This is a genomic window from Permianibacter fluminis, from assembly GCF_013179735.1.
GTDB lineage: Bacteria > Pseudomonadota > Gammaproteobacteria > Enterobacterales > Permianibacteraceae > Permianibacter > Permianibacter fluminis.
In genome coordinates this window covers 287,019-344,689 of sequence record NZ_JABMEG010000001.1, presented here as the reverse complement: position 1 = coordinate 344,689, position 57,671 = coordinate 287,019, and the positions used below count along the sequence as shown (strand labels likewise).

The 57,671-nt window shown below is 58.4% G+C and carries 50 protein-coding genes (2 of these 50 cut by a window edge); 23 read left to right on the top strand and 27 right to left on the bottom strand.

Annotated features, from left to right (window positions below):
* From HPT27_RS01505 to HPT27_RS01490, 4 genes are all read left to right on the top strand, one after another.
* Positions 1–246: the end of a GNAT family N-acetyltransferase gene (locus HPT27_RS01505; RefSeq protein ID WP_172237943.1), read on the top strand. 282 nt of this gene lie to the left of the window's left edge; only the last 246 of its 528 coding nucleotides appear in the window; the start codon falls outside the window, past its left edge; the stop codon is at positions 244–246.
* Positions 247–443: 197 nt separating this feature from the next.
* A complete protein-coding gene (locus HPT27_RS01500) occupies positions 444–3,716 on the top strand; it encodes an amidohydrolase family protein (RefSeq protein WP_172237940.1) in 3,273 nt (1,090 codons plus the stop codon).
* A 203-nt stretch (positions 3,717–3,919) separates the two neighbouring features.
* Complete coding sequence (locus HPT27_RS01495; RefSeq protein ID WP_172237936.1) at positions 3,920–6,292, top strand: ATP-binding protein; 2,373 nt, start codon at positions 3,920–3,922, stop codon at positions 6,290–6,292.
* Positions 6,293–6,403: 111 nt separating this feature from the next.
* On the top strand, positions 6,404–6,811 hold the full coding sequence (locus tag HPT27_RS01490; RefSeq protein WP_211197805.1) for a hypothetical protein: 408 nt from the start codon (positions 6,404–6,406) through the stop codon (positions 6,809–6,811).
* Between the two features lie 271 nt (positions 6,812–7,082).
* On the opposite strand, the gene cysQ is transcribed toward HPT27_RS01490, so the two are convergent.
* The 16 genes from cysQ to gspC form a co-directional block, all read right to left on the bottom strand.
* Positions 7,083–7,907, bottom strand: coding sequence for a 3'(2'),5'-bisphosphate nucleotidase CysQ (gene cysQ, locus HPT27_RS01485; protein ID WP_172237933.1), 825 nt, complete (start codon positions 7,905–7,907; stop codon positions 7,083–7,085).
* A gap of 11 nt (positions 7,908–7,918) precedes the next feature.
* Positions 7,919–8,479, bottom strand: coding sequence for an ADP compounds hydrolase NudE (gene nudE, locus HPT27_RS01480; protein ID WP_172237930.1), 561 nt, complete (start codon positions 8,477–8,479; stop codon positions 7,919–7,921).
* Positions 8,480–8,484: 5 nt separating this feature from the next.
* Positions 8,485–9,177, bottom strand: coding sequence for a GMP/IMP nucleotidase (yrfG, locus tag HPT27_RS01475; RefSeq protein ID WP_172237927.1), 693 nt, complete (start codon positions 9,175–9,177; stop codon positions 8,485–8,487).
* A 154-nt stretch (positions 9,178–9,331) separates the two neighbouring features.
* A complete protein-coding gene (locus HPT27_RS01470; RefSeq protein WP_172237924.1) occupies positions 9,332–10,084 on the bottom strand; it encodes a type II secretion system protein N in 753 nt (250 codons plus the stop codon).
* On the bottom strand, positions 10,084–10,593 hold the full coding sequence (gene gspM, locus HPT27_RS01465; protein ID WP_172237921.1) for a type II secretion system protein GspM: 510 nt from the start codon (positions 10,591–10,593) through the stop codon (positions 10,084–10,086). The genes HPT27_RS01470 and gspM overlap by 1 nt, the downstream gene beginning before the upstream one ends.
* On the bottom strand, positions 10,590–11,828 hold the full coding sequence (gene gspL, locus HPT27_RS01460; RefSeq protein WP_172237918.1) for a type II secretion system protein GspL: 1,239 nt from the start codon (positions 11,826–11,828) through the stop codon (positions 10,590–10,592). The genes gspM and gspL overlap by 4 nt, the downstream gene beginning before the upstream one ends.
* 121 nt (positions 11,829–11,949) lie before the next feature.
* Positions 11,950–12,993 (bottom strand): type II secretion system minor pseudopilin GspK, encoded by a 1,044-nt coding sequence (gspK, locus tag HPT27_RS01455; protein WP_172237915.1) that lies wholly within the window; start codon positions 12,991–12,993, stop codon positions 11,950–11,952.
* Between the two features lie 7 nt (positions 12,994–13,000).
* Positions 13,001–13,645 (bottom strand): type II secretion system minor pseudopilin GspJ, encoded by a 645-nt coding sequence (gene gspJ, locus HPT27_RS01450; protein ID WP_172237912.1) that lies wholly within the window; start codon positions 13,643–13,645, stop codon positions 13,001–13,003.
* The gene (gene gspI / locus HPT27_RS01445) at positions 13,642–14,166 is read right to left on the bottom strand and encodes a type II secretion system minor pseudopilin GspI (protein ID WP_172237909.1); all 525 of its coding nucleotides are present in this window, start codon (positions 14,164–14,166) and stop codon (positions 13,642–13,644) included. Before gspI ends, gspJ begins: the two co-directional genes overlap by 4 nt.
* The gene (locus HPT27_RS01440) at positions 14,153–15,022 is read right to left on the bottom strand and encodes a type II secretion system protein (RefSeq protein ID WP_172237906.1); all 870 of its coding nucleotides are present in this window, start codon (positions 15,020–15,022) and stop codon (positions 14,153–14,155) included. The genes gspI and HPT27_RS01440 overlap by 14 nt, the downstream gene beginning before the upstream one ends.
* 29 nt (positions 15,023–15,051) lie before the next feature.
* The gene (gspG, locus tag HPT27_RS01435) at positions 15,052–15,513 is read right to left on the bottom strand and encodes a type II secretion system major pseudopilin GspG (RefSeq protein ID WP_172237903.1); all 462 of its coding nucleotides are present in this window, start codon (positions 15,511–15,513) and stop codon (positions 15,052–15,054) included.
* Positions 15,514–15,568: 55 nt separating this feature from the next.
* Positions 15,569–16,792: a type II secretion system inner membrane protein GspF gene (gspF, locus tag HPT27_RS01430; protein ID WP_172237900.1), complete on the bottom strand. Its 1,224-nt coding sequence runs from the start codon at positions 16,790–16,792 to the stop codon at positions 15,569–15,571.
* A complete protein-coding gene (locus HPT27_RS01425; RefSeq protein ID WP_172237897.1) occupies positions 16,779–17,432 on the bottom strand; it encodes a hypothetical protein in 654 nt (217 codons plus the stop codon). The genes gspF and HPT27_RS01425 overlap by 14 nt, the downstream gene beginning before the upstream one ends.
* Positions 17,433–17,437: 5 nt before the next feature.
* Entirely contained in the window at positions 17,438–18,910 is a 1,473-nt protein-coding gene (gene gspE / locus HPT27_RS01420; protein WP_172237894.1) for a type II secretion system ATPase GspE, read from the bottom strand.
* Position 18,911: 1 nt separating this feature from the next.
* Positions 18,912–21,233, bottom strand: coding sequence for a type II secretion system secretin GspD (gene gspD / locus HPT27_RS01415; RefSeq protein WP_172237891.1), 2,322 nt, complete (start codon positions 21,231–21,233; stop codon positions 18,912–18,914).
* A gap of 12 nt (positions 21,234–21,245) precedes the next feature.
* Entirely contained in the window at positions 21,246–22,166 is a 921-nt protein-coding gene (gene gspC, locus HPT27_RS01410) for a type II secretion system protein GspC (protein ID WP_172237888.1), read from the bottom strand.
* Positions 22,167–22,454: 288 nt separating this feature from the next.
* Between gspC and HPT27_RS01405 the strand changes: the two genes are divergently transcribed.
* The 12 genes from HPT27_RS01405 (at position 22,455) to HPT27_RS01350 (ending at position 41,558) form a co-directional block, all read left to right on the top strand.
* Positions 22,455–22,910 (top strand): RNA-binding S4 domain-containing protein, encoded by a 456-nt coding sequence (locus HPT27_RS01405; RefSeq protein ID WP_172237885.1) that lies wholly within the window; start codon positions 22,455–22,457, stop codon positions 22,908–22,910.
* A gap of 2 nt (positions 22,911–22,912) precedes the next feature.
* A complete protein-coding gene (hslO, locus tag HPT27_RS01400; RefSeq protein ID WP_172237882.1) occupies positions 22,913–23,860 on the top strand; it encodes an Hsp33 family molecular chaperone HslO in 948 nt (315 codons plus the stop codon).
* A 56-nt stretch (positions 23,861–23,916) separates the two neighbouring features.
* Complete coding sequence (locus tag HPT27_RS01395) at positions 23,917–24,246, top strand: hypothetical protein (RefSeq protein WP_172237879.1); 330 nt, start codon at positions 23,917–23,919, stop codon at positions 24,244–24,246.
* 26 nt (positions 24,247–24,272) lie between these two features.
* Positions 24,273–27,128 (top strand): hypothetical protein, encoded by a 2,856-nt coding sequence (locus HPT27_RS01390; RefSeq protein ID WP_172237876.1) that lies wholly within the window; start codon positions 24,273–24,275, stop codon positions 27,126–27,128.
* A gap of 266 nt (positions 27,129–27,394) precedes the next feature.
* Positions 27,395–28,468 (top strand): response regulator, encoded by a 1,074-nt coding sequence (locus HPT27_RS01385; protein ID WP_172237873.1) that lies wholly within the window; start codon positions 27,395–27,397, stop codon positions 28,466–28,468.
* 79 nt (positions 28,469–28,547) lie between these two features.
* Positions 28,548–29,510: a sensor domain-containing diguanylate cyclase gene (locus HPT27_RS01380; RefSeq protein WP_172237870.1), complete on the top strand. Its 963-nt coding sequence runs from the start codon at positions 28,548–28,550 to the stop codon at positions 29,508–29,510.
* Positions 29,511–29,868: 358 nt separating this feature from the next.
* The gene (locus HPT27_RS01375) at positions 29,869–30,216 is read left to right on the top strand and encodes a response regulator receiver protein (protein WP_172237867.1); all 348 of its coding nucleotides are present in this window, start codon (positions 29,869–29,871) and stop codon (positions 30,214–30,216) included.
* 95 nt (positions 30,217–30,311) lie between these two features.
* Positions 30,312–31,508 (top strand): hypothetical protein, encoded by a 1,197-nt coding sequence (locus HPT27_RS01370; protein WP_172237864.1) that lies wholly within the window; start codon positions 30,312–30,314, stop codon positions 31,506–31,508.
* Between the two features lie 69 nt (positions 31,509–31,577).
* Complete coding sequence (locus HPT27_RS01365) at positions 31,578–39,563, top strand: FG-GAP-like repeat-containing protein (protein WP_172237861.1); 7,986 nt, start codon at positions 31,578–31,580, stop codon at positions 39,561–39,563.
* An 8-nt stretch (positions 39,564–39,571) separates the two neighbouring features.
* The gene (locus tag HPT27_RS01360) at positions 39,572–39,952 is read left to right on the top strand and encodes a hypothetical protein (RefSeq protein ID WP_172237858.1); all 381 of its coding nucleotides are present in this window, start codon (positions 39,572–39,574) and stop codon (positions 39,950–39,952) included.
* 459 nt (positions 39,953–40,411) lie between these two features.
* Positions 40,412–40,789: a hypothetical protein gene (locus HPT27_RS01355; protein ID WP_172237855.1), complete on the top strand. Its 378-nt coding sequence runs from the start codon at positions 40,412–40,414 to the stop codon at positions 40,787–40,789.
* Positions 40,790–41,090: 301 nt separating this feature from the next.
* Positions 41,091–41,558: a hypothetical protein gene (locus HPT27_RS01350; protein ID WP_172237852.1), complete on the top strand. Its 468-nt coding sequence runs from the start codon at positions 41,091–41,093 to the stop codon at positions 41,556–41,558.
* 140 nt (positions 41,559–41,698) lie between these two features.
* Here the strand turns inward: HPT27_RS01350 and envZ are convergent, their stop codons facing one another.
* Together envZ and ompR are read right to left on the bottom strand one after the other, a co-directional pair.
* Entirely contained in the window at positions 41,699–42,988 is a 1,290-nt protein-coding gene (gene envZ, locus HPT27_RS01345) for a two-component system sensor histidine kinase EnvZ (protein ID WP_172237849.1), read from the bottom strand.
* A 210-nt stretch (positions 42,989–43,198) separates the two neighbouring features.
* Positions 43,199–43,930, bottom strand: coding sequence for an osmolarity response regulator transcription factor OmpR (gene ompR, locus HPT27_RS01340; protein WP_172237845.1), 732 nt, complete (start codon positions 43,928–43,930; stop codon positions 43,199–43,201).
* A 191-nt stretch (positions 43,931–44,121) separates the two neighbouring features.
* Here ompR and HPT27_RS01335 point away from each other — a divergent pair, with 191 nt between their 5' ends.
* Positions 44,122–44,610: a DUF4442 domain-containing protein gene (locus tag HPT27_RS01335; RefSeq protein WP_407950661.1), complete on the top strand. Its 489-nt coding sequence runs from the start codon at positions 44,122–44,124 to the stop codon at positions 44,608–44,610.
* A gap of 245 nt (positions 44,611–44,855) precedes the next feature.
* Complete coding sequence (locus tag HPT27_RS01330) at positions 44,856–47,180, top strand: Tex family protein (protein ID WP_172237842.1); 2,325 nt, start codon at positions 44,856–44,858, stop codon at positions 47,178–47,180.
* A gap of 528 nt (positions 47,181–47,708) precedes the next feature.
* On the opposite strand, the gene HPT27_RS01325 is transcribed toward HPT27_RS01330, so the two are convergent.
* The gene (locus HPT27_RS01325) at positions 47,709–47,927 is read right to left on the bottom strand and encodes a hypothetical protein (RefSeq protein WP_172237839.1); all 219 of its coding nucleotides are present in this window, start codon (positions 47,925–47,927) and stop codon (positions 47,709–47,711) included.
* A gap of 180 nt (positions 47,928–48,107) precedes the next feature.
* On the opposite strand from HPT27_RS01325, the gene HPT27_RS01320 reads away from it, so the two are divergent.
* Positions 48,108–48,593, top strand: a complete 486-nt coding sequence (locus tag HPT27_RS01320) for a disulfide bond formation protein B (RefSeq protein WP_172237836.1) — start codon at positions 48,108–48,110, stop codon at positions 48,591–48,593.
* 89 nt (positions 48,594–48,682) lie between these two features.
* Here the strand turns inward: HPT27_RS01320 and HPT27_RS01315 are convergent, their stop codons facing one another.
* Complete coding sequence (locus HPT27_RS01315; RefSeq protein ID WP_172237833.1) at positions 48,683–50,590, bottom strand: PAS domain-containing sensor histidine kinase; 1,908 nt, start codon at positions 50,588–50,590, stop codon at positions 48,683–48,685.
* Between the two features lie 139 nt (positions 50,591–50,729).
* On the opposite strand from HPT27_RS01315, the gene rsd reads away from it, so the two are divergent.
* Together rsd and HPT27_RS01305 are read left to right on the top strand one after the other, a co-directional pair.
* On the top strand, positions 50,730–51,194 hold the full coding sequence (gene rsd / locus HPT27_RS01310) for a sigma D regulator (RefSeq protein WP_172237830.1): 465 nt from the start codon (positions 50,730–50,732) through the stop codon (positions 51,192–51,194).
* A 41-nt stretch (positions 51,195–51,235) separates the two neighbouring features.
* Entirely contained in the window at positions 51,236–51,463 is a 228-nt protein-coding gene (locus HPT27_RS01305; RefSeq protein WP_172237827.1) for a hypothetical protein, read from the top strand.
* 75 nt (positions 51,464–51,538) lie between these two features.
* Here HPT27_RS01305 and HPT27_RS01300 read toward each other — a convergent pair whose 3' ends face one another.
* Positions 51,539–51,892, bottom strand: coding sequence for a DUF962 domain-containing protein (locus HPT27_RS01300; RefSeq protein ID WP_172237824.1), 354 nt, complete (start codon positions 51,890–51,892; stop codon positions 51,539–51,541).
* Positions 51,893–51,927: 35 nt separating this feature from the next.
* Positions 51,928–52,677 (bottom strand): FKBP-type peptidyl-prolyl cis-trans isomerase, encoded by a 750-nt coding sequence (locus HPT27_RS01295; RefSeq protein ID WP_211197993.1) that lies wholly within the window; start codon positions 52,675–52,677, stop codon positions 51,928–51,930.
* Between the two features lie 200 nt (positions 52,678–52,877).
* Between HPT27_RS01295 and HPT27_RS01290 the strand changes: the two genes are divergently transcribed.
* Positions 52,878–54,140: a sensor histidine kinase gene (locus HPT27_RS01290; protein ID WP_172237818.1), complete on the top strand. Its 1,263-nt coding sequence runs from the start codon at positions 52,878–52,880 to the stop codon at positions 54,138–54,140.
* Positions 54,137–54,754, top strand: coding sequence for a response regulator transcription factor (locus HPT27_RS01285; protein WP_172237815.1), 618 nt, complete (start codon positions 54,137–54,139; stop codon positions 54,752–54,754). Before HPT27_RS01290 ends, HPT27_RS01285 begins: the two co-directional genes overlap by 4 nt.
* 162 nt (positions 54,755–54,916) lie before the next feature.
* Here HPT27_RS01285 and HPT27_RS01280 read toward each other — a convergent pair whose 3' ends face one another.
* The 5 genes from HPT27_RS01280 to HPT27_RS01260 all read right to left on the bottom strand — a co-directional run.
* Complete coding sequence (locus HPT27_RS01280; RefSeq protein ID WP_172237812.1) at positions 54,917–55,258, bottom strand: hypothetical protein; 342 nt, start codon at positions 55,256–55,258, stop codon at positions 54,917–54,919.
* A 205-nt stretch (positions 55,259–55,463) separates the two neighbouring features.
* Positions 55,464–55,967, bottom strand: coding sequence for a TIGR02444 family protein (locus tag HPT27_RS01275; protein WP_172237809.1), 504 nt, complete (start codon positions 55,965–55,967; stop codon positions 55,464–55,466).
* A gap of 34 nt (positions 55,968–56,001) precedes the next feature.
* Positions 56,002–56,649: a Yip1 family protein gene (locus HPT27_RS01270; protein WP_172237806.1), complete on the bottom strand. Its 648-nt coding sequence runs from the start codon at positions 56,647–56,649 to the stop codon at positions 56,002–56,004.
* Positions 56,637–57,461: a bifunctional DNA-formamidopyrimidine glycosylase/DNA-(apurinic or apyrimidinic site) lyase gene (mutM, locus tag HPT27_RS01265; RefSeq protein WP_172237803.1), complete on the bottom strand. Its 825-nt coding sequence runs from the start codon at positions 57,459–57,461 to the stop codon at positions 56,637–56,639. Before mutM ends, HPT27_RS01270 begins: the two co-directional genes overlap by 13 nt.
* A gap of 44 nt (positions 57,462–57,505) precedes the next feature.
* Positions 57,506–57,671, bottom strand: partial view of a Gldg family protein gene (locus HPT27_RS01260; protein WP_172237800.1) — the final stretch only. It continues 1,856 nt past the right edge of the window; the window shows 166 of its 2,022 coding nt (coding positions 1,857–2,022); its start codon lies off the right edge, out of view; its stop codon occupies positions 57,506–57,508.

Sequence of the window (57,671 nt, the reverse complement as noted above, 5' to 3'; positions counted from 1 at the left end):
TTTGCGTTTCTGACCGAGCACAACGGCAAGGGCTACGGCAGCGAAGCGGCGGCGGCAGTACTCGATTACGCATTCAGTACGCTGCAATTGCCGCGTGTCATCGCCATCGCCAATGCCGACAACGTCGCGTCGCACCGGTTGCTGACGAAAATCGGCATGCAGTATCAGGGACTGCGCTCGGTCTATCCGGGTGAGCCGGAGCTGGTCTGGTTTGCCAAGGACCGGGAAGTCACCACGTCGGCTTGACGCACAGCACCCGGAGACGTGGCAGCTTTCGACGCGCTGCAACATGTCGGCACCGGCGTCGCCGCCAAGAAAGTGTGCAAATGACCATAGGGCCGTAGCAGGATTCCGGCTATGCTCGGGCGTCCAGTTTCCCCCGCGTCGCTTTTACAAAAGAGCCTCACATTCTCGAAACCTCAATACGCCAACCGGAGAAAACCATGTCCTGGTGGAAATATTCTGTGCTTGCGCTGGCCATTGCCGGCACTGTCCACGCTGCCGAAGACGACAAGAAAAAATGGGATGTCAACAATCCTCCCGGCGAGAAAGTAACCGTCACGCTGGATACCCATACCGGTACCTGGATGAGCGTCGATGTCAGCCCGGACGGCAAACAAATTCTGTTTGATCTGCTCGGTGATCTGTATGTGATGCCGAGCAGTGGCGGTGACGCGAAAGCGCTGACCCATTCCATTGCCTGGGAAAATCAGGCGCGTTTTTCGCCGGATGGCAAACGCATCACTTTCATGAGTGATGCCGGTGGCGGCGACAACGTCTGGCTGATGAACGCCGATGGCAGCGACGCCAAAGCCGTGACCGATGAAGATTTCCGGCTGCTGAACAATCCGATCTGGCATCCCAATGGCGAATACATTGCCGCCCGCAAACATTACACCGGCACTCGTTCGCTGGGCTCTGGCGAAATCTGGCTGTATCACGCCAGCGGTGGCAAGGGCGTGCAGCTCAATGAAAAACCGAACTGGCAGAAAGATCTGGGTGAGCCGGCTTTTTCGCCGGATGGCAATTTCATTTATTACTCGCAGGACACCACGGCCGGCAAATCGTTCGAGTACAACAAGGACTCCAACAAGCAGATCTTCGAGATCTTCCGGATGGATTTGCGTGATGGCAGCGTCGAGCCGTTTGTCAGTGGCCCCGGTGGCTCGGTGCGACCGACACCGTCACCGGATGGCAAGTATCTGGCGTTTGTCCGCCGCGTCCGCAACCAAAGCACGCTGTTCCTGAAAGACCTGAGCGATGGCCGCGAATTTCCGGTCTGGGCCGGGCTCGAACGCGACATGCAGGAAGCCTGGTCGGTGCACGGTGTCTATCCGGCGTTTGATTGGACACCGGACAGCAAACAGATTGTAGTCTGGGCGCAGGGCAAGATCTGGCGCGTGGACTGGCAGCGCAAAACGGCCAGCGACATTCCGTTTGCCGTCAAGGACACGCGCGACGTGCGCAAAGCCGTGCGTTATGACACGCCGGTGGCGCCCGAGCGTTTCGATGTCAAGCAGCTGCGCTGGGTCAACGTCGCGCCGAAAGGCGACAAGGTGATCTATTCCGCGCTCGGCTACCTGTATACCAAAGATCTGCCAGCCGGCACCGCCAAGCGACTGACCAAGCAGACCGATCATTTCGAATATTTCCCGAGCTATTCCCGCGATGGCCGTGAAGTCGTGTTCGTCTCCTGGAACGACGCCGACATGGGCACCGTGCGCAAACTCGATTTGCGCTCCGGCAAGGAAACCGTGCTGGTCAAAGACGCTGGCAAGTACAGCGAACCCAAGTTTTCTCCGGACGGCAACACCGTGGTCTTCGTCAAATCCCGTGGCGGTTACCTGACCTCGCCGTGGCATGCGCTGGAGACTGGTGTTTACGCGGTCAGTGCCGATGGCAAAGGTGAGCCGCGCCGGATTACCGATGACGGCGCCGCGCCGCAATTTGGCAAAGACAATGATGCGGTCTACGTGACCCGTGCCGGCGTCAACAATGAAGTGGATTGGTACAGCAAGCTGGTCCGCATTGATTTGGCTGAACACGGTGCCGTCACCAAGGCGCGCGAAACTGAAGTGGCCAAGAGCGAATTTGCCACCGAGTTTGCGCTGTCACCGGACGGTCAGTGGCTGGCGTTCGTCGAGCGCTTCCACACCTATGTGACGCCGTTCCCGCAGACGGGCAAACCGCTCAGCATCGGGCCGAAAATGGATGCGCTGCCGGTCAAGCAGCTGGACGTCAATGCCGGCGAGTATCTGCATTGGTCCGGCGACAGCAGCAAGCTTCACTTTGCCTTGGGTGACGAGCTGTTTACCGGTGAATTGAAGAATGCGTTTGCTTTTGTTTCGGGTGCCAGCAAGGACTTGCCGAAGCCGGCGGAAAACGGCGTCAAGATCGGTTTCCAGCAGGCGGCCGACAAACCGACCGCGGTAACGGCGATTACCGGTGCCCGGCTGGTCACGATGAACGGCGATGAAGTGATCGAGAACGGCACCATCGTGATCGAGAACAACCGCATCAGCGCGATCGGCAAGACCGGTGAAGTTGCGGTGCCGGCCAAGGCGGTGCTCGTCGATGGCAAAGGCAAGACGGTGATTCCGGGTCTGGTCGATGTGCATTGGCACGGCGGCATGGGTGAAGACGAAATCATTCCGCAGCAAAGCTGGGTCGATTACGCCTCGCTGGCATTCGGGGTGACCACGATTCATGACCCGTCCAACGACAGCTCGGAAATTTTCACCCACAGTGAAATGCAAAGAGCCGGGCTGCTGGTGGCGCCGCGGATTTTCTCCACCGGCACCATCCTGTACGGCGCCAAGGCCAATTTCACGGCAGTGGTCAACAACGCCGATGACGCGCTGACCCATCTGAAACGGATGAAGGCCGCCGGCGCGATCAGCGTCAAGAGTTACAACCAGCCGCGCCGCGAACAGCGTCAGCAAATTCTTGATGCCGCGCGCCAGACCGGCATGATGGTGGTGCCGGAAGGTGGTTCGCTGTTCCAGACCAACATGAACATGATCATCGATGGCCACACCGGCGTTGAACACGCCATTCCGGTGGCGATTGCTTACGACGACGTCAAGCAGCTGTGGTCGCAAACCCAGGTTGGCTATACCCCGACGCTGAACGTCGGTTATGGCGGTCTGGATGGTGAGCATTACTGGTATGCGATGACGGAAGTCTGGAAGCATCCGATTCTGTCGAAGTTCGTCCCGGCGTCGGTGTTGCAACCGCGCAGCGTGCGCCGGGAAACCGCGCCGTTGGAAGATTTCAACATCATCCGGGTGGCCAAGACGGCGACGGAATTGTCGCGGGCCGGCGTTGCGGTCAATATCGGCGCGCACGGTCAGCGCGAAGGACTCGGCGCACACTGGGAAATGTGGATGTTCGGGCTCGGTGGCATGACGCCGATCGAAGCGATTCGTGCCGCCACGATCACGCCGGCACGGTACCTCGGCATGGCCAAGGACATTGGTTCGCTGGAAGCCGGCAAGCTCGCCGACCTGGTGATTCTGGATGGCGATGTGCTGGCTGATATCCGCCAGTCCGATCAGATCCATTCAGTGATGATCAACGGTCGTCTGTATGACCTGCCGAGCATGAACGAAGTCGGCGCCACGCCGAAACCGCGCAAGCCGTTCTTCTTCGAGAATAGCGACGGAGCCACGGTGCCGGTCACGGTGCGCGCCCACAGCGACGGTCACGGCCGCTGAGTCGGCCGCATTTGCTCGCACGCACGTCACCTGGAATGTCGATCGGAGTGTAGATCGGGGTGACGTGCGCTGTTCCATTTCGGTGTTGCCAATACAGCTGAATCGTGACCGGCGCGGACCGGGTGAAAAATCCACTCGCGCCGCGCCGCTGTGTTCGCCGATTCTTGCCTATACTCAGCTTCTCGGCCGTTGGAATTCCGGCCATGTCAGCGCCGCCGACCCTCCGTCAATCAGTACCACCGTTTCTGCTGGCTGCCCTCGCCGGGCTGGTCTTGCTGGTGCTGTTTGTCGTTGGCTGGCGTGAGCAGCTGCGCTTGGCGCAGGAACACGCCGAGCAAGTCATTCGCCAGCGTCAGGAAATCGCCAGCATCGTTGCCGATGCCATCGATTCGGATCTGCAACAGACCGCCCGTTCAGCCAACCGCTTCGCCACGGATCTGGAACGTTATCTGGACCGGCATGCCGGACGCGCCGACAACCAAATCGATCAGCGTTTTGCCCAGCAGTTCGCGCGCCAGAGCGATGGCGCTATCCGCTCGCGTCCCGAGCTGTTTGATGGCAGCCGTCATGCCGGTCTGGCGTTGCCCACTTTTCTGCAACCCGATGCCGGTCAGCGCGAACTCTTTGTGCTCAGCCAGGCCTTTATCGAAAGTTTTGGTCGGGGCGCCGAAGGCCAGCATTTTGTCGACAGCTGGCTGTTGGCTGCGCCGGGCGGCGAAGTCATTTTTTGGCCGGACCAGCCCCGTTTCATTTATGACGCGCCGGCCGATTTTGATTACCGCGACACCGAGTGGGTCACGCTGACCCGGCCGGATCGCAATCCGAACCGGCGCGTGTACTGGACCAAGCTGGCGTTCGATCCGGTGCCGCAAGTCTGGATGCTGTCGGCAGTGGCGCCGCTGTATTGGCGCGGACAATGGTCCGGCTCGGTCGGTCATGACGTGCCATTGGCAGCGCTGCTGGCGCGCACCGAATTGCTGCGCCAGCAGGCGGGCAGCCAGTTCATTCTGGTGACCGAGGAAGGCGTGGTCGCCGCCTCCGACGTCTATGCAGACGCCATCAAGGCCAGCCAGGGCACGCTGACCTTGCCGCAGTTGCCAGACCCGATTTGGCAGCGGGTGCTGAGCATGGCGTCGAACGCAGCGAGCGAGGCAAGCGCTGAGAACGCGGCATTGCGGCATCAGCGCATCGATATCGCCCAGCACGTGGCCTTTGTCTCGCGCATTCCGGAGCAGCGCTGGTTGCTGGTCAACCTGATTCCGCTGGCGCCGGTGCAGGCTCCGATCGAATCGTCGTTCACCAAGCTGCGATTGATCACCATGGCGACGCTGGTGCTGGTGTTGCTGATTGCTGCCGTGCTGCTGGCGTGGACGCGCCGGCGCGGCCAGCAGCACATCAGCAAGCTGCATGGCATGCAGCAGCAATTGGCGATCAGCGAGGCGCACTACCGCAATCTGGTCGCCAACATTCCCGGCATGGTCTACCGCTGCGCCAACGATGCCGACTGGACCATGGAGTTTGTCAGTTCGGCCGCGACCGAACTGACCGGCTATCCGGCCAGTGATTTTCTCGGCAACGGCGTGCGCAGCTACGCCAGCATCATCCACCCTGATGATCAGCAACTGGTGTTTGAACGGGTCCAGCAAGGCATAGCCAAAGAGCAGGCGTTTTCGATCGAATATCGCATTCAGCATCGCGATGGCAGCTGGCACTGCGTGTTAGAACATGGGCGCCCGGTCATCCACGACAACCAGCTGACGGCACTCGAAGGCATCATTCTCGACGTGACGCCACTCAAGCAGGCCGAAGCACAGCTGCGTGAACTGAACAGCTCGCTGGAACAGCAAGTCGATGCCCGCACCGCCGAGTTGCGCAGTGCGATCAAAGAACTGGAAAGTTTCAACTACGCGGTGTCGCATGATTTGCGCGCGCCGGTCCGCCATGTCGATGGCTATCTGTCACTGCTGCAGGAGGCGCTGGCTGCACAACCGGACGCGCAATGTCTGGATTTGATCACGCGCAGCCAACGGGCATTGAAACGGATGAATGAAATGATCAGCGGCCTGCTGTCGCTGGCCCAGCTCGGCCGCGAAAGCCTGCGCCGGCAAGCCGTTGACCTGCAGACAATGGTGCAGGAGATCATTCACGAGCTTCCGGAAGCGAGCCGGCAGCGGCTGCAGCTCGATATCGGCCCGCTGCCGACCGTCAATGCCGATCGCGTGCTGTTGCGCCAGGTGCTGCAAAACCTGATCGACAACGCGCTGAAATATTCCCAGCGCAATCCGCAATCCTTGCTGGCCATTCATGAGACGTCTGCTGACGCTGACGTTGAAAACGGCGCGGCCGAATGGGTCTTCGAAGTTGCCGACAACGGGGTCGGCTTTGACTCGCAACAGGCCACCGAGCTGTTCACGTTGTTTCACCGCTTGCACCCGGCCAGCGAGTTTCCCGGTACCGGCGTTGGCTTGGCGCTGTGCGCCAAAATCATCGCACTGCACGGTGGCCGCATCTGGGCGGAAAGCGCGCCGGGGCAGGGCGCCCGTTTCTTCTTTAGCTTGCCGCGCCAGTTGCCCTGATCGGCTACAAGGCTCGGCAGCACGAGCCGCCAGTACGAACCGGCAACAGTTGGCAATCGTCAGACAAGCCGGTAACGTGGCGGTCCAGGGACGAACCAGGAATCACCGACCATGACCATCAAGGATTTTCTGCTGAGTGTGCGGCGCTGGACGCTGCGCAGTGCGCTGTTGCTGGTCGTGCTGTTTGGCCTGTACACCTGGCTGGTGCTGAGCTGGAGTTACGCCGCCGGGGAGCGGGCCGGCTATGTGCAAAAGCTGTCACAGAAAGGCTGGATCTGCAAAACCTGGGAAGGCGAGCTGGCGATGATCAATGTGCCGGGCACGCTGACCGAGAAATTCGAGTTCACCGTTCGTGATGAGGCCGTCGTGGCCAAGATCAATGCCTCGATGGGCAAGCGCATCGCGCTGGTCTATGAACAGCATGTTGGCATTCCGACCAGTTGCTTCGGTGACACCGGCTACTTTGTGACGGATGTGCGGGAAGTGGTCGGTGACGCGCCGATGGGTTTGCCGCAGTAACGTGCGCGGTCAGCAAACAGAAAGCTGATGCCTCGGGTAAATATCATCTGATACTGCGAACCTGCGTTGCGGAATAACAATAGCAGGCGATTGACTCCCCTCCTTGTCAAGGAGGGGCCGGGGGTGGTTAAGCGCAGGCATTCGAGCTGTTTGCTAATTGAGGTTTCGCGCGTTGACGTCCGCAACCACCCCTAACCCCTCCTTGACAAGGAGGGGGATCAGCTTTGCTCATCTTTTAACAATTTTCCGTGCACCGAATCTACTTTGACCGCTACAACTGCAACAGTGACGACCACTGCTGATAGTCGACGCCAAACACCAGAAAATCCGGATTCAGCACGCTGTCGCGGGTGTTGTAGCGAAACGGCTGCAGATCGGTGCCGAGCAGGGCGCCACCGGCGCATTCCACCACGCACTGACCGGCCGCGGTATCCCATTCCGAAGTGGGCCCCATGCGCGGATACAAATCCGCTGCGCCTTCGGCCACCATGCAAATTTTCAGCGCGCTGCCGCGGTTGTCGAGCGTGTACGGCAGCTTGGCCAAAAGCGTGGCGATTTTTTCCAGACCGTGCCGACGACTGCCGAGTGCGCGCAGCGTCCGGCCGCTGTCAGGCGACCAGCTGACGCAGCGGATCGGCTCCAGTGCGCCGCCAGCCTGCTGCCGAAAGGCGACAGCGGCACCGTCGCCTTGGCGTTCACCGACATAGAGCAAATCCAGCGCCGGCGCATAGACCACGCCGAGCACCGGCACGTGGTTTTCGATCAGGGCGATATTGACCGTGAATTCATCATTGCGGGCAATGAATTCCTTGGTGCCATCGAGCGGATCAACCAACCAGTAGCGCGACCATTGCTGCCGTTCGGCGAACGCGATGTCGGCGTTCTCTTCCGACAGCACCGGCAAACCCGGATTTGCCAAATTGGCATCACGTAAACCAGCATCAATGATCCGATGCGCCGCCATGTCGGCTTGGGTCAGCGGCGAGCCATCGGACTTGATCTCCACCTCGGTTGCCATGTTGCGATAGACATGCATGATGGCGGCGCCGGCCTGACGAGCCAGCGTGACAATCTCTTGCGCTTGCGGTGACAACATTACCGTTTTCCTTACAATCTTCCTTCGGCGCGCAGGCGATCGCGCACCAGCAGCAGCGCCGCGATGGTTCGCGCCTCGCTGACATCGTCGCGGCTAAACAATTCATCCAGTTTATGCAGTGACCACGGCAGCACGTCAATTTCTTCCGGTTCGTCGCCCTGCAGCCGCTGTTCAAACAAGTCCTCGGCCAGCACCAGTTCCATGCGATGGTTCAGGTAACCGGGCGCCAGCGTCAGCGTTTTCAACCGGGTCAGGCGGCGGGCGCCGTAGCCGGCTTCTTCCATCAATTCGCGGTTCGCAGCCTGCTCGGCCGTTTCACCGGCTTCGGCCAAACCTTTTGGCAGTGCGATTTCGTAGCGTTCGACACCGGCGGCGTATTCGCGGGTCAGTAGCACGGTTTCATCATTCAGCAGTGGCACGATCATCACCGCCAACCGACCGCCCGAGCGTAGTCGTTCGTAGTGGCGTTCGACGCCGTTGGCAAAACGCAGATGCAGCGCCTCGACCCGGAACAGTTTGGTTTCTGCCGCGATATGCGCGGACAGGATTTCCGGTTTCTGCCGTTCTTTCATCCGGTTCACTCCTGCACCTGGGCGCTGGTCATCAACAGCCGGAAATCACTGACTGCCGCAAATTCACCGGTGTCTTTGGTACCGGCCGTGCTGTCCGGGTTCGGAATCGCCAGCACGGTGCCAACCCCGTTACGGACCGCGGCGCGCAACACCTCGAGGCTGTCATCAATAAACAGACAGCGCTCCAGTTGCAAATGACATTTGCGCGCCAGCGCCGGCCAGAAACCGTCGTGCTCCTTGGCGTGACCAAAATCGTGCGACGACACCATGAACTCGAAATGATCGCCAAGCGTGGTGTGAGCCAGCTTCAGCTCCAGCGATTTGCGATGGGCGTTGGTGGCCAGAATCCGGCGTTTGCCCTGCTGGCCGAGCCAGTCGAGCAGGGCAAGGGCGTGCGGCCGCATCGCGATGCGCGCGGTCTCTTCTTTTTTCAGTGCCTCAATATCGACGCCGAGCTCGCGGCTCCAGAAATCGACACAGTACCAGTCGAGACTGCCGCGCTTGGCGGCAAAGCGCGGATACAGCGCGGTCTTGGCAGCGTCGGTGCTCAGCCCGAACAATTCGCCGTAGCGACGCGGCAGATGCTCCAGCCAGAAGTGATTGTCGAAATGCAGATCCAGCAGCGTGCCATCCATGTCGAACAGCACGGCTTCGATACGGGACCAGTCAACGAGCGGTGAAGGAACAGCAGTCGTCATCGAAAAACCCGCGGTTGAAAATTACCGGTAATGCACCGGCATGAACGAAACGCAGCCAGCTGACGGGGTGACCGTGCCAGCCGGTTCCGCATCTGATCAATCAACTATCGGAAAAACAAAAACCGATCAGGCAAGCCGTTTTTTATCTGACTCGTCAGTGAACGATACGCTGCTGCCAGCGCAGCGCGTAGCGGTCGCCCTGCGGTCGGCCGATGACCCGGAAAAACCGATCCAGCTCTTCCGGCAGACCGGTACGGACGCTGGCATCCAGTTCCAGCCTGTCCATGGTCAGATGAAAATTGCCAGTCAAGCCGAGCACGCCATCGATGTCGGTGATCGCGCCGTTGATGCCGCCTTCGCCATCGTCTTTCAGATCGACGGCATAGGCGCCGAGCTGGGGTTGCCCGAGCGGCGTTTTCACCTGCGCGCGTGACCAGTTCAGCCGGCCCTGCAGGCGCTCGATGCGGCCATTGGCCAGTGCCGCATCGCTCAACTCCAGCTGCAAATCACCGTGCAATTGCACGCCGGTCAAATTGATGAACGGTTGCAGCGCCTGTGCCGGCAACTGCACCGACACCTCACTGGCGCTCAGCTGACCGCCAGCGCTGGCCTGAACCTTGCCGCTGCCACGCTGGCTGAGGCCATCGTCAAATTGAAATTGCAGCGCAGCGCGGCCGAGCAGTAATTGCCACGGTGACAGCTGCCATTGGAAATCGGTCAGACTGATATCGCCAAGGCGCAATTGCTGGGCGTTGCCCTGCCAAAAACTGCCGGTGACACCACTGAAGGCCAGATCCGGAACAAACTTGCTGGCGGTCCGGGTCAGCAAGGTCGCTGGCGCGGTGATCAACAACAACAACAAGAAGGCGAAGCACAGGCTGACGCCCCACAACAGTTTGGTTTTCATCAGGTGCCGTCTTTCAGTTTCAATTGCAGCTTGACCATGCCGCTGGCTTTGCCGCTGCTGATATTCAGTGACGCCACTTGCAGTCCATAACCGGTTTCCATCTGATGCAGCCAGCGCAGGCCGTCATCGAAACTGGCATCTTCCAGCCAGATCTGTACTTCATTGTCGCCGCGCGGTTGCAGCCGCGACACAATCAGGTTGAATTGCGGCGCCGTGTCGGAAATCAGTTGCGGCAGTCGACGACCCGCCCGATCCAGTTTGCCGCCGGCACCGCCACGACTGGCCAGCACCCGGGCAACATTTTCCTGCATCGTTGCCAGCTCGGCTTCCTGCTTCAGCACGTCGGCGCTCAGGTTGTTGCGGGCGCGCTGCAACGGGAACACCAAGGTGAAATAAATCAATGCCGGCACCAGCACCAGCGCCATCAGCGTCAATGCCCGTTTATCGGCCGCCGATTTGCTGGCATACCAGTTTTGCGCTTGTTGTTTCAGATCGGTCAGTGCGCTCATGACTGATCTCCTTTACTTGCACTGGATTTCTTGCCGTTGCCTTTTTGCGGGCCGCCGCGTTGCAGAACCATGCGACCACTATAGCCACCGCTGCTGGCGCTGGCCTGGCCCATGTCGGTGTGGAAACCCATTTGCTGAAACTGGCTGTCGAGTGCGTTCAGCGCCGATAAATCGCGGGCGCTCAAATCCAGTCGCAATTCATTGCTGGCCGCCTCATAGCCGAGACCGCGCAGTGAAATGCCATCAGCGTTTTGCAGTACCGGGCCGATTTCGGCAAGCAGTGCGCTGAAACCGCCGGCGCCACCAGCGCCCAGATTCTTGATAAAGCCGTTCATGCTGTTGACCGGATACGGCGTGTTGGTCTGATCCGGAAACGCTTCGCTGAAGCTGGCGCGAATGGCGCCATCGAGCGCGCTGACCCGTTGCTTCAACAGCAGCCAGTCGGTCATCGCGTAAGCATACTGGGCCAGCACGGCAATGCCGGCGACGATGGCGACCTTGCGCCATTGTTTCCAGTGCGCCTGCCAAGCGGTGCGGGGCGCATACGGCCCCTGCAGCAATGACAGCGTCTGGCGCTGGGCGCCGCGCGCCAGCACCGCCAGTGCGTGATCGATGTCATGGCGCTGATGTGGCGGCTGCAGGTGAAAGTCAGCGTCAGCGCAATGGAACTGCACGGTGCTGTCAGCGGCGAGCAGTGGCAACAGTTGATCCAGATCAGCAGCCGGCAACAATTGTGCGCTGCCATCGGGCAGTCGCAGCAAGGCGTCCTGACCGAGCAACAGAATGCGGGTTTCGCCGGCCGCGGTCGGCAGACACAGCGCATCAAGCGTGACGTCATCAGCGTGCAGGTTGTGACTCGCCAGTGTGTCGAGCACGGCCTTCAACTGAACGTGTTCAATCGCGATGACCTGTTGTTCGTCATCCGGCAATGCGGCGCCAGCGACCACATGCAATTCGTCAATCGAACCGGCGATCTGATCTTCCAGCAAAAACGGCAGCACCTGGGCCAGATGTTTGCGCTGCTTGGCCGGCACCTGCACCCGGGTGACCAGTGCACTGCTGACCGGCAACAGTACCGTCAGCTTTTTGCCGTTGGTCTGGGTGGCGAGTTGCGCCAAATCGTCCGGCCAGCGCAACTGAGCCGACGCCAGCACGCTGCCATCGTCCGCGAGTTCCAGCCATTCGGCCAGCGACTCACCGGCCGCTGGTGGCCGCAGATACAACGCCGTTGTCATCTTGCTTGAGTTCCCGATTCAAAAATTTCTGGTTAAAAACGCAGGTTTGAAAACGCGCGGATGAAAAACCTGTTGGCTCAATCGGCCACGATCAGTCGCTGCTACCCACATCCGCGCCTAGTCATTCTTCACTGAATGCCCGGCTTGCCACTTCAAAGCGCTTGTCTTCCTGCTTGTGCAGCACCGATTCTACACGGGCCCGGCCACGGCCAACCACGGCTTCGGCACGCAGCAGGAAATAGTCCGAGTCCTCGCTGAGCCGGCCCTTACCGAGCGGCGATTCAGCCGCCTCCGAAGGCATGCCATTGGCATTCTTCAGGGCGTCTTTATCCTTGAAGCCGTTTTTGGGCCGATTCTCCAGCACCTGCCGCGCCGCTTCGACCGGCAAATCCTTGAACAGGATGCTGAGCAGCTCAGCCCGTTCCGGTGGCAGCGTGTTGTAATTGATCTTGATGTATTTGGCGTCAGGCAGTGCGCACAGATACGGCCGTACTTTCTGATAAATCTCCGGCGTGAAGCCCTTGATGGTGCGCAATTCGCTGATCGCGCCGAGCGGACCGTTGCCGGTGCGATAGGGGATCTGCAGTCCCTGATAGTCGTAATCCTCGGCGCCATCGCTGCCGAACGGATCGCTGTCATCGTCAAGCCAGTCAACGACTGCCGCGGCCAGCGCCTGCGGCGAGCTTTCTTCATTTGGCACCAGTTGCTCGAACAACTTGGTCAGCAGTTGCACGCCGGGTGGTTGCTGCTGCGCCGGATCGTCGGGGTTGGGTTTGTCCGGAGTTTGACCCTTGTTGCCTTCGTCGGTTTTCTTCTTGGCGTAAAGCAGGCTGTTGAGATTGAAACAGGTGCTCAGATCTTCGAGCTTGCCGTGCAACTCACCGCCATCGATCGGAAAGAAAAACGCGCTTTTGGCCCAGGCCTGGCCGAGGTGCACACGGCCTTCATCCTGCTTCAGGGCGTCATACAAATGTGACGCCGCCAACGATTCGGCGCCAAGCGCATATTGCCAGGCCTGATCGGTTTGCAGGACATTGGCGGAGCGCCGCTCATTGAGGCGCAATTGCGACTTGATTTGGGCGGCGATCAAGGTGACCAGCGCGACGATGATCAGGATCACCACCAGCACGACGCCGCGTTGCTGATGTGGGAACGCCGGTAGCATGCGAGCTTTACTGCAAGACACGGTGCACCTCGCCGATGCCTTCGACCTCCAGTGTCAGTTTCAAAGCTCGCGGCGCCTTTTCACTGTCCTCGGTATTTTGCCTACCACCGACCGGCCACTCGTCCAGCCAGTCATCGCCGACTTCACTTTTGTTGTCGAAAGTCTGCAGTGCGCTCAGATCGACATTGGGCCGGAATTTCAATTCCATTTTACTGATACCGTCGAGCAGCACGCGCTTCTGGATAACCGGCTGCTGGGCCTGATCGAGCAGCAGATAGCTGTAACGAATTAGCCGGCCCTCTTCTAGCGCATAGCGGACATGCTCCAATGACGAGCGCGGTAACTGGGCCGGGTTGCGCCAGCCACTGCGGGTAAAGGCAATCCAGGTGTCGGTGTCATCACTGACACCCTGTACCACCGGCAGGCGATCACCGTAGCTGTCGCGCACCCGGCGAAAAGCGCGCTGCTGATAATCGCGGCTGAAGGTGGTGACCGCCCGCTGCAATTGCATAAAGCGCTCACCGCGCACGCGCAGGATTTGCTGAGCATCCTGCGCCGTATCGAGCGTCGAATAGGCACCAATGCCGATCAAACCGAAGATCAATACGGCAACCAGCACTTCGATCAGGGTGAATCCGCGCGCTGTTTTCATTTGATGTTGCCGGCCGGGTCTTCCGGTCCGTCCGGTGGCGGCTCACCGCCATCTACGCCACCGTTGTCGTCGTTTTCACTCTCGCCTTTGCCACCGTCGCTGTAGCCACCGCTGCTCAGGTCGCCGGTGGGTGCGGCCAGCAGTTCGGGACGGTCGTTGACGAAACCAGCCAGCTGGGTCAGCGGCGACTCGTCTTCACGTTCGGCGCGCACTTCGATATCGACCCGGCGCAATTTCGGGTCCGAGGTTTCCTCGACTTTGCGGGTCCAGAACCATTCGTGACCAGACATTTCTTCGCTGCCGTCGCTGATACCAACGGCGGGCCAGGTTGTCATCAGCCGGGTTTCGGCGAGCTGATTCATCGCCACCCAATGGGCGATGGTCTTGCGTTCTAGATAACTCTGCGCCGAAATGGAGGTGGCGATCCCGTTGATCATCGCCGCCGCCGTGATGGCGAAGACCGCCAGCGCCACCAGCACTTCCAGCAGCGTGAAACCGCGCGGTGACTTATTTGCCGGCATTGCGCTTCTCGCTGGGTTTGCGGCTGTTGCTGGATTTGGCTTTATCGCCATCGCTACTGTTTTCGCTCTCGTCTTCGTCGGCCACAGCATTCGGGTCCGGATTATCCCAGGCGATGTTCAGATCGCTGACCGGGTCGGCCTGGATTGGGCCTTCGATGCGCAGATTGCCGTCGGCATTGGCGCGCAGGCGGTAAAAAACCGGATTGCGATCCCGGTTGCCAATGGCGAGCACAAACGGATTCAGCTCGCCGCTCGACAGCAGAAAGACTTGCGGCAGCAAGGTTTCCGGTTCCTTGTCCGATTTCGGTTTGCCGGGCTTGTCGCCATCTTTACCGGCGCCTTTGCCATCTTCGCTGCCAAGGTCTGATTCGTTGTCGTCTTCGCTGTCTTGCGGCTTGGACAGATCGTCGCGGCGGGCCGGCTTGCGCTTGTTGCTGTCGCGAGCATCGGCGTCGTCGGTTACAACCTTGCCTTCATCAGTGATGCGGGCGCCGGGCAGCCGGGCACCAGCGAGCTTGAAGCCTTCAATTTCCAGCGCCAATTCAAATCCGTCGGGCAGCCGGTGCAACTGGTAGGCCTTGTCGTCACTGATTGGTGACCAGCGATCATTGCCAAAGGTGACGAAGCGGTAATCGTGTTCGGTGACCACCAGACCCAGCTCGACACCATTGAGCTGGGCCTCTTCCAGCGCCAGCTTCATTTTGGCATTCAGTTGTTCAATTTCATCGCGGGCAACGGCGGCGCGGTTGTCACTGCCGATCATGACCATGGCGCCCGCCATCAAGCCGATGATCACGACGACCACCAGAATCTCAAGCAAGGTGAAACCGCGAGGGCTTTGGCGGAGCATGAACATTGGCTGCAGGCCTGAAAGAGAACGAACGTTCAGCGGTTGCCTTCGGAATGCTCATCCCAGTTACCGATATCGGCGTTCTCACCTTCGCCGCCGATTTCGCCATCGGCACCGAGCGAGAACAGATCGTATTCACCGTGCTCGCCGGGGAAAATGTATTGGTAGTCACGACCCCACGGGTCCTTTTCCAACTTCCGAATATAACCGCCTTGCTTATAGTTACGCGGCTCAGGGTCGGTATTGGGCTTGACCCGCAATGCGGTCAGACCTTGCTCGGTGCTGGGGTACACAAAATTATCAGTTTTATAGAATTCAAGCGCATCGCTCAGAGTGGAAATATCGGATTGCGCCCGGGTAACTGTCGCTTTGCCGACATTACCCTGGATATTTACTACGATCGCAGTCGCCATGATGCCGATGATGACCAAGACAACCATGATCTCCAACAGCGTAAAGCCACGCTGCAGAGTGCGCTTGTTGTGAACGCCTTTCATAACTTTGTTCCTCTCGTAAAACACGACACAAGCCGATTAGACCTGCGGACAAAACTCAACGACCGATTAACTGGTTCATCTGGAATATCGGCAGCAATATCGCAAGCACGATACAGAGCACCATAACGCCCATGCCAAGAATCAACATAGGTTCCAGCAACCCAAGGGTAACGCCAACCAATGACTCGAATTCGCGCTCGTGATTTTCAGCAGCCTTTTCCAGCATGCTATCCAATTCACCAGAACTTTCGCCTGATCCGATCATGTGCACCAGCATCGGTGGAAAAGCATCACTGCGAGAAATGGCTGAGCGCAGGCTGCTGCCTTCTCGCACGCGGGTAGTTGCTTCGCGGATCACTTCTTTTAAGTAAGCGTTATTGACCACTTCACCGGCAATGCGCAGACCTTCCAGCAAAGGCACAGCGCTCGATGACAGAATGCTCAGCGTACGGGCGAAGCGAGCCGTGTTGACGCCTCGGGTCAGGCGACCAACCAATGGCCAGCGCAAAATTTTCCGGTCGAAACGCAACCGAAAAGCCGGTTGTCGCAGCAGCCTTATCGCGGTGAATACCGTGATAGCTATGACTGCAAGCACCAGCCACCACCAATGCTGTAAAAACTCGGACAAGCTAATCATGATGCGGGTGAGCAGTGGGAGCTCCTTCCCAGCTTGGTCAAACTGTTCGACTACCTTCGGCACAACATAAATCAGCAGACCGCTCACAACGGCCATTGCCACGGTCACAAGGATGATGGGATAAACCAGTGCCAGCTGCACCTTCTGACGCAAGTAATGGCGCTTCTCGGTGTAATCGGCGAGCCGTTCCAGCACTTCATCGAGATGGCCGGATTTTTCCCCGGCCGCCACCATCGCCCGATACAACGCGTCGAACACGTTCGGGAACAGCGCCAGACCGTCGGCCATGCTGTGGCCTTCGACCACGCGCGCCCGCACCGCCAGCATCATCGATTTGTGCGCCGGTTTCTCACATTGATCCGACACCGCTTTGAGTGCTTCCTCAACCGGCAAGGCCGCGCGAATCAGCGTCGCCAGTTGGCGCGTGATCAGCGCCATTTCGGCGGTGTTGATGCGAACTTTTTTCGTGCTCTTGCCACTGGCCGCGGTTTTGCTGGTGGCTTGGGCAACCTCGTTGACCTCCAGCGGCGTCAGCGCCTGATCGCGCAGCTGACTGCGGATTTGCCGCGCGGTGTCGGCTTCGAGCACGCCTTTTTTTTGCCGACCGTCGGCGTCGAGGGCGATGTATTCAAATGCGGGCATTGGAGTACTCGTGGCCGGCGCGGGCCGGCGTATTTACGACGAGCGCACTGGCTCCGACGGGCAGTGCCGGGTCTCGGCCCGGCTGCCGAGCTACTTTTCTTTGTTCGTGCAAAGAAAAGTAGCCAAAAGAAACACGCCCCAGACGCGCCAGAAACGGTTCCGCTGCTTCGGTGAGACCTGCCCGCCGCTGCGACAACATCGCCTCGGGCACGCACTGATGCGGCTCCTGCCTTATCAGTGCTGCGCTGGCTATCCCTGCCAGCGCACCCGGCCGCTGCCGTCGCATCGCCGGCTGGCGCGATGGGGCCCCGTGTTCTAGCAGAAGCCGTTGCTTCGGCACTTTTGGTTTTGCGCGCAGCGTGCTTTTGAATTTGCCGCCCGTCTGACGAGCCGAGCAGCGGAAAGGGCTGGCGAGGTAGTCGGCGAGGACTGTCTGAGCGTGTAGCGCGAGTTCCGCAGCCGCCGCCAGACCTTGAGCAGCGCAGGGCACCGACAAAACGTATTCATGTTTTGTCGGCGAGGAATACAGGGCATGTTTCTTTGGGTACTTTCTTTGCGCCAAAGAAAGTACCTCGCCCGCCGGGGCGAGACCCGGCAAAGGTTCGATGAGCGAGCAACGTGGCGACAGAGAACGAACCATAGAAATCAATCTTCCCGCGTCACACGCAGGACTTCTTCAATCGAGGTCAGCCCGGCCAGTACTTGATTGCGGCCGTCTTCGCGTATCGAGGGCGAGTATTTGCGTGCCTGTTTCTCGATTTCCTGCTCACTCATGTTGTTGTGAATCATCGTGCGCATGTCATCGTCGACCAGCAGCAGTTCGTAAATGCCCTGGCGACCGCGATAGCCGGTGAAGCGGCAGTTGCCGCAACCGACTGGGTGGAAAATGGTCGGGGCCTTGCTGAAATCGAGTCCGATCAGCTCGCATTCTTTTGCGCTGGCCGGTGCGGCTTTTTTGCAATCCGGGCAGAGCCGGCGGACCAGCCTTTGCGCGAGTACGCCGAGCAGCGACGACGACAGCAGAAACGGTTCGATGCCCATGTCGGACAAACGGGTAACGGCGCCGACTGCGCTGTTGGTGTGCAGCGTGCTCAGCACCAGGTGACCGGTCAGCGAGGCTTGCACAGCGATTTGCGCAGTTTCCAGATCGCGGATTTCGCCGACCATCACGACGTCCGGGTCCTGACGCAAAATCGCGCGCAGACCGCGGGCGAAGGTCATGTCGACTTTCGGATTGACTTGAGTCTGGCCGATGCCTTCGAGCTGGTATTCGATCGGATCTTCAACGGTCAGGATGTTGCGGGTCTGGTTGTTCAGGATGGTCAGGCCGGCATACAGCGTGGTGGTTTTACCGGAACCGGTCGGGCCGGTAACCAGAATGATGCCGTGCGGTTTCAGCAGCAGCTCGCGCATGCGTTCCATGAGCCAGTCGGCCATGCCCAGATGCGAGAAATCGAGCCGGCCGGCTTGCTTGTCGAGCAGCCGCAACACGACCCGCTCGCCATGCGAAGACGGCAGCGTTGACACCCGGACATCGACGGCGCGACCACCGAGACGCAAGGCAATGCGACCGTCCTGCGGAATGCGTTTTTCGGCGATGTCGAGCTTGGCCATGACCTTGATCCGCGACACCAGCAGCGGCGCGATACGGCGATCCGGTTGCAGCACTTCGCGCAGCACGCCATCGACCCGGAATCGCACCATCAGCTGGCGTTCAAAGGTTTCGATATGGATATCGGAGGCGTTTTCCTTGATCGCTTCCGACAGCAGCGCGTTGATTAGTTTGATGATCGGGGCGTCGTCTTCGGCTTCGAGCAAATCTTCGGTTTGCGGGATCTCGTCAACCAACCGGAACAGATCGATCTCTTCGCCGATGTCTTCCATGGCTTGAGCGGCGCCACCGGCTTCGGTTTGGTAGGCACGGGCCATTTCGACATCGAACAATTCCGGCGTCACGACGTCGAAACGCACCGGCCGGCCGAGAAAGCGCCGCGCTTCGGCCAGCGCCACCGGCGCAACGCCCGGCTTGACCAGCAAGCGGGCCACGCCGTCCTGTTCGCTGGCGACCAGCACGCCATGACGACGGGCAAAACCGAATGGCAGGCGAGCCGCTTCCACGTCAGCGCTCCTCGCTCTCTTTGGGTTTCAACGGGGTTTCGTCAACCGGTTGCACGTCTTCCGGGGCCGGCATGCCGACTGGCGCCGGTGCGGCGGTTGGTGCCGGTGCCGCCGGTGCGGCCGGTGTATTGGCTGCCGGTGTCGCGGGCGGTATCAGCGCGGCGTCTTCCGGTTTCATGTCCGACGGCCGCAGCACTGGCGCGGGTCGGTTTTCCCATTCCGGCATGATGGCGGGATCTTCCAGCGGCATCAGGTTGATGCCATCGTCTTTCTTCTCGATTTGCAGCTGGCGCAGGTTGTCGTATTTGCGCGCCGACAACTGGCTCATCGACTCGGCATCGCGAATGATGGTCGGCCGGATGAACACCAGCAGGTTGCGTTTGGTCTTGGTGGTTTTCTGCGACTTGAACAAATTGCCGAGCAGCGGAATGTCGCCGAGGATTGGCACCTTCTGCACGCTCTGCTGAACGTCGTCATCGACCAGACCGCCGAGCACGATGGTGTCGCCGTCTTCAACCAATACGCTGTTCTTGATGCTGCGCTTGTTGGTGATGATGTCGACACCGGTGGTGCCGGCGATGCTCGACACTTCCTGTTCAATGTTCAGTTTGACCGCATCGCCTTCGTTGATCTGCGGTTTGATTTTCAGTTTGACGCCAATCTCTTTGCGATCAACTTGCTGGAACGGATTCTGGTTGTTCCCACCCAGCGTCGAGCCGGTGATGATCGGCACTTCCTGACCGGCGAGAAACTCGGCTTCTTCATTGTCGAGCGTGGTCACCGACGGCCGCGACAGCACGTTCGAGTCGGTGGTCGAACCGAGCGCACGAATAAACGCCCCGAACGAGAAGCCATTGTCGGAAATGCGGCCGAGGCCGAGGCCCATGCCCTGCATGCTGCCGAGCAGGGTACCGAGGGCGGCGCCGTTGTCGCCGTTGTTCGGCGTTGTTGTGGTGGTGACCGTTGTGCCATCAACTGTGGTGACTGTGGTGCCATCTTGGCCCTGCTGCTGCAATGCCGCGCCAGCAATGCTGCCAATGCCCGGTCCGGTATTGGTGTAGTTGATGACGCCCAGCGGCCGGGTCGCATTGTCGCTGCGATCGGCAAACAGCCATTGCACGCCGAGTTCTTTCGCCTTGTTGTCGGAGATCTCGACAATCATCGCTTCAACATGCACTTGCGCACGGCGGATGTCGAGCTGGCGGATCACCGCTTCCAGCGAGCGCATCATGTCCGGCGGCGCGGTGATCACCAGGGCATTGGTTTCTTCATGCGAATCGATGCTGAAATTCTCGCCGTTGCGACCACGGCTGGCGCTGCTGCTGCCGCCTTCGCTTTTCTTGCCTTCTTCTTGCTTGGCGAGCTGCTGCGACACGCCGGTCAGCACTTTGACCACGTCTTCGGCTTTGGCGTAATGCAGATAGATAACCTTGGTGTTGCCGCCGGACGTGACCGGCTGATCGAGCTGGGCGATCATGCCGCGCAGTTTCAGGCGTGCCTTGCCTTCGGCACTGAGCAAAATGCTGTTGGTGCGGACATCGGCGGTGTAACGCGGCTTGTTGATCGGGTCTTCGGCTTTCGCACCCTGCCGTTCCAGGTTTTCCAGAATCCGGACGATCTCTTCGGCGGCGGCATGCTTGAGCTGGATGATTTCGATTTCTTCTTCGCTGGCCTTGTCGATCTGGCGAATGATTTCGACCAGTCGTTCGATGTTGGCGGCGGTGTCGTTGATCACCAGCACATTGGTCCGGGCGTACGGCGCCATATGGCCTTGTTGCGGCACCAGCACGCGCAGCACCGGCACCAATTGGTTGGCATCGACGTGTTCGACTTTGATCACGCGGGTGATCATTTCGTCGCCGCGATAACGGCGACCGCCTTCGGAAGCGACCGGCACGCTGTCCTGCCGCGCGGTCTGTTCCTGCACGATCTTGGTAACGCCGTTGGTTTCCACGGCGGCAAAACCGTAAACCTTCAGAATGGTCAGGAAGGTGTCGTAAATCTCGCGTTCGTCCATCATGTGCTGCGACAGGATGGTGATCTTCTGGCCTTGCACGCGCGGGTCGAGCACGAACGTTTTGCCGGTCAGTTTGCTGACCTGCTCGATGACAACCCGGATGTCGGCGTCTTTCAGATTCAGAATCGCCTGGCCGGCATCGGCGCTCGGGGCAAACAGCGCACTGCCGGTCAGACCGACCGCCAACGCGCTGGCCAGCACGGTGTGCCGGAAGCCGGGGTAACGGAGGCCGGGGTAACGAAAAATCGAGCCGCGAATGCGCGCATCGGTTTGGGAAGAAGACTGAGAGTTCGACAAGCGTTTCACGAGCGGCATCCGTTACGGGTTTTGCAGGCTGAGTTGGATAGTGACGGGCTGACCACCACGCTGCAGCGTGATCGACAGTTCCTTGGCGTCATTCAGATCATTGAACAGCGCCAGCGCGCGGGTCGGATCATCGAGCGTGACGCCATTGATTGCAGTGACCAGATCATTGCGTTGCAGGCCGAAGCGGCCAAACAGTTTGCGATCCTTGCCGGGGCCGAGCCGGTAACCGAGCAACTGGCCGGAACCTTTTTCATAGCTGGGTTCGATGCTGAGCACGTCGGTCAGTGACGCCGGATTGGTTTGCAGCCGGGTGCGCATGTCCTGCAGCGATTGGGTCAGCTGGGCGTCGCGGCGCTTGTCGAGCGTGCGGGCTTCGGCCTTGCCGGGCAGGTCCGCAGGCTGGCCACCGGACAAGTCGCCGAGCTGGCCGGTCAGATCTTCCATGCGCAGGGTTTCCAGGCGGCCACCGCGATCCATGACGATGCGATCGTAAAACACTTGCTTGAGCGTGCCGTAGCCGCCGGGCAGCGGTTCGTTGACAAAAACCACGCTCTGGGCGCCGCTGGTTTCTTCAATGATGGCGCTGGCTTTCAATTCGTTGTCGGCGGCATAGACGCCGAGCAGTTTGAGCGAGGCACTGCTGTCGGGCGCATCTTCACTGGTCGGTTCCGGCGCCGCGATGTCGACACTGCCAAACAGATTGGTGGCGACCAGCGCCTCGATATCGACAGCGACCGGGGTTTCGATTGCCACGGCACTGGCTGGCGGTGGCGGCACCGTCCAGGTCAATGCGTCGTGTACCCGCCAGGTGGTGCGGGCCAGGGTGTAGAGCAACCAGAACAAGGCGAGCGCCAGCACCAGGCGTTGCCACCACGGCGTGGGGACGGCGCGCAGCCGGTTCAGCAAAGTGGCAGGAAGGCCAGAGGCAACCAAGGGAGAGTCCTGTTCTCAGGTCTTTGTACGGCTAGACCAATCGTTATAGGTATCGCTTACTTCGATCCCGAAGCGCGGGCAAGGATAACAAGCAGTCCCGACCCCGACCAGCGCCGAACCGGCACTGTGTTGTACCGATTTGTAGAGTGGCGAGCGTTTGGCCAATGGCGCGCCCGATTCGGGACAAACCGGAGCGGGCCGGTAGAATAGCGGCATGACAGTACCCTCTGATGACAATCGCGCCACAAAAGTTCGGGCTGGTGTTCTGGCCCCGGCAGGAGCAAGGCGATGAGCCGAGGCCGCAGCAAGCTGATCGAACAAGGCATCGAGCCTGTCGATACGGCCGATGCGGACCGCATCCGCCTCGACAAATGGCTGTGGGCCGCCCGGCTGTTCAAGACCCGGGCGCTGGCGCAGGCCGCCGTCGAAGGCGGCAAGGTTCATTGCGACGGCCAGCGCGTCAAGCCCGGGCACGCGGTTCGACTCGGCATTCGGCTAAGCGTTCGCCAGGGCGTGGATGATCGCGAGCTGATCGTCTGCGGGCTGTCCGAGCAGCGCGGCCCGGCCGCCGTTGCCCAGCAGTTATATGAGGAAACGCCGGCCAGCCTCAGTGCCAGACTGGCCGCCGCCGAACTGCGCAAGGCGGCCGCACTGAGCCAGCCGATCACCGACGGCCGGCCGGACAAACGCCAGCGCCGGCAGTTGCACCGTTTCCGCGACCAGCATTCCAACGATCAGGATTGACCATGACCACCACCACCGACGCCCCTGTCCACCCTGCCGGCACCAGCAACAACTGGGACCAGCTGCACCGCTTTGTCTTTGATGACCTGGCCGTGCGCGGCACGCTGGTCCGGCTGGACCGCTCGCTGCAGCGCAACCTCAGTGCCCATGCCTACCCGGCGCCGGTGGCAGGTCTGCTGGCCGAGGCCACCACCGCCATCGCCCTGCTGGCGACCACGGTCAAGCTCAAGGGCCGGCTGGCGCTGCAACTGCAGGGCAGTGGCCCGGTCAAGCTGCTGCTGGCCGAGAGCGCCAGCGACCCGGCCCAGCCCGGTCCCGGCATCCGCAGTCTGGCCCAGTGGCGGCCGTCGCCGGCGTTTGAGGCGGACAGCACCGCCGCGCCGGGCTTTTCGGATTTGGTGCAGGGCGGCCAGCTGGCGCTGAGTCTGCTGCCGGATCAAGGCCAGCAGTACCAAGGCGTGGTGCCGCTCGATGGCGGCTCCATTGCCGGCTGTCTGGAGCATTACTTTCAGCAGTCGGAACAGTTGGCGACCCGGGTGATGATCTGGCATGAGCGCAGCGGCAACGACAGCCGCAGCGTCGGTTTGCTCATTCAGGCGCTGCCGGGGCTGGATCAGCAGGAGGATTTCAACCGCATCCGGCTGCTGGCGGAAACGCTGAAATCCGAAGAGGCGTTTCATCTGCCCATCGAAACGCTGCTGCATCGGCTGTATCACGAGGAAAACGTCCGCTTGTTCGAATCGCAGCCGGTACGCTTTCAGTGCCGCTGTTCCCGCGAGCGCTGTGCCGATACGCTGCGGACACTGGAGCAGCAGGACATCATCGAGTTGCTGCAGGAAGACGGCGCGGTGACCGTGACCTGCGATTTCTGCAACCAGATCTACCGCTTTGACGCCATCGATGTGGCGGCGCTCGGCCACCAGATTCCGGGCTCGGCGCAGTCACACTAAACAGTATTGGATTGTGTTCAGAGCCCTCGCCAACAGCGGCCATCCAGGTTGAAAATATGAAAAAAACAGCACTGGTTTCTTTCCTGACCGCGACCTTGCTTTTTCTTCTCTATCATGGCCTGTGGTGGTTTTGTCGACGCTATCAAATTTATTGGCCACTTGACTTGAATCTCCCGGGGTTCTTCATGCTGTTGGTCGCCTATCCTTGGTCATCGTTACTATTCTCCTATGGCCGTGAGATGACGATTGCGTTTGGTCCGGAGGGAAGGCAGATTGCGCACGCCGTATTGCTTTCGATTGGATTGGGAGTGAATTGTGCGGCCATAGCCTGTCTTGCAAGAGGTGTTTTTACATTTTTTAAAGTCAAAGCTCGCACCTCGAATTAGGCACGCAATTACAAAAAGGACAGAAAGTGAAAGCGAAAAGCTTTGTTGGAATTTTGCTGTTCGTGCTGACGTCTTCGTGCTGGGCCATCGGCCCGAATCCGTCGCACGACTGGCGCAGTTTTGACAGCGATCATTTTGTCGTGCATTACGAAGCCAAAAATCGCGCTCAGGCGGAAGCCGCCGTGACTATCGCCGAAACGGTCTGGCCGCGCATTACCGGCGCGTTTCAGTGGCAGCCGCAAGAGAAGACCCAGCTCATCCTGATGGACGACTTTGATGTCGCCAATGGTTTTGCCACGCCGCTGCCGTTCAACCACACCGGCATTTTCCTGACCCCGCCGGATGATGGCGAGCTGCTGGAGAACAGCGACTGGCTGGAGCTCGTGATCAGTCACGAGCTGACCCATATCGTGCACATGGACAAGCGGCGTGGCGCGCCGAAAGCGCTGCAGAATGTGCTCGGCCGGTTTCCCTTGTTGTTTCCCAATGTCTGGCAACCGACCTGGTTGATCGAAGGGTTGGCAACCTATGTTGAAAGCGAGCCTGACGCGCACCGCGGCCGGCTCGACAACACGCTGTTCGATGCCTACATGCGGTTGGAAGTGCAGAGTGGCGTTAAATCGCTGCGCGAAATCAACAGCGATGGCCGTGCCTTTCCGATCAACAAAGCCTATCTGTACGGCGCCTATTTCTATCGCTTTCTCGAACAGCGTTACGGTGACCAAGCGGTGTATCGCATGGTCAATGATTACAGTGACAACCTGCTGCCGTTCCGGGTGCATTCCAATCCGGTCACTGTCACCGGCAAAGCGATGGACGCGCTCTGGCTGGAATATCAGGACTGGCTGCGCGCGCGTTTTGCCGGCCCGCAGGTTGCACAAAGCGGTGCCTTGCTGATCGATACGCAGTGGCAACTGGCTGCGCCGGCGCTGGCTGTCGATGGCAGCGTTTACGCCGTGGTCAATGACGGCATCCGGCAGCCGCAGCTGCAGCGGGTGCTGGCCAATGGTCAGCGGCAAACGCTGGTACGGGTCGAAAACGGCGCCCGCATCGATGTCAACCAACGCGGCGAGGTGCTGATTGCCCAGCCGGAAATCTGCGCCAATTACCACTATTACTACGATCTGTATCGCTGGAGCGAAGCCGACGGCAAGCAGCGGCTGAGCCACTGTGGCCGGTATCGCAATGCGGTCTGGCTCGGCGATCACGGCATGGTCGCGCTGCATAACGACAGTGGTCAGTCGGAATTGCAATTGCTGGATCGTACGGGGCAATTTCAGCGTCGCCTGTATCGCGCGGCAGCCGGCGAAGAGTTGCCGGATTTTGCCGTCAACGCGACCGGTAGCTTGCTGGTCTGGACCAGCAAGCAAGCCGGGCAATGGCGCCTGCAGGAAATGGATTTGTCGGACCAGACAGCACCCGTGCGAACGCTGTGGCACAGCGATACCCCGCTGCTGTCGCCGCACTACCGCGCGGATGATCAGGCCGTGCTGTTCGGTCACGATCGCGATGATCGTCTCAATGCCTGGCAGGTTGCCCGCGATGGCAGTGGTGCAAGCCGATTGACCGAGGTCAACGGCGCTGTGCTTGCGCTGACGGGCAGCGATGAGCAACAACAATTCGTGACCCTGGAGTTGGTCAGCGGCGGCTATCAAATGCGCCGGCATTCGCTGGCAGCGGAAACGGTGGCGAATACTGATCCGGTAGCCGCCGGCGATATCGCGCCGACCTCACCGACCACACAAGCAACACAAACAACATCAACAACACAAGACAGCACCGTCGCGGCAGCGACAGCGCAACCGATTGCAGTGACAATTCGCAACGAACGCGATTATTCTGCGCTGGAAACGATCGCGCCGCGGGCCTGGTTTCCGACTGCATTTGTCGGTGACGGTGCGCTGGCGCTTGGTGTGGAAGTCTTTGGTCAGGATGCGCTTGGCTGGCACCAATACACCTTTAGCCCGCAATACGAAACCAGCGAAGGTGAGTGGCTCGGTTCGTTCATTTACGGTTACGACCAGCGGCATTTTCTGGCGGCGTTCCGGGAGATGGAGGTCACCAGCAGCAGCGAGAATGACGACGACGAAGAGGAAATCGTCGCATACAAATTGCGCACCACCACGCAATGGGTGTCGCTGTTGCCCTGGCTGCGGCTGGATACCCGGATTTATTCCGGCATCGGTATCGCCAGTGCCCGCGAAACCTATCAGATTGTGGATGGCGCGAAATTCGAATTGCAGGACGAACGTGTTGCCGCGGCGTTCATCGGTTATGACAGCCGACGCGGCAACTGGTGGTCGGAAGGCAATAACCGTGGCCAGATGCTGAGTCTGCTGGCGGAAAGTTACGATCCATTCGACGGTCAGTACGAAGGCAAGGTCTATCGCGCCGACTGGCGTGGCCAGTTTGGGCTCGGCGCGACCACACTGGCGCTGCGCTACACCGAAGCGCGCGGCGACGATGGCACCGAACCGTTCGAGCTCGGCGGCCATTACAACAGCGAGCACGTCGGCATTCCGCGTTTGAATGAGCGTGATTTGGCGCTGCGTGGCTACGACAACGGCGAGCCGGCGTTGACCGGCAAGCGGGCCCGGATCGGGGGCGTCGAATGGCGGACGCCGCTGGCCGATCTCGATACCCATTTCATGGTGCCGCCCATCGGCTTCAATCGCCTGTCGGCCGCGCTGTTTTACGAGGCCGGCGCGGCCTGGTCCGGCAGTTCATCGCCCGAACAGTACTACCGCAGTGCCGGCCTGGAGCTGCTGGCGGAGCTCAAGCTCGGCTACCGGATAGGCCTGCAGATAACCCTGGGCTGGGCCCGCGGCTTGGACGAGCCCGGTGGCGACGAAGCCTATTTCCGGCTGGGGCGGTCGTTCTGACGCGCCGTTGCTCGCGCTGAGCACACGACAAAGACTTTGCGTCGGCCATTTGCAGCCCTGCCCAGACTGACCTTTACTTGGGGCAAGCTCCCAGGTGGGTTGGAAAGGCATGGCTGTCGTACGACGTAGCGAGCCGGGTACCGGTGCTCAGGGCACCGGTGAGCCCGCGGCCGACCAAAGGGTGGCGACATGATCGTCGCCCTGCTGATTTGTGACGACTCCGGTTCGTCGACGGCCGCGCCAGCGATGATTGCACGGGGGCAGTCATGAGTGTCGCCCTGCTGATTTGTGACGACTCTGGCATGGCCCGCAAGCAATTGCTGCGCGCTCTGCCGCCGGACTGGGAACTCAACATCACCCAGGCCGCCAACGGCCTCGAAGGCATTACCGCGATTCGCGCCGGCAAAGGCGAGCTGGTGCTGCTCGATCTGACCATGCCGGAAATGGACGGCTACGAAGTGCTGAAGGCCGTGCGCGATGAAGGCCATCAATGCCAGATCATCGTGGTCTCCGGTGACGTTCAGGAACAAGCGGTCAACCGGGTCATGGCGCTGGGCGCGCTGACCTTTCTGCAAAAACCGGTCGATGCGCTCGATTTGCGCAAAGCCCTGCGCGATCCCTATCTGCAATTGCGTTCCGGCACCGCGCCAAAAGCGGCGCCGGCGCCAACCGAATCGGCCGCACCGGCAACGGCCGCGCCACCGGAACCCGCCACCACCGTCAGCAATATCAGCGCGCTGGCCGAAGTCAGCGTGCCGTTTCGCGATGCCTTCCGGGAAATCAACAACGTCGCCATGGGCCGGGCCGCGGCGTTGCTGGCGAAAGTGCTCGGCGTGTTTGTCAAACTGCCGATTCCGAACGTCAATCTGCTGGAAGTGGGCGAGCTGCACATGGCGTTGGCCGATGTTCAGCGCGGCGGCACGGTGTCATCGGTTTGTCAGGGCTATATCTCCGGCGGCATTTCTGGCGAAGCGCTGCTGATTTTTCATGATTCGTCCTACCGTGACATCGCCAAACTGATGAAGCACGACGGCGCGCTTGATGCCAACACCGAGCTGGAATTGCTGATGGATCTTGGCAGCGTGCTGATCGGCGCCTGTCTCAACGGCATTGCCGAACAACTCGATATTCGTTTTTCACAAGGGCACCCGGTCGTGCTTGGCCGGCACTGCGCCATTGATGATCTGATTCGGGTCAACCAGACCCGTTGGAAAAATACCCTCGCGGTCGAAATCAGCTATGGCATCGAACACCATGATGTCCATTTCGATTTGCTGTTGCTGTTCACCGAGGACTCGGTGGCGCGCCTGACCGACAAAATGGGATACCTGATGTCATGACTGCGGCAATGGACGTGAAAGAGCTGCCGTATGGTTGGCTCGGCTTCAGGCACGGCAGCGCGAATGAGGAGGCGCTGTCATGAGTGCCGCCATGGACATGAAGGAATTGCACTGGCTGCTCGACATCATTCACAGCATCGATGTCGGCGTGGTGGTGCTCGATCGGCAACTGAATATCAAGGTCTGGAATGCGTTCATGGAAAACCATTCCGGTCTACCATTCGATAGCGTGCAGGACAAACCGCTGCTGACGCTGTTTCCAGAAATTCCCGCCGACTGGTTCCGGCGCAAACTGGAATCGGTGCTGGCGCTCGGCAATCGCGCGTTTACTATCTGGGAGCAGCGGCCCTATCTGGTCCGGTTCCGCAATTACCAGCCGATCACCGGCGTCGAAGAGCACATGTTCCAGAATGTCAGCTTGATCCCGCTGGCGTCGGCAACAGGCACCGTCGAGCATGTCTGCGTGATCCTGTATGACGTCACCGACATCGCCACCAGCAAGCGACAGCTGGAGCAGGCCAATATCACGCTGGAAAAGCTGTCACGCACCGACATGCTGACCCAGCTGTTCAACCGCGGCTATTGGGAAGAATGTCTGGCGCGTGAATTTGCCCGGCACAAACGCTACCACTCGGAAGCCAGCTTGATCATGTTCGACATCGATCACTTCAAGAAAGTGAACGATACCTACGGCCATCAGGTCGGCGACAAGGTCATCCAGCTGGTCGCCGCGCTGCTGAGAAAAAATCTGCGCACCACCGACGTCGGCGGTCGCTACGGCGGCGAAGAATTCGGTGCCATCCTGCCCGACACCGGCCTCGACGGCGCCCAGCAACTGGCCGAACGCTTGCGCGAACAAGCCGAAGCACTGTGCTTCCGTGCCGGCGAACAGGAAGTGCGTTTCACCATAAGTCTTGGCATCGCCGATCTGTCGCAAGGCTGCCCCACCTACAAGCAATGGATCGAACAAGCGGACAAAGCGCTGTACGACTCCAAGCACGCCGGCCGCAACCGGGTCTCGGTGTTCATGCCGGCGGCGTGAGCAAGCCAGTCTGTGATGATGACGTAGTTCATTGTGACCTGATAGCTGAAGCGACGTGGATATGGATTGGCAAAGATTCGCGCCGCTCCCACCAATAGCTGCCTGGTTGAATCCCGACCCAGAAACGCCGACTCTGCCACAAAGACAATATCTCCTGTCGCGATGCACCGGCGGGTTCTTTGTATCAATCACCGATCACATTGTATCGATTTGTAGTTCCGTTGAAAAAATCAACCGCCCTTCCTTGACACTCAAGTCAATCGTCTGAAAACTGCCCGCCCTTACGCCGTCGAAATGGTGCCGAATCCCCGGCTCCGGTCGAAGCTGTGGAATTGAAAACGGAAGGGAATCGCTTTTTATGAAAGTCACATCACGCATTTTCTTGTCGATCGTCGTTGCTGCAATCACCCCGATGACGAGCGCCAATGCCGCTGAGGTTTGGCATAGCGGCAAGATCAAATCCATCTACCCGCTTGCAAATGGTTCTTTTGTTTTCACTATGACCACCAACTCCCCCGAGTGCACCAGTGCCAGTGCGGCGAAGCAACATTTTGTCCAATCCGGGCAAAACGGCATGACGGCGGATGGAGTGAAAAACATTCTTGCCGCTGCCATGGCTGCAGCAGCTCAGGGTAAAGACATTTCTTTTGCCTACGACACGGCTACCAGCAGCTGTTTTGTCAATCGCATGCTTGTCAATTATTGATCGTAAAAAACGAAATACGCTGCATGCCGTATAGAGATCGTCGCGATAAGTAAAAAAACGACGTCTTGTGCTTGTCTTTTAAAAGGGGTTGTTTCGTGGGAACAAAAGTGGTGCGACTTATTCGCAACCTGTCGGTCGTGGCCTGCGTTTTCTTCACTCTGTACGCGAAGATTGGTCTAGCAGCAGTTCAATGTCCGGATGGCGAAATCTGCGAAAGACCTCCGACAATACCAAGCGCCATCACCTACCCCGGGTCCAACAGCACGTTTCCGGCAACAACCAATGCCGGGACCTACGTCGTTAACTGGACTGCGGTGCCAGCGGCAGGCTATTACCGGCTCGAAGAGCAGGTTAACGGCGGCACATGGCTTTTGATCGCGCAGCCGCAAGTCAACAGCTTCACATTAACGAACAAGCAAAATGGCACCTACTCCTATCGGGTAAAATCGTGCGGCGATGACATTGATACATTCGGATGTTCGTTAGGAACGCGTCTCGGCGGCGTCTTGACAGTAAGTCTGCTCTCGGTGCAGCCAGCACCTGCCGCGATAACTTATCCAGGATCCAATTCAACATTTCCCGCCACAAGCAACACAGGCAGCTTTGTTGTGAATTGGGCCACAGTGTCATCAGCCGGTTCGTATTGGCTGGAAGAGAAAGTGGGTGCCGGAGCTTGGGTGAAAATCGCCCAGCCACTCAGTAATAGCTACAGCGTCAGCAACAAACCAAACGGCGATTACAGCTATCAAGTCAAGGCCTGCGCTGATGCTGCAGGGACTACTGGTTGCTCGACTGCCTACCGCACTGGTGGTGTGCTCAGCGTAGTTCTACCACCACCCGCACCTACCGTCAGTCAAACGCTCGACAAAACCTTCTCATGGGTGCTCATCCACGGTGACGTGCCATTTTTGGTCCCGTCTTATACAAACGCAGCACCAGGCTCCGTCGCGCTGACATGGTCTGCTGTTGCAGGGGCTACAAGCTATCAGTATCGCGTTTGGGATGCACAAACCCAGACCTGGGGTACTTGGCAGACGTTGGGTAACCAGACCTATCTCAATTACTACAACGAGAGCCAACTCAGCGCGCAATTTGAGATTCGCTCCTGTGGCTCAGCAGGTTGCGGCAACAGCACCGCGCAAACGGTAACCCTGTCGCCATGGCGCAACGTTGGCACCTGCAATATCAATACCGGTGAGCAGCAGCAAGTCTGTATCGGCGGTACTTGCGTGTTGCATCAGCTGCGCTATGTCGCCAGCTGTACGCCAACCACCACTTGCAACGTGCAATAACCAAAAACAACCAATTGGATCTGGCCGGCGACGACATTGTCAGTCTGGCCCTTAGATGGATGCTGTGAAATGCCCACCGCCCAAAAAATTCTGCGTAAATCGTTGCCACTATTGGTTTCAGCTACGTTATTTGCCACCATCATGCATGCCTCGGCAGCCGACCAGGTTGTCGGTGGCGGCCTCTATGACATCATTGTCGGTGACTTTGATGGTGACCAGATGAGTGATGTCATCCGGCAAGGGCTTAGTGGGCAACAACAGCATTCCTCTGTGCTGGCGGCAGTACAGCGGGCCGGTATTCAGCGTTGGCAGGACGGCTTTCTCGATACCGCATGGAACCGTGATGCAGCGCATCTTGCCGTGGGCGATTTCAACGGCGATGCCAGCACCGACATCATCGTTCAAGGCAACAACCCGCTGGCGTTGGCAACCGTCATTCAGACCTATACAGATGGTCGGCTTGGGATGCCAGTCCAGACCATCGGCTCGTGGTACCTCGGCCTGCAGTGGGATTCCGCTCACCACCGTTTGATCACCGCTGATTTCAACGGCGACGGCCGCGATGATGTCTTCTTGCAAGGCACCAGCAACAAAGACCGGCATGCACTCGCCCTCGCCAACGAAAAAGGCACTTTTGACCGGTTGGCCTTCGACTTTGACAACAACCATTTGAATCGCGACTGGGCCATCAACAGCACCACGCTCGCCTCAGGTGACTTTGACGGAAACGGTACCTACGAACTGTTTGCGCAACCATCCAATGGCCAGGACAACGCACTCGTCATTAGTTCGGATAGTCGCGCGCTGCTCAGCACCGTTCAAACAACCATTCCAGCCCAACACCTCAATCTGGACTGGAGCAGTGGTCGCCATCGTGTCGTGGTGGGTGACTTCAATGGCGACGGCAAAGACGATGTTTTTTTGCTGGCAGCGCACACCGTCGAGCAAAGTGCCTACCTGCCGTCGGCAGGGACACAATTCGACCGCGTCGACCGCATCATCGAACGTATTCCCAACCTCGAACAGCTAAAGCAGGTTTTAGTCGGGGATTTCGATGCCGACGGAATTGATGATCTTATCCTCCTGTTCACTGACCGGGACTTGGTTCCGATGGTTTTGCTGGCAGATGCGGGGCGTGCGTCACGTCTGCAGGGAATGCTGCGTAAGCTAGGCTTACTCACAAGAAATCAATTTCTGCGATACGAAGAAGGTAACTCTCAGCACTTTGGTAGCGCCAGCAGCGCTATCGGAGCTGCCCAGACAGGCACCGCTGTGATGCCAAAACACAGCAATGCCGCTAGCGCGAATGCGGTTGAAAAATCAATGGCGCCACGTCGTGCGGCTGCAAAAAGTGCAACTTTAGGCGTGGATCCCGCGCCCACGGAATATGGTGGCTCCGGAGGAAGCTTCAGGGTGAGTGAGTCAGGTGCCGCCACCTATAGCGTCGCAATTGCTACTCCACCCGGCAGTGGCGGAGTCAGTCCCAAAATCGGCTTGTCCTACAGCAGTCAGAGTGGCAATGGGCCAGTCGGCATGGGTTGGGCCATTACAGGTACATCGGCCGTTTCTCGTTGCAATGCGACCCAAGAAACAGACGGCGCCAACTTGCCGCTTAGTTTTGGTACTGACGCGAAGTATTGTTTGGGTGGTCAGCGGTTGATAGCAGCAAATCAAAGTCTTGCTGCTCAGATCGGTTCTTGCCCCTCCGGCAGCACAGCGTTGACCTATCTCGTGCCCGAAATCTATTCTGGTACGGTGGTGACGGTCTGCTCGCGCTCTGGCGCGACGCTGGCAAACCCGTCTTCATTTGTTGTTACCCAGAGAGATGGTTCGACTAGCTATTATGGCAATTTTAACGGCAGTTTTTCTGACACCACCCTGGAGCTAAATGAGCGAAATTCTGCGGGGACGGTGGTTGCTACGAACAAGACTATGTTCTGGGCGCTCGCTCGGTTTATGGACAGCGCAGGAAATTACATTGACTATCGCTATCAAAAGAATGTGCTATCCGGTGAGCATCTCATTCGTACGATTCTGTTTACAGGCAATGATGCCGCCGGGTACGCGCTAACCGAAGCAAATGCGCCAGGCAGGATTAACTTCATTTACGAAGCTCGTCATGATGCTCGTGAGATGTACAGCTACGGGTCAGTGACTAAAGTCGCGAAACGGCTTAGCTATGTCGAGAGCAGAGGTGAGGTCGAGCAATTTCGTCGGTACGATCTCTATTACGCGCCGCAAAATGCCGCGCCGGTATCGCAGCTGGAGTACATCCAAGAGTGTAGAGAAAGCGCTTGCCTCCCCGCTATGAAGTTTTCCTGGCTACGAATCAACCCTGATTTTTCGCCGTATCCACAGGCAGCTGTTCCACTATCCAGCCGCTACCGAGGTGGCAAGCCGATTGATCTGAATGGCGATGGCGTGCTGGATTTTGCTTGGCTATCTGAAAAAACTGAGCACGATAGATTTTATTGGCAGTCCTATATTACCCGAAAGGATGGTAGTAATTACACGATGGATTACCCTGACGGCGGGCAACCATCAATTCGTGCTGATGATGCAATCGAACATGATGGCAATTGGTATCCGTTTGATTTCAATGGTGATGGCTATCAGGATGTAATCTATCCAAGTGGTAAGTGGCGAGTATTGACCGCAACCAGTACCGGTGCCTTTTCATCCACCGGCATCGATACTGGGGTGACCATATACAACAAGCAAGGTGTTGTATTCGGAGATTTCACCGGTGACGGATTGCCAGACCTTTTGCAGGTCAATTCGATAGGTAGTGCTCTGCACTTATCCCCTCTCCAGCGAGTAATCGGTGGAACTACCCCATATAAATTTGGCGCGCTGCAAACGATTACGATCCCAAAATTCACAACACCGAGCGGCTTGGATGGCATGCCTCCGGATGAAATGCTTTGCATGTCAAATAAATACCTACAGACCGCTGATGTTGATGGCGATGGCTCTCTCGACATTATTGCAACGGTCCATATGAGAGGACTTTTGGGGGGGACTTGCCCCTATCTTCCTCGGTACGTTGACCCCAATTGCTCCCTGTTTTGCGAAAATCTCTATATCAGTCAAAAGGCTGCGTTTTTATCGCGAAAGCTGCCGGACGGTAGCATCACGTTTATATACGATGAAAAATACTCGATTGGGTATGAAATGGGCACGGAAGAAAGTCACGCGGGGGATCGGGGCTATGTCTATTTTCCCGACCTCAATGGCGATGGCATAACCGATGTGGTTGGCAGAGCATACACAAGTACGAAGGTCTATCAAAAGCTCGGCACGGGTGCTGGGTATTTACCGGCCCAAGAAATTACAGGGCTGAATAATCTTCTTCATCTGCAGTTCGTTGACGTGAACGCAGACGGGCTCACTGACATACTTTTTCCAAATTCCGGGCATTATCAAGTCAAATTCCAAAATGCTGATGGGACATTCGCTGACCCCGTCGCAATGTCTGCTAGCTATGGCGATTTGAACGACCGTGAAAATATGGTCTTCGACTATACCGGCGATGGAAGAAGCGATTTGCTCATGGTGGATTGTCAGGGTGATTACTATCACCTCCAGATGCATCTTTTTGCGGGTGGTCACGCGCCCGCCAACGTGATAAACAAAGTGGAGACCCTCGGGACTAATGCCGTGACATCGATTAGTTATGCTCCGCTTTCTCGTTTGCCGGCATTCGAGAGCTCCTATGTTCGAGGCCAAGGAGCGAACAGCTGGGTAAAAGGTAATGGATCGCCATTTTTTGATGTGACGGGGCCGATGTTTGTTGTATCCAATGTTTGGAGTGACCGGATTCTAACCTATGGAAACCCAGGCGCAGGAATGATTTCTCAGGTTGCAAAAGTTAGCTACAAATATGGGAGGTTACGAGCACAAGCTGGTGGGCGAGGCACTCTTGGCTTTGAGTCCGTTACGACGCAGGATTTGTCGTCCTATGTGACAACTACCACTGAGTACGAGCAGGTATTTCCGCTGACGGGGATGCCAAAAACAACAAAGAGAACAAAGAATAATGGTGTTGAGATATCGTCTGCGAGAAATACGTATGCAACAAGACCAGCTGCGCTTGGTGGAACAATTGTCTATGCCGATTGGCAGGTCGATGAAGCGAAAGATCTAAATGGCAGTCTAATTTCCGTTACAGCCACGCATGTCTATCCTGATGATTATGGGAATGGCGCAGTCAATTGGACGATAAAGAACGACGATGTCCTGACCGACTATCTGCAAGGAAAAAGGCGAGTTTTCTCCACAAGCGAATTTGGCAGCACGGTAGACAGTAAGTTCTTCGGTCGACTATCCGCGACTGGCGTGGCGAGCGACACCAACGGAGTTCCGATGCCAAGTCGTAGCTCGGCATATGAGTATTATGGCGTTTCAGATGGTGCGAAGAGACGCCTGCTGAAGGCGGAGATTGTTGAGCCGAACGGTAACGAACGGGAGTACCTTCGCACCTATTACGAGTACGATAGCTTTGGCAACAAAACACGATCGGTAACTCAGAGCTGTCATCTGGCACGACCGACAGGTAATTGTGCTGGCACAGCAGATGCGAGTAATCCGACGTTCATTGAGCGTGGCGCTACCGTTGAATTTGACGCTCGCGGACGATTCCCAGTACGTAAGAAGAATCATTTTGGCCAGATAACAGAAGAAATTCTGGCTCGCGATGCAACCTATCTTCCTACCCGGGTAAAAGGTGCGACTGGCATAGTCACGACAACTCAGTACACCACGATGGGACGCGCATGGCGGACCAGCGACACTACCGGAAATTGGAGCGAGAACAATGTACTTCGCTGTAGCAATGCGGAACCTTGTTTAAACGGCGCGGCATATCGAGTAGACGAGATCTCTGCAAGCGGTGGTCGTGGTATTAAGCACTATGATTTGCTTGGGCGAATCGTTGCAGAACAGGTGTCCTCGATAAATGAGCCAGCCTATGGTTTCATCACTACACTGTTCGAGTACAACATTGTTGGGCGCTTGGTGCATACCAGTTGGCCGTACTTCAGCAATTTGGGTAGCGCAACGCAATGGGAAAAGACGACGTATGACTTACTGGGCCGGGTAACAGAGGTCCGCCACGCTAATGGCTCCACCAATCGTAAAGTCTATGACAAATTATTGGTCACCCAAACAAATGAGCTGGGACAGGTTCGCGTTGAAAAATACAATGCCTTCGGTGAGTTGGATTCAGTCTTGGACAATGCTGGCAATACTGTCTACTACAGCTACGACGGTGCCGGTCGCCTTGATACGCTTTCTCGCGTCAACAAAGTTGGGCTGAACAATGGTCTACAGAGCGATTTGGACTACGACCGTCTAGGCCGCAAAACCTACATGTGGGACGCCGATAAAAGCCCCGGCATCCGAGGCGAAACCGGCTGGCGCTACGAATACAACGCGCTAGGTGAGTTGACCAAACAGACCGACCCCCGTGGCTACACCAGTGAAACGAAGTATGACGCCCTCGGTCGGTCCGTGAGTCGCATCGACAAGAGCAATACAGGGGCGCTGCTGCTCAATCACGTATGGGTTTATAACAATACCGACAGTCAAAGCTCACTTGCGGGCCAGCTCTTGTCGGAGCTGGACTCGGTGGCTGGCTTCTCCCGGACTTACACGCCGGATGCGCTGGGTCGTCCAGGAGTTGTGACAACGCGTATCGATGGCGTTGACTATAGCGAGCGCACGGAGTACGACTCTATTGGCCGAGTTGCCGTGCAACGCGACCTTACCAATAAAGGGCTGCGCTATGTCCGGAACATGTCAGGGTATGTTTACGAAGTGCAGGATGCCGACAACAGTAGCATTGTCTTCCAGCGTATTGAAGAGATGGACGCTAAGGGCAATGTTACCCAGGAGACGCTAGGCAACGGCGCCCGTATCAAGCGCAGCTATTATGCCGACACGGGCTTGCTGGAACGTATCGAAACCAAACGTAGCGGTAGCTCCATCCAGAATCTGTATTACCAGTGGGATGGACTTGGCAATCTGAAGCGTCGTACCGACACCTCGTTAGGGAAAAACCTGACAGAGGTGTTTGACTACGATGTCATGAATCGCCTGTTCTCTGCCGACGCCCGCGACGGCGGTACTGACGCCAGCAAGCTGATGACACTTACTTTTGACCCGGCCGGCGAGGGCAATATTCAGACCAAGAGTGACGTGGTCGGAAGCTATACGTATGAAAACAAGGAAAGTAGCTGCACACAGACAGCGCATGTCAAACCCGGGCCCCACGCGGTCAGTAACGCAGCTGGCAAAAGTTATTGCTACGATGCCAACGGCAATCAAGTTGCTGGCAATGGCCGCGCACTGACATATGCCAATACCTTTGACCTGCCGACCGAGATTGCCGGCACTAATGGGCACACTACCCGTTATAGCTACGCTATAAGCGGCGCCCGTTACAAGCGAACGGATACCGTCGGTAGCGATGTAACGACCACCTACTTTATTGGCAATGTTGAAATCGTCAAGAAGGCAGGCACTACGGAATACAGAAGAGCGATTCCCAATGGCATCGTAACTAACGGCAACCCGAGCTATATCCTCAAGGACCATCTGGGGTCTACCGATGTGATCCTGGACTGCACTGGCAATACCAATACGGTGCAATCCTTCTCGTTCGATGCGTTTGGCAATCAGCGCCAGGCAAGCAGCTGGTCGATACGGGCCGGAGACTTCAGTAGCTCCCTGTTGTCCGGCATGCGCTTGATGAGCCCCCGTAGCGACGCCAAAACGTTCCATGGCTACACCGGTCATGAGATGGTGGACGAGCTGGGCCTGATTCACATGAACGGCCGCATGTATGACCCCAAACTGGGTCGCTTCCTGCAAGCAGATCCCTATATTCAGGCGCCAAAAAGTTCGCAGAGTTTGAACCGCTACAGCTACCTGCTGAATAACCCACTCAATGGCACCGATCCCACTGGGTTCATGAGTGAGTGGCTACGAAATCCAGTCCGCGCAATGATGCGAAATTGGAGCCCCGAACACTCACAGATGTTTGTCAGCGTGGCTTCGTTCATGTGTGGCCCTGCCTATTATGTCTGCTATGGCCGTGGCACTTATGACAATGCTCGCGCCCATGGTGCAAGTCGGGGCGACGCGATGTTTGCGGGTGTCGAAGCCGGGATAACTGCTTACATCTCAGCGCAGATGTTTAATGCAATTGGTGATGCATTCAGTGGTGGAAAATACGGTAGCAGTTGGTGGCGAGCTGATGCCGCTGGTAAAGGTGCTTTTGGTGGAAACTTAAGTTGGACGGGCTATCTTGCTAAGGTTGGCGCTCACGGTATGGCAGGTGGTGTTATGTCCTACGTCCAGGGTGGCAAGTTCGGTGACGGGTTTGCGAGCGCGGGGGTAACTGAAGCTTCAGCACCGCTTATCGAATGGGGTTTGGGCGGTAATGGTCTAGGTTATCGTGCCGCCCGTACCACAGTGGCGGCAGTAATTGGTGGCACTGCATCTGAGCTAACTGGTGGGAAGTTCGCAAATGGAGCCGTTAGTGCAGCTTTTGCATGGAATTTCAATCATGAAGAGCACCGAACAATGGCGGACGAGCTCAAATATGCCCTAATGACAATGGAAGCCAAGGGATACAATCAGGAAGCTGATATGTTTAGAGAGTTTCTCGCTAAATACAGTGCCGATTTTTGGGATGAGGGGATGGTGCCAGATGATTGGATTGAACACTTTTGGACAACGTTCGAGTCCGGTGCCAGAGAGTCCGCGCAGCAGAGATATAGCAATATTGTAAATGGCTTACACAGCAATCCGGCGGAGGGTTTTGTTGCAGATTCCATTCCGGTGGTCGGCCCATTGCTGGGTTTATATTTCGACGGCAACGGTATGACCGAGTTGGTTGGATCAGTTGATGCTCAACGGGAGCTGCTGAAGATCATTACGCAGGGCACACAGTATGTAAATGAGCGTGGCTTCGAGAGTGAATTTGGCCATGGGTACCTGCATGGCAGGTCAGCCCAAGGCTTTGATGGCGATAACCCATTTATGCAGTAGGAAAAACTATGTTCCGTGCGTTGATTGTTGTGGTATTGCTCTTTACGACAGGGGTATCTGTTTGGCTGTTTCAGGAAAAACGAGCCAGCGTTGCTATTGCAAAGATGATGCTTGTCGATATTGAGCATTCCGCAGATGTCCTAGCGCTTTTAGAAAAAGACGAGTCAAGTTTCAAGAGTTCCGCTCAGCCACTCCTGTATCATGCATTTTTTGTCATAAATCAGTTGAGTGCGATGAAATTCGATCTGGATGATGTGGATGTAAAGCGTCTAGCCGGCATCTGTTATGTGCATCGTAAAATGAATGTCTGGTCAAATAGCGACGATGTTGTATTTGTTAATAGCAAAGCATATCTATCCAAAGAGGGCGTGGAAAATAAATGCAATTGATAGGCCCAGTAGCTTCGATTGGCGGAGCGTAATCCAGGGGATGAATGCAATACGGATTTCAAAACGGATTTAAGGGGTCAGGGCCCTCAAATTTACAGCTAACGAAGTGTAACTGGACGAACGGGACAGAGCGTGTGTTGCACGGTCAGTAATTGGGGTCAGAATCGATTTATGCGTTCACACAAGTACTTACGGCGATAAGGGACAGAGCCATTTGACTCTGACTAATTGACCTGAGTTGCGTGTAAGGAACTCAGGGCTTGGGGTGCGCCCCGACCTTCTGCGACAAATACAGGATAGCAGTAGCTCGTGTAGGAACGAGTAGCGCAGCGTAATCTTACGCATAGATTGCTTCCCTGCTCTGGGAAAAGAGGATTTGGTAAGCCTTCTTGATGGGGGCTCGCTGTGTCAAAGCGCGGTTGCGACCATATTTTGGTTTCGAAATACAGTGGGGGATTTATGAAGTATTTGCTAATTGTACTGTTGAGTTTGTTTGCAGGACGAGTAATGGCCGATCAGCCAACCTGTGCTACGACTGGCAGTGGCCCCTATTGCAGCTATACCGGTAAGGTAAAGTCGATTTATATCAATTCTGCCAATCTTATCTTGATTTCCTTTGATACCGGCTCTGTTACCACCGCCGCTGCGCAAGTTGGTATAACTGTCAGCAATGGTGACGCCGCTGCGTTTCTTGTGTCGGACAATGCCGATTTTGCCCATCTCTTTTATTCCACCGCGCTCAGTGCCCAAGCTACAGGCCGCCCGATCACTATACAGATGCGGGGAACGGTTAGCGGCTACATGAAGTTAGATCGGATCTGGCTGGCGCAGCCGTAAAGATCGGACGCAGTCACAAGCTGCGCAATTGCAAGTCGTGCTGCTCGGCTCGACTATTCAAAAAAGGCGAGCAGAGATTAGCAATCTGGCATTGCCTCGAGCTCGCCCATTGATCGGCCTTCATTGTTTGGTGTGCAAATGGCTATCCTTGCCAAACCGCGTACTCCGGCGGCGACCATTAGGTCGAGAGGTGGTCAACGATTTGCTCCTGATAACTAGTTGATGCGTTGGCCGCCGGCGGGTCGCCGTACACTCCTTGAAGGGAATTCGTCCGACGGACGAGTGAGAGGGAGTGTTTGCCATGTATCGCTTTGCGTTGCTGATAGTGCTTGCTGCTCTTTTTGGGCCTGCTACCGCTTCGGCCGAGCTGCCGGTGCAGCAATCCTGGCAGTGTCAGGTCGGCGGTATTCTGGTGGTGTCGAACACGCCATGCAGCAGTGGTGCGCAACCGGTCAGCGCCGCCACCTCGGTGATCTACCACTGCCAACACAACGGGGTATCCAGCTTTCAGCAACGGCCCTGCGGTGCGCATGACGATGTCGTGCATCTGTATCGCGATGAGCGGACCGCGGCAACGCTCGCGAGTGGCCAGAAAGTCCGCGCCGACACCTTGGCGCAAGCACAAGCCGCACGCTCAGCACCGGCAGCAAAGGGTGGTGGCGTTACGGTGGTCGGGGCGACCGCGTCAGCCAATCGCACCGCCGGTGATGGCAAGTCGGATGGTTATCGCAGTCCGAGTCGGGCACCGAAGAGTAATAGTGGCTATTGAGTATTTGGAAAAGAAAAGGGCAGCTTACGCTGCCCTTTTCTTTTTCGATTCAATTCAGAAACGTCGATTGTGGTGCTTCGTGCACTTTATGCGGGTGCGTTTGCCAGAACGACCAGTACTGACCTGACGACGGTGCGATATCAAACAAATGGAATGCGCAAGCGTGCTTCCAAGCCGCCTTCCGGCCGGTTGTGCAGTGAGATGCGCGCTTTGTGCATTTCGGCGATGCGTTTGACGATGGCAAGGCCAAGACCGGTGCCGCGGCCACCGCGCGCCGAGTCGCCGCGGGTGAACGGTTGGAACAGCCGTGGGATATCGCCTTCGTTGATGCCGGGGCCTTGATCCATTACCGACAGCACGACAAAGGTTTCTTCGATGCGGGTGCGGATGGTGACCGGCGGGCCGGCATAGCGCAGGGCGTTTTCGATCAGGTTGCGGACCAGCCGTTTCATTGCCAGTGCTTTGAACGGCACCGGTGGAATGTCGCCGAGATCGAACCGGACATCGCCTTCGTTGACGGTCGCGGCTTCACCGGCCATGCGCGCTAGTGCGTTCAGATCGCCGGGCTCGGAGCGCTCGTCGCGGCCATCGCGGACGAACGAAATGAACTGCGCGATGATCTCGTCCATGTCTTCGGTGTCGCGAACGATGCCTTCGCGCAAATCTTCGTATTCATCCGGCAGAAATTCGCTGGACAACCGAATCCGGGTCAGCGGGGTGCGCAGATCGTGCGAGATGCCGGCCAGCAGCATGGTGCGGTCTTGTTCGAGCTGATGAATGTCGCGCGCCATCTGGTTGAACGCCCGCGTCACCGCGATCAATTCCTGGGTGCCGGTTTCTTTCAATGCGCCGGGCGCGTCGCCACGGCCGAGTTCGCGGGCGGCAAATTCCAGTCGCCGCAGTGGCCGCGAGATCTGCCGGGCAAACACCCAGCCACCGAGCAAGGACAACAGCGAAATCACCGACAGATAAATCACCAGCGGCGGCGGATACACCGAATCAAACAGCGGCATCGGCAAGCGCAGCCAGACATCTTCCTTGTACGGCGAGCGCACCCAGAGCCAGAGTCCGTCGCTTTCTTCGATGCGCACTTCACTCGGAATCGGGCCATTCAATTGCCGGTTCAATTCGTCGGTCAGCGATTTGTACAGCACGGCATTGCCAAGTCCACGGGCATTGGCAGCGACGGTATTGAGCGTTTCGATATGGGTGGCTTGCTTGTAGCGCTCGGCCAGTTCCGGTGACAGCGGCGTGGTATCGCCGATGGCGTGCACCTTCACCTGCATGGCCACAAGATGCATCACTTGGCGGACAAAGGGCTGAACGATGTAAATCGATACCGAGTAATACGAGATGAACTGGTTGATCAGCAGCAGGCCGCCGATCAATAGCGCAATGCGCCCGAAGGTGCTTTTGGGAAGTAGTCGCATGGACGCGATGAGTTCTCTTAGCTTTTCTCCTTCTCCCTCGGGGAGAAGGTTAGGGATGAGGGGGCTGGCAAACGCGAGTCAGTGTGGCAAAAGGCTTCGTGCAAGCGGTTTTACACAGGCCGCTCAGCAAAGCTGCAAAAGCGGCGAAGAAAACTGCAATGCTCACTGCCCTCACCCCTGCCCCTCTCCCGGTGGGAGAGGGGAATCCGTTTAGCTGCCGCCACCGGCACCATCCGGGACAAACACATAACCGACGCCCCAGACGGTTTGGATATAGCGCGGCCGCTGCGGGTCGACTTCGATTAAGCGGCGCAAGCGCGACACTTGCACGTCAATCGAGCGCTCCAGCGCCGAGTAATCGCGACCGCGGGCGAGGTTCATCAGCTTGTCGCGTGACAGCGGTTGTCGGGCGTGTTGCACCAGTGCTTTCAGCACCGCAAATTCGCCGCTGGTCAGCGCCATCGGTTCGCCGTGCCGGAGCAGCTCGCGGGTGCCCAAATTGAGTGCGAAATCGCCAAAGCTGACGGTCACTTCTTCGGTGCTTGGTGCGCCCGGCACTTCTTTGGCCTGCCGGCGTAGCACCGCCTTGATGCGGGCCAGCAGTTCGCGCGGATTGAATGGCTTGGCGAGGTAGTCGTCGGCGCCGAGTTCGAGCCCGACGATGCGATCGACCTCGTCGCCTTTGGCAGTCAGCATGATGATCGGCATCTTGTTGCCGGCGCCGCGCAGGCGCTTGCAGATGCTGAGGCCGTCTTCGCCGGGCAGCATCAGATCCAGCACCATCAGGTGGTAGTTCTCCCGCTGCATCTGCTTGTCCATCTGCTCGGCATCGCCGACCGCGCGGGCTTGATAGCCTTGCTCGCGCAGGTAGCGCTCAAGCAGGCTGCGCAGGCGCAGGTCATCATCGACTACGAGGATTTTGGGGGTCTCTTCCGTTTGCATGCGGGCGTCTCTCGAGGGTTCAGGTACGGCGCGAGCCGGTCTTGCCGCGGCAGCTACCGCATCTGATCGGAGCAGTTGCCGGCCGTAGTGATAAGCTTGCGCGAACCGTTGCCGCCATTCCCGGCGGCCTGGTTACAAATTATGTCCTTTCTTGGACGCCCGCAACAGCAACCTTGCCAAGGAGAACTGCGTTGCCTGCCTGGTTTTTCCGTTTGATGCTGAATGTCTGGTCGCCGTTTCGTGGCGCCGGGATCAGGGTTCGCCATGTCAGCAAGGACTACCGCCACGTCGAGGTGGTGCTGAACGCTGGCCGGCTGAAGCGCAATTACGTCGGCACCCACTTCGGTGGTTCGCTGTACGCGATGACCGACCCGTTTTACATGCTGATGTTGCTGCACAACCTCGGCAAGGATTACTGGGTATGGGACAAGACCGCCAGCATCGATTACCTGACCGCCGCCAATGGCCCGGTGACCGCGCACTTCCGGCTCAGCGACGGCCAATTGGATGAAATTCGCTCGGCGACCCGCGATGGCGACAAGCATTTGCCGGAATTTCACATCGACATCACCGATGCTGCCGGCACGGTGGTGGCACGCGTGCACCGGACCATCTACGTTCGCCTGAAGAAACATCGTCGTCCCGTCAAGACTGATGATTCTGGTGATGAGTCTTTATAATCCGACCCCAATGGATGTGGGAAGTGTCGCAAGGGCGTCTGGAACGCCCGCGACCGGCCCATCCAACGCGTAGGTGTCTTTGAATTCTTTTGATTTCTTTGGCCTGTCTCATGCGCCGCCCATTGCGGCACCATGTGTCGGGTTGCGCGGTGAAGCCGCTAACCCGACCTACGCGATAACACCAACGGTTCCCACGATCGGCGTTTTTCCCGAATGCCGGCCCGCACGTAAAGGATTTGTCTCCCATGCTGGATATCGCGCAGCGCATTGCCGCCGAACTCAACGTCCGTCCGCAGCAGGTCAATGCCGCGGTCGCTCTGCTCGACGAAGGCGCCACCGTGCCATTCATTTCTCGTTACCGGAAAGAAGTCACCGGCGGCCTGACCGATACCGATCTGCGCAACCTCGAAGAGCGTCTCGGCTATTTGCGTGAACTGGAAGACCGTCGTGGTGCCATCCTGAAAAGCATTGCCGACCAAGGCAAGCTGACCCCGGAACTGGAAGGCCAGATCCGCACGGTGCAGAACAAAACCGAACTCGAAGATCTGTACCTGCCGTACAAACCGAAGCGCCGCACCAAAGGCCAAATCGCCCGTGAAGCCGGTCTGGAACCGCTGGCACTGGCACTGCACGGTGAGCCGTCGCTGGATCCGCAAGCCGAAGCGGCGAAGTATGTCGACGCCGACAAAGGCGTGGCCGATGTCACCGCAGCACTCGAAGGCGCGCGTTACATTTTGATGGAAGACTGGGCCGACGACGCGGCGTTGTTGGCCAAGCTGCGGACCAAGCTCAACCAGACCGCGCTGGTCGCCTCGAAAATGGTCGAAGGCAAGGAACAGGAAGGCGCCAAATTCCGCGATTATTTTGCGTTCTCGGAACAGATCAACAAAATCCCGTCACACCGCGCGCTGGCCTTGTTCCGTGGTCGCAACGAAGGCGTGCTGACGCTGACGCTGGTGCCGCAGCAAGTCGCCGAAGGCGAACGCGCCGATGCCGTCTGCGAAATGATGGTCGCCGAGCACGTCCATGTCGCCGACAAAAAACGCCCGGCCGATGCCTGGCTGATGCAAACCGCGCAGTGGACCTGGCGGATCAAGCTGGCGACCAAGTTCGAAACCGAATTGTTCAATGACGTGCGCGAACGCGCCGAAGCCGACGCCATCCGGGTATTCGCCAGCAACCTGCGCGATCTGCTGATGGCGGCGCCGGCCGGCGCCAAGACCACCATGGGCCTCGATCCGGGCCTGCGCACCGGCGTCAAATGCGTGGTCGTCGATGACACCGGCAAACTGCTGCACTATTCCGTCATTTATCCGCACCAGCCGCAGAACGAATGGAACAGCTCGCTGAAGCAGCTGTATTTGCTGTGCGCCAAATTCAATGTCGGCCTCATCAGCATCGGCAACGGCACCGCCTCGCGCGAAACCGACAAGCTGGCCGGCGAGCTGCTGAAGAATCATCCGGAGATCAAAGCGACCAAGGTCGTGGTCAGCGAAGCCGGCGCCTCGGTCTATTCGGCCTCGGAACTGGCAGCGAACGAATTTCCGGATCTGGATGTGTCGTATCGTGGCGCGGTGTCGATTGCCCGTCGCTTGCAGGACCCGCTGGCCGAGTTGGTCAAGATCGATCCGAAATCAATCGGCGTTGGCCAGTACCAGCACGACGTCTCGCAAGCGCAATTGGCCAAGATGCTCGATTCGGTGGTCGAGGATTGCGTCAACGCGGTTGGCGTCGATGTGAATACCGCTTCCGTACCGCTGCTGGCGAAAGTGTCGGGCCTGAACCGGACGCTGGCGAGCAATATCGTCGCCTTCCGCGACAAGAATGGCCGTTTCAAATCGCGCGCCGATTTGCTGAAAGTGGATCGGCTTGGTGAGCGTACCTTTGAACAAGCTGCCGGCTTCCTGCGCGTGATCGGTGGTGACAATCCGCTCGATGCCTCGGCCGTGCACCCGGAAGCCTATCCGGTGGTCGAGAAGATTCTGGCCAAGGCTGGCAAGAACTCGATCAAGGAAGTGATGGGCAATGTCAGCTTCCTGCGCACACTGAAAGTGACCGAATACACCGACGAGAAATTCGGCGCGCCGACCGTTACCGACATCGTTACCGAACTGGAAAAGCCGGGCCGCGATCCGCGCGGTGAATTCAAGACCGCCACCTTCAAGGACGGGGTCGAGAACCTCAGCGATTTGAAAGTCGGCATGCAGCTGGAAGGTTCGGTTACCAACGTCACCGATTTTGGTGCCTTCATCGACATCGGCGTGCACCAGGATGGACTGGCACACATTTCCCAGTTAGCCGATCGCTTCATCAAGGATCCGCGTGAGGCCGTGAAAGCCGGCGACGTGGTCAAAGTGACCGTCATGGAAGTGGACATTCCGCGCAAGCGGATCGCGCTGTCGCTGCGCTCGGACGCGCTCAGCATCATTGCCCAGGGCGGCACGGGTGCCACGCCGAAGAGCGGCGGCGGCAAGCAGCCGACCAGCTTCAGCAGCAAGCCCAAGCAGGACAAGCCGGCTTCGGTTGGCGGCTTTGGTGCGTTGCTGGCCGATGCCATGAAGAAAAAATAAGCCGATCGTGCCGGCCCGCTGCAGCGCGAGCAGCTATGTCGCGTTGCAGCATATTGTGCGCTATGCGGACAATCAGGCCGAACCGACGCGCCGCGCAGTGACCAAAATGGATCGCGGTCGTGATCGGCAAAAGTGGAGAGTTCAGAAAACTGTAAAAAAAGTTTGCGCAGCAAAAATTGCGGTGTTATAAAACCGTCGCTAGCGACACAAAGAAGCTTCGAGGACACGAAGCCCTGCAGACTGGAAAACTTCCGAAGCCCCCGTTAAAAGGGGCTTTTTATTTGCCTGAAGAAAAGTGGGAAGGAAGAAAAAATTCTCCGCTGACCGAAATGCGCTGCCACGAAATTGGCGCGTTCGATTTCAGTCAATCGCGCCGGACAAGTTTGTCAGCCGGTGCTCTCGGCACTTCCCCATCTGATTTCACAGATCAACTCAGCGGCTCCGGCGCAGGCCGATGCAGTCATGCCGTTGCAGACAAATCCAAGCATGCCTGCGCAGGTAAATTCAGGCGTGCCTGCGCAAACAAATCTATGCGTGCCGCCGCACTTTGCGGCTCTGCTTGCGGCGGGCGCGGATGGCTTCTTCCTGCCGGTAGCTGAAGCGCTGGTTCAGCACGATGAGGCCGGCGACGATCAACAGGGCGCCGGGGATGAAGCGGACGCCGGATTCAATCATGGCCAAGGCCATCAGGCCAAAACCGACATAGACATAGGGCAGTGCTTCGTAAACGGGTTTCGGTATCAGCATGATGGCCTCCGTAGGATCCCAATCCGTCGAGATTCGCTCGGTTTCTGCATGCGTGCCGGCGACTGCTCGCAAGATTTCCAGACCTTGGGCTAGTTGTAGCACCTTGAACGGCGTTTGCATCGCCGGCCGGAACCGCTAGAGTGGCAGTCCTTTCGCCCTCCAGCGTGTAAGACATTCGCCATGCACGGACGTACTTTCAATCTTTTGTTGGCCTTCTTTTGTCATGAGCTGCTGATTGCAGCCTATTACTTTCAATATGTTGTCGGCCTGAACCCGTGCCCGCTCTGCATCATCCAGCGGGTCGTGGTGTTCGCGCTGGCGGTCTGGTTTCTGGTCTTGGCGGCCATCAATGCCAAGCCGGGCACGCTGATGGCCAAGCTGGTCAATGGCATCGGCGTGCTGATCAGTCTGGCCGGTGTCGCCGCGGCTGGCCGCCAGGTCTGGCTGCAGTCGCTGCCACCGGCGGATATTCCGGCCTGCGGTCCGAGCCTGGAATACATGATGGACGTGTTTTCGGCCAACGAGATTCTGGCCGAGCTGCTCAAAGGCAGCGGCGATTGCGCCAAGGTCGACTGGACCCTGCTGGGCTTTTCGATGGGCGCGTGGATGCTGGTGGCATTTAGCTTGTTTGCGCTGATGTTCCTGTGGCGGGCGCTGCGCAAATAACGCGCGTCGCGGTTACCCGAAAAAAATCGCAGCTGCTGGCTGCGATTTTTTTTGAACCGGATGCTACCGCCGTTTGAATCGGCCAGCACTCAGAGTGGCAACTCGATCTGGTTTGACGGGCCCGGCAGCGCATCGGGATAGCTGTCGGCAAATGGCAAAAGAATGCGGAACACGCTGCCGCTGCCGAGGTTGGATTCCACTTCCATTTGGCCGTGCAACTGGTCGGTGACCAGAAAATACGACACCGACAAACCGAGGCCGGTGCCGCTGCCTTCATCTTTGGTGGTGAAAAACGGTTCGAACACCCGCTTGCGCACGGTCTCTTCCATACCGGAGCCATTGTCGCGCACCTCGACCACGCCGCGGCCGGCCAGCCGGTACAGGCGCAGATGGATTTGCGGATCATTGGTGGTGCTCAATGCCTGCGCGGCATTGGTCAGCAGGTTCAGAAAAACCTGCTCCAGCTGATTGCGCTGGGCGCGCACGCGCGGCAGGTTCGGTTCGTAATCGCGCTGGACCCGGATGCGGCGGAAATCGAATTTCTTTTTCTGGTTGTAATCGGTGGCGGCCAAACGCACCGCAGCGTCCATTGCGGCAGCCAGATCAATCGGCACCAACTCGCCGGTGCCGGGCCGGGCAAACGACAGCATGTCGGAAACAATGGCGGCGGCGCGTTCGCCCGCTTCCCGGATACCGGTCAGAAAATCCGGAATTCGCTGTTTTTCCAGATACTGGTGAATGATGCTGATATTGCTGCCGAGCTGTTTGGCGAGCTCGGCATTGCGCGGCCAGTCGAGCGCAATGCGACGCTCGATGTTCTGCGCGCTTTGCAAAATGGCGCCGAGCGGATTGTTGATCTCGTGCGCCATGCCAGCGGCCAGACCGCCGAGCGACAGCATCTTTTCCGACTGCACCAGCGTCTGTTCCATGCGCACCCGTTCGGTGATGTCATCGACCCGGATCACGACGCCGCGACCGCGCGACTGCAGCGGATACACCACCACGTCAAACAGATACGGCAGATCGTTCAGTCGTGCATGCATGCGGGTGGCGTGCTGCTGCTGACCGTAGCGGCTGGCTTCGGTCAGGCTGTCGATTTGGGCATCGAATTGCGGCAGCAAAATTTTCAGCGATTTTCCGTTGGCCTGACTGGCGTCGATGCCGGTCAATTGCGTTGCCTGCTGGTTCCATTGGGTGACCCGGCGCTGGGCATCGACGGTGATGATCACCGAGGGCATGCAATCGATGATGTCGGACAGCAGTGTCGACAATTCGCGGGCGCGTTTTTCGGCCAGATTGCGTTCGATAATCCGTCGCTGCAATTCCTCGGTGCGTTCCAGCATGCGGGTTTCGAGCAGGTTGCGGGCGCGCTCGACGGCGGCTTTCGATTCGAGCAGGGCATCGTCGGCCTGTTTGCGCGCAGTGATGTCGCGCACCAGTTCGATCAGACAAGGTTGATCGCGCCACCAGGCTTTACGGGCGCGCGACTCAACCGGCACCCGACGACCATCCGCGGCGCGATACCAGGTGTCGTAACTGATGGTGCGACCGCGTTCGAGGTAGTAACGGGTATGCGGGTGCTGACGCAAATAGCAATCGATATCAACGTCCCACAGCGTCCGGTTCAGCAGCTCTTCGCGCTTGTAGCCGAGCAGTTCGCAGGTGCGCCGGTTGACGTCGATGATCTGGCCGTCGAGCGTGCTGATCACCATCATGTCCGCGGCCGCGTCCATGAACTCGAGAAAATTGCGCTCCAGGCTGTGCAGCATGGCCTGGCCGCGGCGAACCCGCAGCAGCGCCAGCAGCAGCAGCACCACCACGCCCAGTGCGCCGATGATGGAAACCCAGAATTCCCAGGGCTGTGTGCGGCTGGTCTGCGGATGCCACCAGAGCAGCACCAGCGCCAGCGTGCCGAGCACGGTGACGACCGCGGCGCTGAGCAGCAGATACAGTTGGCGAGGCAGAAAGCGTCGGGACGGCAGGCCGAATGGCGTCATGGCATACGCAGGCTGGCGAGATCGATTAAGCGTAACTCAGCGCTGACCACTGCCGCCAGAGCTACCGGGCATCGATTCAGGTGTGTAACATCGGGTCAAAGGGCTGGAAGCCTAGATGTGTGTGGGGAGACACGCCGCCATGGCAATGTTGAAAAAAGCCGAAGCCACCCAGAGCCGGTTTGCTGGTCGTTTTGAAGCGGTTGACCGCTGGTTGGAAAACCGCAAGGGTCTGCTGGTGAGTTATCTGCAGTTGACCAGTGGTCAGGTTGCCCTGCCGAGCCGCAGCGCCATCGCCGAGTTCTGCAATGTGCTGGTCGATTATGTCTCAGCCGGTCATTTCGAAATCTACCAGGAGCTGCTGCAGCAGGCCGAGCGCACCAGCCCGGAAGCGGAAGCCGAAGTCAAAAGCCGCTATCCGCAACTCACCGCCAGTACTGATCTGGCGCTGGCCTTCAATGATCGCTACGCCGATGCCGAAGACGAGCTAATGATCCAGCATCTCGATGCCGATCTGGCCGCGCTGGGCGTTGCTCTGGCTGGCCGGTTCGAGCTGGAAGATGAATTGCTGGCGCTGCTGTTTGGCGATGAGGATTTGGCGGCGTGAGATCAAGCTCAGCGTTGAACAAGCAGGACGATAAGCGTTCAATGTCTGATATTTGGTTTCCACTCTTCGGCGTGTATCTACTCGTTGGTGCTGGCTACAGCTTCATAACGGCCAAATGGTTTCCGGGGTTTCCACCGCAGCTTGATGTCTTCATGATATTTGGGCACCCATTGGGTGCCTATATTGAGGGGATAATTGCAGCACTATTGGGCGCAGTTTTGATCTACTTTTCTTGGCGCGCGGCAGGCAAGGCTAAACGACAGCAATGATTAAACCGCCGGCATTCGAATAACGCAGTACATAAAAAAGGGCCGTCAGTGACGGCCCTTTTTATTGCAATACGTTCAGCGCCCCGGCGGCGAAAAGATGATGTGCTTGTGTTTGTCCATTTCGGCTTGCAAACCGCCAGACAGAAACAGCCCGAACATCTTGTAATCGGCAATCAGGGACCAGCGCGGGTAGGTGAACGTTGCCGGCCGGTTTTTCTCGATGCCGAAATGCGCGATCCAGGCCGGGCCGTAGCCGAGGATCAGTACCAGCCACAACCACGAATACAGGCCGAGCATCAGCAGGATGATCAGGCCCAGCGTTGCCGCTGTGGTGCCGACATAATGCAGTGCCCGGCAGGACGGCAAGCGATGCTCGGCCAGATAGTACGGCCAGAACTCGGCAAACGTTTGCAATCCTTTCGGGGTCATTTGTGGCCAGCCCGGAATGCGGGTTTCGTCAGAACTTATTTGCCAGCGGTTTTGATGTCGAGCAGTTCGACGTCAAACAGCAGCACCGCGTTCGGCGGAATGGTTTGGCCGGCACCGGCTTCGCCATAAGCGAGGTTCGACGGGATCACCAGTTGATACTTGGCGCCTTTGCTCATCAGCTGCAGCGCTTCGGTCCAACCCGGGATCACCTGGCCAACGCCGAATTCGGCCGGTTGACCGCGGTCCACCGAGCTGTCGAATTTCTTGCCGTCGACCAGCGTGCCGGTGTAGTGCACGACCACGGTGTCAGCCTTGGTCGGCTTGGTTTTGCCATCACCTTCGGTCACGACTTTGTACAGCAGGCCCGATTCGGTTTTGGTCCAGCCAGCTTCGCCTGCTTTGGCGGTCAGGAAGGCATCCGACTCGGTCTTTTTCTTCTCGTGTTCGGCTTTGGCCAACGCTTCCAGCTCGCCGCGGAAAGCGGTTTCAGCAGCGTTGATTTCTTCCGAGGTCAGACCCGGCTTGTCGGCCAGACCGTCGCGGAAACCGGCGGCCAGCGCGTCGTTATTCAGCGTGGCGCCCATGGCGCGGACATTTTCCATGTTGCCGCGGATCTGGTTGCCGACTTGCAGGCCGAAACCGTACATCGCGCGGTCAGCATTGCTGGTGAAAGTGCCAGCAGCAGCCGAAGAGGAAGTGGATTCGGCAGCTTTACCGCCGGCTTGAATGGCGTAATAGCCGGCACCGGCAATCACAGCCGCCAGCGCAACGCCGGCAATCAACATACGGTTCACAAAAGACTCCTGACGCAAAGAATTCGGTAGGTCCGCCTACGCGGCTCGGCGGCCATGCTACTAGGGCCGGTCGGCGACCGCCAGCCTGAGACTGTGCAGAACTGGCCATTTCTGCGCCATCCATGCCCCTGCCGCTTGGCGCCGGCTTCGGCGATACTGCCGGCCGGTACGACCGACAGGGAGCAGGCGCAATGGTGGCAAGGCAGACGGTATGGGCGTGGTTGCGGCCGCCGAAAGAGCGGGGCATCGCGCCCTGGCTCTATCTGGTTTATGCCCTGTTCCTGTTCTTCCATCACATTTTCCGACCATTCGACTGGGCGTTGCTCAGTCGAGATTTGGCCGTGCTGGCGGTATTTTTGCCGGCCTATCTGATCAGCTGGCGCTTGCCGAGCCGATGGCTGCCAGTGCCGACCGCGCTGATGATGGCGCTGGGCTTTCTGGCCGCCGAATGGAACCCCGGCGCGCCGACCCTGTTCATCTATGCGGCATCGCTGTCGGTCAATTACCACGAAACCCGGCAAGGCCTCCGCCATGTGTTGCTGGTGCTGCTGGTGTTGGCGGTCTGGTCCTGGCTGCGGCAACCGCCGATCTGGGTCTGGGCACCGGGGCTGGCGATGACGGCCGTGATCGGCTTCATCAATGTGTTCGAAGCCAACAATCGCCGTGGCCGCGAACGGCTGCTGCGTCAACAGGAAGAAATCGAATACCTTGCCGGCCTTGCCGAACGCGAACGCATCGCCCGCGATCTGCACGATCTGCTCGGTCACACGCTCAGTCTGATCACGCTGAAGGCCGAACTCGCCGGCAAATTGCTGGCGCGCAATCCGGACCATGCCAAAGCCGAAATCCGCGATATCGAAACCGCCGCCCGCGATGCGCTGCAAGAAGTGCGCGACGCCGTCACCGGCTACCGCGGCAGTGGTTTGCAACAGGAATTGAAACGGGTGGCGCAGGCGCTTCAAGTCGTCGGCATTGAGCAACAGATACAAGTGCAGGATCTGACGCTGCCACCGGCAATCGAGAATGTACTCAGTTTTGTCCTGCGCGAAGCGGTGACCAATGTCATCCGCCATGCCCGCGCCCAGCACTGCGCCATCCGCCTGTACCGCGCCGACCGTTACCTCGAACTCAGCATTCAGGATGACGGCAGCCAGCGCGCCGGCAATGAAGGCAACGGCCTGCGCGGTATGCGCGAACGGATCATCACGCTGAACGGCGAGTTTGAATTTGCCAGCGGTGATGGCCACTGTGTGCGGGTGCGAATTCCGATGACGCCGCAGTCTGCTCAAACAGATCTGGCTCAAGCTGTCGCCACGCAAGCCAATACGCAGAACCATTCGCACGCCCACTCACAAGACAACTCAGCAAACCAATCACAAAGCCAGACGATGCCACTGGCAACAACACCGAATCACAGTACGGCATCGTCAGCTGGCGCGGAGCCCGCGCCATGATCCGGGTGTTGCTGGTGGAAGATCAGGCCATGGTGCGCGGCGCACTGGCCGCGTTACTGGCGCTGGAAGCGGACATTGAAATCGTCGCTGCGGTGGCCAGCGTGCCGGCAGCCGAAGCCTTGCTTAGCGAGTGGGCAGCAACCGGCACGCTGCCCGACATTCTGCTCACCGATATCGAACTCGGTGCCGACAGCGGTCTGGATCTGGCGATTCGCGCCCGCGAACGCTGGCCGGCGATGCGGGTGGTGATTCTGACCACGTTTGCCCGCAGCGGTTTTTTGCGGCGCGCACTCGACTCCGGTGTGCGCGGCTATTTGCTGAAAGATGCGCCAGCCGAACAACTCGGCACGGCCATCCGCAATGTCCAGCGCGGCGGCCGCGCCATCGATCCCAGTTTGGCCGCGGCAGCCTGGGATGAACCGGATCCACTGACCGAACGTGAGCGCGTGGTGCTGAGGTTGGCTGGCGACGGCCAAGCCAGTGCCGATATCGCCCGCACCTTGTCGTTGTCGGAAGGTACGGTCAGAAACTATCTGTCGGAAGCCATCAGCAAACTTGGCGCCCGTAACCGTACCGATGCGGCACGACTGGCACGCGACAAAGGCTGGCTGTAGTACCTGACTCATTACAGCGTACCTGACTCATAACGTCGTGCCTGACGCATGACAGCGCGCATTGATTCATCACAGCAGGCATGACATATAACAGCACGCCTGGCTCAAACCGAGCACAGAAATCATGCTGCGCCCACGCTGACCGATATTTTTAATCAACACTTATTGCGAGTCGGCGTTGCCGTCATGTTGCTTGCGCACCGTGACAGTGCCGGTCGGCGCTTTTTTGTCCAGACCCTGACTTTTTCGCACCGCGGCAAACGCTTCGTGGGCGCAATCGGCGCTGGCGCTGCTGGCCAGACAGCGCTCGAATTCGCGCTGCAATTCCTCACCCACCGTCAGTACCGGTGGCGCCGCGACATAGCCAAGTGGACAACCGAGATCGGTACAGGCCGGAGCAGCTTCCGGTGGCTGATAAACCGAGGCAGGATGAAACGGGCGTGGCGACCGGCCACAACCGGTGACGGCGGCAAGCGCCAACAACAGCAGAGTGAAATGACGCAAACGCAAGCTCCGGCAACTATGCGGTTGCCAGCGGCAACACCGGCAAACGCATTGGGCTGGCTTGGAGCAAACCGCGCGCTTACGGTTCCGTTGTCTGGGTCACTTTTGTTTGTTCGTATTGCGCTACAACCAACGTGACGATTGCCAGTTTGTTTGCTGCGAGGCTATTTTGAACCCGCCACTTGGAACCTGACACGAGTCTGGTTCAGCCAGCGCCATCCATCTGCACCGCCTGCTGCGCCAGCGCTTCCAGCAACTGAGTGGTAGCGGGCGGCATGACCCGGTGCGCCATTTCCAGATACGCGGTCAGGGATTTCTGGATGGCGGCCAAGCGATCGGATTGTTTGTTGATCTGGCGCGCCTGCTGCGCCAGCCGTTGTTGAATCGCTTTCTCGCCGGCGAGTTCAGCATCTTTCAAGGCTTGATAGTAAGCCGGTATGGCCAGCAGCTTGGCTTCCTTGCGCAGTGCGCGCAATTCACCGACGTGATCGCCAAGGCCGCCGATGCTGGCTTGCAGCGCCTGCCATTCCAGCTTGCCAATGGCGCCGCGACCGCTGCTGCCATGCCAGTAGGCGTAGAGCAGGCAGTTGATATCCAGGCCATAGGTGTCCTGCAGCATCAGCAGCGCCTGTTCGACGCCGTTGAGGCAGTAGAACGACAGCGAGAACTGCCAGAACGCTTCGCTGGCGGTGGGTTCATTCGGTTTCATGAACGGGTGTTATCCGGTAACGGGCGCGATCGCATCAAAGCGGTCCGCGCAACAACAGGAACAGGCTCAGCAGCAGCAATAGCGCGCTGCCGACGGTCAGTATCGCGCGGCGCAGGGGCAATTGCTGCAATTCCGACACGGTCATGACCAGCAGCAATAAAAACCAGACGTTCAACACGGTACGTATGCCGGTGCTGATGCGGATCAGCAGGCTGTCGACACCCGGCTCGCGCCAGAGCATTTCCAGCACCACCAGCAGCAAGCTGTAGGCCATGGGTACCAGCGCCAGACTGATGCCACGACGCATCGCGCTCGGGGTCACCGTGCCGCCAAACCAGCGGCCGAGTTGGCGCAGCAGAAACGCCATGATGAACACATGCAGCAAACCGGATAAGGGACCGAGCAGCAGCGCCATGGTCAGCAGGCCTTGCAAGCCGGTGGCGGGCATGGTCGGCACGGTTGTCGGCAGAGTCCCGGATTGCGCCAGGGCAAACGTTTCCAACACCGCGGCGATGCCGGCCAGGATCGCCGGCAGCCATTGCGACAGGCGCGGCGGCCGGCCAATTTCTTGCCTTAAGACAGCGCGTGGTTTCAGCCACATGTCGCGCCAGATTGACAGCGGCGGCGCGTCAGGTGCGGACGGTCCGGTCGTGCCGGGTTGTTCGGTGTTCAGGTCTGACATTGTGGGCAATAACCGGTTGTGCGATTGGCGAGGCGCGCTTCTTTGATCACGCTACCACAGGCGTGGCAACGTTCACCGGCGCGGCCGTAAACATTCAGTTCCTGGGCAAAGTAGCCGGGCTCACCATCGCTGTTGAGAAAATCGCGCAGCGTAGTTCCGCCGCGGCTGATGGCGTAGCTGAGAATTTCCCGAATCACTTCGGCCAGCACCAGATAGCGCTCGCGGCCGACCCGGCCGGCTTGCCGCAGCGGATGGATGCCGGCGCGGAACAATGCTTCCTGCGCGTAGATGTTGCCGACGCCAACCACGACATGATTGTCCATCAGAAAACTTTTGATCGGTGCCTTGCGGCCGCGTGACAAGGTAAACAGATAATCGCCGTCAAACTCATCGCCAAGCGGCTCCGGGCCGAGCTCGGTGATGAGCGGGTGCTCCGCCATTTTCTTGGTGAACAAGAAACAGCCGAACCGGCGCGGATCGTGATAGCGCAGCTCATCGCCGCTGCCGAGCAGCAGCGCCAGATGATCATGCGTGCGGTATTCGTGTTCGGAATTGGCGACGTCGGTGATCACCCGCCACGAACCGGACATGCCGAGATGGCTGATCACGGTGCCGTGTTCGAATTGAAACAACAAATACTTGGCGCGCCGCTCCAGTGCCTGCACGACGCGGTTTTTCAGTTGCCGCGGCAGGTTTGGCTCGACCGGCCAACGCAGGCGCGCTTCGCGCACCAACAGGCGTTCGATTGTTTGTCCAACCACGTGCGGTTCGAGCCCGCGCCGGGTGGTTTCGACTTCCGGTAATTCAGGCATGCCGTTGACTCATGAATGCAATGCGGCCGGGAAAATGGGTTTGCTCACTGGCGACGCCAGCGCCATTGATAAATGCCGAGCCCGAGCAGCAATAGCAGCGGCAGCAATACCGGCAGGCCAACGCGATACCACTGCAACAACGCGGGCGGCAGCAACAGATCGGCGTCGGCGGCGCGATCATCGGTTGCGGCAATGGCATCTTCACCAAAC

What these genes read in the sequence shown, in the direction of transcription:
- HPT27_RS01425 (WP_172237897.1), bottom strand. Translation starts at nt 17,432, where the DNA reads ATGGTTCGTTCTCTGTCGCCACGTTGCTCGCTCATCGAACCTTTGCCG.
- HPT27_RS01350 (WP_172237852.1), top strand. Translation starts at nt 41,091, where the DNA reads ATGTATCGCTTTGCGTTGCTGATAGTGCTTGCTGCTCTTTTTGGGCCT.
- HPT27_RS01395 (WP_172237879.1), top strand. Translation starts at nt 23,917, where the DNA reads ATGAAAAAAACAGCACTGGTTTCTTTCCTGACCGCGACCTTGCTTTTT.
- gspG (WP_172237903.1), bottom strand. Translation starts at nt 15,513, where the DNA reads ATGAAAGGCGTTCACAACAAGCGCACTCTGCAGCGTGGCTTTACGCTG.
- HPT27_RS01365 (WP_172237861.1), top strand. Translation starts at nt 31,578, where the DNA reads ATGCCCACCGCCCAAAAAATTCTGCGTAAATCGTTGCCACTATTGGTT.
- HPT27_RS01470 (WP_172237924.1), bottom strand. Translation starts at nt 10,084, where the DNA reads ATGAAAACCAAACTGTTGTGGGGCGTCAGCCTGTGCTTCGCCTTCTTG.
- gspK (WP_172237915.1), bottom strand. Translation starts at nt 12,993, where the DNA reads ATGCTACCGGCGTTCCCACATCAGCAACGCGGCGTCGTGCTGGTGGTG.
- gspF (WP_172237900.1), bottom strand. Translation starts at nt 16,792, where the DNA reads ATGCCCGCATTTGAATACATCGCCCTCGACGCCGACGGTCGGCAAAAA.
- hslO (WP_172237882.1), top strand. Translation starts at nt 22,913, where the DNA reads ATGACCACCACCACCGACGCCCCTGTCCACCCTGCCGGCACCAGCAAC.
- HPT27_RS01375 (WP_172237867.1), top strand. Translation starts at nt 29,869, where the DNA reads ATGAAAGTCACATCACGCATTTTCTTGTCGATCGTCGTTGCTGCAATC.
- gspI (WP_172237909.1), bottom strand. Translation starts at nt 14,166, where the DNA reads ATGCCGGCAAATAAGTCACCGCGCGGTTTCACGCTGCTGGAAGTGCTG.
- HPT27_RS01270 (WP_172237806.1), bottom strand. Translation starts at nt 56,649, where the DNA reads ATGTCAGACCTGAACACCGAACAACCCGGCACGACCGGACCGTCCGCA.
- cysQ (WP_172237933.1), bottom strand. Translation starts at nt 7,907, where the DNA reads ATGTTGTCACCGCAAGCGCAAGAGATTGTCACGCTGGCTCGTCAGGCC.
- HPT27_RS01385 (WP_172237873.1), top strand. Translation starts at nt 27,395, where the DNA reads ATGAGTGTCGCCCTGCTGATTTGTGACGACTCTGGCATGGCCCGCAAG.
- HPT27_RS01275 (WP_172237809.1), bottom strand. Translation starts at nt 55,967, where the DNA reads ATGAAACCGAATGAACCCACCGCCAGCGAAGCGTTCTGGCAGTTCTCG.
- mutM (WP_172237803.1), bottom strand. Translation starts at nt 57,461, where the DNA reads ATGCCTGAATTACCGGAAGTCGAAACCACCCGGCGCGGGCTCGAACCG.
- HPT27_RS01405 (WP_172237885.1), top strand. Translation starts at nt 22,455, where the DNA reads ATGAGCCGAGGCCGCAGCAAGCTGATCGAACAAGGCATCGAGCCTGTC.
- HPT27_RS01495 (WP_172237936.1), top strand. Translation starts at nt 3,920, where the DNA reads ATGTCAGCGCCGCCGACCCTCCGTCAATCAGTACCACCGTTTCTGCTG.
- nudE (WP_172237930.1), bottom strand. Translation starts at nt 8,479, where the DNA reads ATGAAAGAACGGCAGAAACCGGAAATCCTGTCCGCGCATATCGCGGCA.
- HPT27_RS01325 (WP_172237839.1), bottom strand. Translation starts at nt 47,927, where the DNA reads ATGCTGATACCGAAACCCGTTTACGAAGCACTGCCCTATGTCTATGTC.
- gspL (WP_172237918.1), bottom strand. Translation starts at nt 11,828, where the DNA reads ATGACAACGGCGTTGTATCTGCGGCCACCAGCGGCCGGTGAGTCGCTG.
- HPT27_RS01440 (WP_172237906.1), bottom strand. Translation starts at nt 15,022, where the DNA reads ATGTTCATGCTCCGCCAAAGCCCTCGCGGTTTCACCTTGCTTGAGATT.
- HPT27_RS01500 (WP_172237940.1), top strand. Translation starts at nt 444, where the DNA reads ATGTCCTGGTGGAAATATTCTGTGCTTGCGCTGGCCATTGCCGGCACT.
- yrfG (WP_172237927.1), bottom strand. Translation starts at nt 9,177, where the DNA reads ATGACGACTGCTGTTCCTTCACCGCTCGTTGACTGGTCCCGTATCGAA.
- HPT27_RS01355 (WP_172237855.1), top strand. Translation starts at nt 40,412, where the DNA reads ATGAAGTATTTGCTAATTGTACTGTTGAGTTTGTTTGCAGGACGAGTA.
- HPT27_RS01290 (WP_172237818.1), top strand. Translation starts at nt 52,878, where the DNA reads ATGGTGGCAAGGCAGACGGTATGGGCGTGGTTGCGGCCGCCGAAAGAG.
- envZ (WP_172237849.1), bottom strand. Translation starts at nt 42,988, where the DNA reads ATGCGACTACTTCCCAAAAGCACCTTCGGGCGCATTGCGCTATTGATC.
- HPT27_RS01285 (WP_172237815.1), top strand. Translation starts at nt 54,137, where the DNA reads ATGATCCGGGTGTTGCTGGTGGAAGATCAGGCCATGGTGCGCGGCGCA.
- HPT27_RS01360 (WP_172237858.1), top strand. Translation starts at nt 39,572, where the DNA reads ATGTTCCGTGCGTTGATTGTTGTGGTATTGCTCTTTACGACAGGGGTA.
- HPT27_RS01295 (WP_211197993.1), bottom strand. Translation starts at nt 52,677, where the DNA reads ATGTTGATTGCCGGCGTTGCGCTGGCGGCTGTGATTGCCGGTGCCGGC.
- rsd (WP_172237830.1), top strand. Translation starts at nt 50,730, where the DNA reads ATGGCAATGTTGAAAAAAGCCGAAGCCACCCAGAGCCGGTTTGCTGGT.
- gspM (WP_172237921.1), bottom strand. Translation starts at nt 10,593, where the DNA reads ATGAGCGCACTGACCGATCTGAAACAACAAGCGCAAAACTGGTATGCC.
- HPT27_RS01300 (WP_172237824.1), bottom strand. Translation starts at nt 51,892, where the DNA reads ATGACCCCGAAAGGATTGCAAACGTTTGCCGAGTTCTGGCCGTACTAT.
- ompR (WP_172237845.1), bottom strand. Translation starts at nt 43,930, where the DNA reads ATGCAAACGGAAGAGACCCCCAAAATCCTCGTAGTCGATGATGACCTG.
- HPT27_RS01490 (WP_211197805.1), top strand. Translation starts at nt 6,404, where the DNA reads ATGACCATCAAGGATTTTCTGCTGAGTGTGCGGCGCTGGACGCTGCGC.
- gspJ (WP_172237912.1), bottom strand. Translation starts at nt 13,645, where the DNA reads ATGAAAACAGCGCGCGGATTCACCCTGATCGAAGTGCTGGTTGCCGTA.
- HPT27_RS01380 (WP_172237870.1), top strand. Translation starts at nt 28,548, where the DNA reads ATGAGTGCCGCCATGGACATGAAGGAATTGCACTGGCTGCTCGACATC.
- HPT27_RS01315 (WP_172237833.1), bottom strand. Translation starts at nt 50,590, where the DNA reads ATGACGCCATTCGGCCTGCCGTCCCGACGCTTTCTGCCTCGCCAACTG.
- HPT27_RS01320 (WP_172237836.1), top strand. Translation starts at nt 48,108, where the DNA reads ATGCACGGACGTACTTTCAATCTTTTGTTGGCCTTCTTTTGTCATGAG.
- HPT27_RS01330 (WP_172237842.1), top strand. Translation starts at nt 44,856, where the DNA reads ATGCTGGATATCGCGCAGCGCATTGCCGCCGAACTCAACGTCCGTCCG.
- HPT27_RS01305 (WP_172237827.1), top strand. Translation starts at nt 51,236, where the DNA reads ATGTCTGATATTTGGTTTCCACTCTTCGGCGTGTATCTACTCGTTGGT.